The 55,574-nt window shown below is 69.0% G+C and carries 57 protein-coding genes, 2 tRNA genes and 3 pseudogenes (1 of these 62 running past the window's edge); 35 read left to right on the top strand and 27 right to left on the bottom strand.

All coding sequences use genetic code 11. The features are described from left to right. Together ACWDN5_RS20325 and ACWDN5_RS20320 are read left to right on the top strand one after the other, a co-directional pair. Positions 1-785, top strand: the 3' portion of a protein-coding gene (locus ACWDN5_RS20325; protein ID WP_449677382.1) for a hypothetical protein. The gene continues 73 nt to the left of window position 1, outside the view; the window shows 785 of its 858 coding nt (coding positions 74-858); its start codon lies beyond the left edge, outside the window; the stop codon is at positions 783-785. Positions 786-844: 59 nt separating this feature from the next. Next, positions 845-1,723, top strand: a complete 879-nt coding sequence (locus ACWDN5_RS20320) for a restriction endonuclease (RefSeq protein WP_449677381.1) — start codon at positions 845-847, stop codon at positions 1,721-1,723. A 469-nt stretch (positions 1,724-2,192) separates the two neighbouring features. Here ACWDN5_RS20320 and ACWDN5_RS20315 read toward each other — a convergent pair. Further along, a tRNA-Arg gene (locus ACWDN5_RS20315) sits at positions 2,193-2,265 on the bottom strand. Between the two features lie 216 nt (positions 2,266-2,481). On the opposite strand from ACWDN5_RS20315, the gene ACWDN5_RS20310 reads away from it, so the two are divergent. The 8 genes from ACWDN5_RS20310 to ACWDN5_RS20275 all read left to right on the top strand — a co-directional run bounded on the left by ACWDN5_RS20310 (position 2,482) and on the right by ACWDN5_RS20275 (position 11,592). Next, positions 2,482-4,443 carry a hypothetical protein gene (locus ACWDN5_RS20310; protein ID WP_449677380.1) on the top strand — a complete coding sequence of 654 codons (1,962 nt, stop codon included), beginning with the start codon at positions 2,482-2,484 and terminating at the stop codon, positions 4,441-4,443. 180 nt (positions 4,444-4,623) lie between these two features. After that, a complete protein-coding gene (locus ACWDN5_RS20305) occupies positions 4,624-5,277 on the top strand; it encodes a response regulator (protein ID WP_003087851.1) in 654 nt (217 codons plus the stop codon). Further along, positions 5,278-5,886: a trimeric intracellular cation channel family protein gene (locus ACWDN5_RS20300; protein ID WP_310974120.1), complete on the top strand. Its 609-nt coding sequence runs from the start codon at positions 5,278-5,280 to the stop codon at positions 5,884-5,886. It abuts the gene before it with no gap. A gap of 66 nt (positions 5,887-5,952) precedes the next feature. Beyond that, complete coding sequence (locus ACWDN5_RS20295; RefSeq protein WP_176174720.1) at positions 5,953-6,645, top strand: response regulator transcription factor; 693 nt, start codon at positions 5,953-5,955, stop codon at positions 6,643-6,645. Beyond that, on the top strand, positions 6,642-8,051 hold the full coding sequence (locus tag ACWDN5_RS20290) for a HAMP domain-containing sensor histidine kinase (RefSeq protein ID WP_449677379.1): 1,410 nt from the start codon (positions 6,642-6,644) through the stop codon (positions 8,049-8,051). Before ACWDN5_RS20295 ends, ACWDN5_RS20290 begins: the two co-directional genes overlap by 4 nt. Before the next feature lie 177 nt (positions 8,052-8,228). Then, positions 8,229-9,029, top strand: a complete 801-nt coding sequence (locus ACWDN5_RS20285) for a DeoR/GlpR family DNA-binding transcription regulator (RefSeq protein WP_449677378.1) — start codon at positions 8,229-8,231, stop codon at positions 9,027-9,029. Then, on the top strand, positions 9,026-10,108 hold the full coding sequence (gene galT / locus ACWDN5_RS20280) for a galactose-1-phosphate uridylyltransferase (protein ID WP_310974114.1): 1,083 nt from the start codon (positions 9,026-9,028) through the stop codon (positions 10,106-10,108). The genes ACWDN5_RS20285 and galT overlap by 4 nt, the downstream gene beginning before the upstream one ends. Before the next feature lie 71 nt (positions 10,109-10,179). Beyond that, positions 10,180-11,592 carry a S1C family serine protease gene (locus ACWDN5_RS20275; RefSeq protein ID WP_310974109.1) on the top strand — a complete coding sequence of 471 codons (1,413 nt, stop codon included), beginning with the start codon at positions 10,180-10,182 and terminating at the stop codon, positions 11,590-11,592. 139 nt (positions 11,593-11,731) lie between these two features. Here ACWDN5_RS20275 and ACWDN5_RS20270 read toward each other — a convergent pair whose 3' ends face one another. The 5 genes from ACWDN5_RS20270 to ACWDN5_RS20250 are packed head-to-tail and all read right to left on the bottom strand — an operon-like array spanning position 11,732 to position 15,510. Continuing rightward, positions 11,732-12,448, bottom strand: a complete 717-nt coding sequence (locus tag ACWDN5_RS20270; RefSeq protein ID WP_449677377.1) for a hypothetical protein — start codon at positions 12,446-12,448, stop codon at positions 11,732-11,734. After that, entirely contained in the window at positions 12,445-13,560 is a 1,116-nt protein-coding gene (locus ACWDN5_RS20265; RefSeq protein WP_449677376.1) for a molybdopterin-dependent oxidoreductase, read from the bottom strand. The genes ACWDN5_RS20270 and ACWDN5_RS20265 overlap by 4 nt, the downstream gene beginning before the upstream one ends. After that, the gene (locus ACWDN5_RS20260) at positions 13,557-14,189 is read right to left on the bottom strand and encodes a methyltransferase domain-containing protein (RefSeq protein WP_449677375.1); all 633 of its coding nucleotides are present in this window, start codon (positions 14,187-14,189) and stop codon (positions 13,557-13,559) included. Before ACWDN5_RS20260 ends, ACWDN5_RS20265 begins: the two co-directional genes overlap by 4 nt. After that, complete coding sequence (locus ACWDN5_RS20255) at positions 14,186-14,869, bottom strand: TIGR04282 family arsenosugar biosynthesis glycosyltransferase (protein WP_449677374.1); 684 nt, start codon at positions 14,867-14,869, stop codon at positions 14,186-14,188. Before ACWDN5_RS20255 ends, ACWDN5_RS20260 begins: the two co-directional genes overlap by 4 nt. Further along, positions 14,866-15,510, bottom strand: coding sequence for a glycosyltransferase family 2 protein (locus ACWDN5_RS20250; RefSeq protein WP_310974205.1), 645 nt, complete (start codon positions 15,508-15,510; stop codon positions 14,866-14,868). The genes ACWDN5_RS20255 and ACWDN5_RS20250 overlap by 4 nt, the downstream gene beginning before the upstream one ends. A 160-nt stretch (positions 15,511-15,670) precedes the next feature. Here ACWDN5_RS20250 and ACWDN5_RS20245 point away from each other — a divergent pair, with 160 nt between their 5' ends. Genes ACWDN5_RS20245 through ACWDN5_RS20235 form a run of 3 tightly spaced genes read left to right on the top strand, consistent with a single transcriptional unit; the run spans position 15,671 to position 18,823 of the window. Beyond that, positions 15,671-17,065 (top strand): hypothetical protein, encoded by a 1,395-nt coding sequence (locus ACWDN5_RS20245; RefSeq protein WP_310974099.1) that lies wholly within the window; start codon positions 15,671-15,673, stop codon positions 17,063-17,065. Positions 17,066-17,075: 10 nt separating this feature from the next. After that, complete coding sequence (locus tag ACWDN5_RS20240; protein WP_449677373.1) at positions 17,076-17,777, top strand: response regulator transcription factor; 702 nt, start codon at positions 17,076-17,078, stop codon at positions 17,775-17,777. Beyond that, positions 17,774-18,823 carry a sensor histidine kinase gene (locus tag ACWDN5_RS20235; RefSeq protein ID WP_310974096.1) on the top strand — a complete coding sequence of 350 codons (1,050 nt, stop codon included), beginning with the start codon at positions 17,774-17,776 and terminating at the stop codon, positions 18,821-18,823. Before ACWDN5_RS20240 ends, ACWDN5_RS20235 begins: the two co-directional genes overlap by 4 nt. A gap of 167 nt (positions 18,824-18,990) precedes the next feature. Here ACWDN5_RS20235 and ACWDN5_RS20230 read toward each other — a convergent pair whose 3' ends face one another. Continuing rightward, positions 18,991-20,049: an NAD-dependent epimerase/dehydratase family protein gene (locus ACWDN5_RS20230; protein WP_449677372.1), complete on the bottom strand. Its 1,059-nt coding sequence runs from the start codon at positions 20,047-20,049 to the stop codon at positions 18,991-18,993. A gap of 123 nt (positions 20,050-20,172) precedes the next feature. Here ACWDN5_RS20230 and ACWDN5_RS20225 point away from each other — a divergent pair, with 123 nt between their 5' ends. Both ACWDN5_RS20225 and ACWDN5_RS20220 read left to right on the top strand, forming a co-directional pair. Then, positions 20,173-20,673, top strand: coding sequence for a MogA/MoaB family molybdenum cofactor biosynthesis protein (locus tag ACWDN5_RS20225; protein WP_013230045.1), 501 nt, complete (start codon positions 20,173-20,175; stop codon positions 20,671-20,673). Positions 20,674-21,008: 335 nt separating this feature from the next. Next, positions 21,009-21,356, top strand: coding sequence for a hypothetical protein (locus ACWDN5_RS20220; protein ID WP_449677393.1), 348 nt, complete (start codon positions 21,009-21,011; stop codon positions 21,354-21,356). 5 nt (positions 21,357-21,361) lie between these two features. On the opposite strand, the gene mscL is transcribed toward ACWDN5_RS20220, so the two are convergent. The 4 genes from mscL to ACWDN5_RS20200 all read right to left on the bottom strand — a co-directional run bounded on the left by mscL (position 21,362) and on the right by ACWDN5_RS20200 (position 23,568). Further along, a complete protein-coding gene (gene mscL, locus ACWDN5_RS20215; protein WP_310974091.1) occupies positions 21,362-21,781 on the bottom strand; it encodes a large-conductance mechanosensitive channel protein MscL in 420 nt (139 codons plus the stop codon). 62 nt (positions 21,782-21,843) lie between these two features. After that, the gene (locus ACWDN5_RS20210; RefSeq protein ID WP_449677371.1) at positions 21,844-22,461 is read right to left on the bottom strand and encodes an SAF domain-containing protein; all 618 of its coding nucleotides are present in this window, start codon (positions 22,459-22,461) and stop codon (positions 21,844-21,846) included. Positions 22,462-22,591: 130 nt separating this feature from the next. Next, positions 22,592-22,891 (bottom strand): FmdB family zinc ribbon protein, encoded by a 300-nt coding sequence (locus tag ACWDN5_RS20205; RefSeq protein WP_191306993.1) that lies wholly within the window; start codon positions 22,889-22,891, stop codon positions 22,592-22,594. 86 nt (positions 22,892-22,977) lie between these two features. Beyond that, positions 22,978-23,568: a 5-formyltetrahydrofolate cyclo-ligase gene (locus ACWDN5_RS20200; RefSeq protein ID WP_449677370.1), complete on the bottom strand. Its 591-nt coding sequence runs from the start codon at positions 23,566-23,568 to the stop codon at positions 22,978-22,980. Between the two features lie 24 nt (positions 23,569-23,592). Between ACWDN5_RS20200 and ACWDN5_RS20195 the strand changes: the two genes are divergently transcribed. From ACWDN5_RS20195 to ACWDN5_RS20175, 5 genes are all read left to right on the top strand, one after another. Further along, entirely contained in the window at positions 23,593-24,498 is a 906-nt protein-coding gene (locus ACWDN5_RS20195) for a UTP--glucose-1-phosphate uridylyltransferase (RefSeq protein WP_310974085.1), read from the top strand. Next, the gene (glp, locus tag ACWDN5_RS20190; RefSeq protein WP_310974083.1) at positions 24,495-25,772 is read left to right on the top strand and encodes a molybdotransferase-like divisome protein Glp; all 1,278 of its coding nucleotides are present in this window, start codon (positions 24,495-24,497) and stop codon (positions 25,770-25,772) included. The genes ACWDN5_RS20195 and glp overlap by 4 nt, the downstream gene beginning before the upstream one ends. Next, positions 25,772-26,440, top strand: a complete 669-nt coding sequence (locus ACWDN5_RS20185; RefSeq protein WP_449677369.1) for a GNAT family N-acetyltransferase — start codon at positions 25,772-25,774, stop codon at positions 26,438-26,440. The genes glp and ACWDN5_RS20185 overlap by 1 nt, the downstream gene beginning before the upstream one ends. Before the next feature lie 163 nt (positions 26,441-26,603). After that, entirely contained in the window at positions 26,604-27,437 is an 834-nt protein-coding gene (sepX, locus tag ACWDN5_RS20180) for a divisome protein SepX/GlpR (protein ID WP_449677368.1), read from the top strand. A 54-nt stretch (positions 27,438-27,491) separates the two neighbouring features. Continuing rightward, positions 27,492-27,564 (top strand) — tRNA-Ala (locus tag ACWDN5_RS20175). A gap of 296 nt (positions 27,565-27,860) precedes the next feature. Here ACWDN5_RS20175 and ACWDN5_RS20170 read toward each other — a convergent pair. From ACWDN5_RS20170 to ACWDN5_RS20160, 3 genes are all read right to left on the bottom strand, one after another. After that, a complete protein-coding gene (locus ACWDN5_RS20170) occupies positions 27,861-28,541 on the bottom strand; it encodes a winged helix-turn-helix transcriptional regulator (RefSeq protein ID WP_449677367.1) in 681 nt (226 codons plus the stop codon). A gap of 82 nt (positions 28,542-28,623) precedes the next feature. Next, a complete protein-coding gene (locus tag ACWDN5_RS20165) occupies positions 28,624-29,463 on the bottom strand; it encodes an AfsR/SARP family transcriptional regulator (RefSeq protein WP_310974076.1) in 840 nt (279 codons plus the stop codon). 159 nt (positions 29,464-29,622) lie between these two features. Then, entirely contained in the window at positions 29,623-30,057 is a 435-nt protein-coding gene (locus ACWDN5_RS20160; RefSeq protein WP_449677366.1) for a hypothetical protein, read from the bottom strand. A gap of 425 nt (positions 30,058-30,482) precedes the next feature. Here ACWDN5_RS20160 and ACWDN5_RS20155 point away from each other — a divergent pair, with 425 nt between their 5' ends. The 4 genes from ACWDN5_RS20155 to ACWDN5_RS20140 all read left to right on the top strand — a co-directional run bounded on the left by ACWDN5_RS20155 (position 30,483) and on the right by ACWDN5_RS20140 (position 32,415). Then, positions 30,483-31,259, top strand: a complete 777-nt coding sequence (locus tag ACWDN5_RS20155) for a helix-turn-helix transcriptional regulator (protein WP_449677365.1) — start codon at positions 30,483-30,485, stop codon at positions 31,257-31,259. An 87-nt stretch (positions 31,260-31,346) separates the two neighbouring features. Next, positions 31,347-31,544, top strand: a complete 198-nt coding sequence (locus tag ACWDN5_RS20150) for an NUDIX domain-containing protein (RefSeq protein WP_396136963.1) — start codon at positions 31,347-31,349, stop codon at positions 31,542-31,544. 136 nt (positions 31,545-31,680) lie between these two features. Further along, a complete protein-coding gene (locus ACWDN5_RS20145) occupies positions 31,681-31,809 on the top strand; it encodes a hypothetical protein (protein ID WP_449677364.1) in 129 nt (42 codons plus the stop codon). 300 nt (positions 31,810-32,109) lie between these two features. Further along, complete coding sequence (locus ACWDN5_RS20140) at positions 32,110-32,415, top strand: helix-turn-helix domain-containing protein (protein ID WP_449677363.1); 306 nt, start codon at positions 32,110-32,112, stop codon at positions 32,413-32,415. Positions 32,416-32,444: 29 nt separating this feature from the next. Here the strand turns inward: ACWDN5_RS20140 and ACWDN5_RS20135 are convergent, their stop codons facing one another. Then, positions 32,445-33,290 carry an alpha/beta hydrolase gene (locus ACWDN5_RS20135; protein ID WP_310974068.1) on the bottom strand — a complete coding sequence of 282 codons (846 nt, stop codon included), beginning with the start codon at positions 33,288-33,290 and terminating at the stop codon, positions 32,445-32,447. 219 nt (positions 33,291-33,509) lie between these two features. Between ACWDN5_RS20135 and ACWDN5_RS20130 the strand changes: the two genes are divergently transcribed. Beyond that, on the top strand, positions 33,510-34,265 hold the full coding sequence (locus tag ACWDN5_RS20130; RefSeq protein WP_310974067.1) for an SDR family NAD(P)-dependent oxidoreductase: 756 nt from the start codon (positions 33,510-33,512) through the stop codon (positions 34,263-34,265). A gap of 231 nt (positions 34,266-34,496) precedes the next feature. On the opposite strand, the gene ACWDN5_RS20125 is transcribed toward ACWDN5_RS20130, so the two are convergent. After that, positions 34,497-34,931, bottom strand: coding sequence for a VOC family protein (locus tag ACWDN5_RS20125; RefSeq protein WP_310974064.1), 435 nt, complete (start codon positions 34,929-34,931; stop codon positions 34,497-34,499). A gap of 155 nt (positions 34,932-35,086) precedes the next feature. Continuing rightward, positions 35,087-36,688, bottom strand: a complete 1,602-nt coding sequence (locus tag ACWDN5_RS20120) for a (2,3-dihydroxybenzoyl)adenylate synthase (RefSeq protein WP_449677362.1) — start codon at positions 36,686-36,688, stop codon at positions 35,087-35,089. Positions 36,689-36,935: 247 nt separating this feature from the next. On the opposite strand from ACWDN5_RS20120, the gene ACWDN5_RS20115 reads away from it, so the two are divergent. After that, positions 36,936-38,684, top strand: coding sequence for a non-ribosomal peptide synthetase (locus ACWDN5_RS20115; protein ID WP_449677361.1), 1,749 nt, complete (start codon positions 36,936-36,938; stop codon positions 38,682-38,684). A 22-nt stretch (positions 38,685-38,706) separates the two neighbouring features. Here ACWDN5_RS20115 and ACWDN5_RS20110 read toward each other — a convergent pair whose 3' ends face one another. After that, the gene (locus ACWDN5_RS20110; RefSeq protein WP_449677360.1) at positions 38,707-39,903 is read right to left on the bottom strand and encodes a cytochrome P450; all 1,197 of its coding nucleotides are present in this window, start codon (positions 39,901-39,903) and stop codon (positions 38,707-38,709) included. 187 nt (positions 39,904-40,090) lie between these two features. On the opposite strand from ACWDN5_RS20110, the gene ACWDN5_RS20105 reads away from it, so the two are divergent. The 4 genes and pseudogenes from ACWDN5_RS20105 to ACWDN5_RS20090 all read left to right on the top strand — a co-directional run. Beyond that, complete coding sequence (locus tag ACWDN5_RS20105) at positions 40,091-40,891, top strand: thioesterase II family protein (RefSeq protein WP_449677359.1); 801 nt, start codon at positions 40,091-40,093, stop codon at positions 40,889-40,891. Beyond that, the gene (locus ACWDN5_RS20100) at positions 40,843-42,162 is read left to right on the top strand and encodes a pyridoxal phosphate-dependent aminotransferase (protein WP_449677358.1); all 1,320 of its coding nucleotides are present in this window, start codon (positions 40,843-40,845) and stop codon (positions 42,160-42,162) included. Before ACWDN5_RS20105 ends, ACWDN5_RS20100 begins: the two co-directional genes overlap by 49 nt. Positions 42,163-42,278: 116 nt before the next feature. Then, complete coding sequence (locus ACWDN5_RS20095; protein ID WP_449677357.1) at positions 42,279-42,500, top strand: MbtH family protein; 222 nt, start codon at positions 42,279-42,281, stop codon at positions 42,498-42,500. 168 nt (positions 42,501-42,668) lie between these two features. Continuing rightward, positions 42,669-43,067 (top strand): annotated as a pseudogene (locus ACWDN5_RS20090) (hypothetical protein); the annotation flags it as partial. Here the strand turns inward: ACWDN5_RS20090 and ACWDN5_RS20085 are convergent. After that, the gene (locus ACWDN5_RS20085; protein ID WP_310974048.1) at positions 43,018-44,400 is read right to left on the bottom strand and encodes an NDP-hexose 2,3-dehydratase family protein; all 1,383 of its coding nucleotides are present in this window, start codon (positions 44,398-44,400) and stop codon (positions 43,018-43,020) included. The pseudogene ACWDN5_RS20090 and the gene ACWDN5_RS20085 overlap by 50 nt on opposite strands. Continuing rightward, positions 44,400-44,573 carry a hypothetical protein gene (locus ACWDN5_RS20080; protein WP_310974046.1) on the bottom strand — a complete coding sequence of 58 codons (174 nt, stop codon included), beginning with the start codon at positions 44,571-44,573 and terminating at the stop codon, positions 44,400-44,402. The genes ACWDN5_RS20085 and ACWDN5_RS20080 overlap by 1 nt, the downstream gene beginning before the upstream one ends. Positions 44,574-44,919: 346 nt before the next feature. On the opposite strand from ACWDN5_RS20080, the gene ACWDN5_RS20075 reads away from it, so the two are divergent. From ACWDN5_RS20075 to ACWDN5_RS20060, 4 genes and pseudogenes are all read left to right on the top strand, one after another. Further along, positions 44,920-45,702: a tryptophan 2,3-dioxygenase gene (locus tag ACWDN5_RS20075; protein ID WP_310974044.1), complete on the top strand. Its 783-nt coding sequence runs from the start codon at positions 44,920-44,922 to the stop codon at positions 45,700-45,702. Positions 45,703-45,808: 106 nt separating this feature from the next. Further along, positions 45,809-46,990, top strand: coding sequence for an acyl-CoA dehydrogenase family protein (locus ACWDN5_RS20070; RefSeq protein WP_310974042.1), 1,182 nt, complete (start codon positions 45,809-45,811; stop codon positions 46,988-46,990). 16 nt (positions 46,991-47,006) lie between these two features. Continuing rightward, a complete protein-coding gene (locus ACWDN5_RS20065) occupies positions 47,007-48,611 on the top strand; it encodes a GMC family oxidoreductase (RefSeq protein ID WP_449677356.1) in 1,605 nt (534 codons plus the stop codon). Positions 48,612-48,727: 116 nt separating this feature from the next. Continuing rightward, positions 48,728-48,820: pseudogene (locus tag ACWDN5_RS20060) on the top strand (alpha/beta hydrolase); the annotation flags it as partial. Positions 48,821-49,288: 468 nt separating this feature from the next. Here ACWDN5_RS20060 and ACWDN5_RS20055 read toward each other — a convergent pair. After that, positions 49,289-50,662, bottom strand: a complete 1,374-nt coding sequence (locus ACWDN5_RS20055) for an extracellular solute-binding protein (RefSeq protein WP_449677355.1) — start codon at positions 50,660-50,662, stop codon at positions 49,289-49,291. Positions 50,663-50,805: 143 nt separating this feature from the next. Between ACWDN5_RS20055 and ACWDN5_RS20050 the strand changes: the two are divergent. Next, positions 50,806-50,906, top strand: a pseudogene (locus ACWDN5_RS20050) (class A beta-lactamase); the annotation flags it as partial. A gap of 102 nt (positions 50,907-51,008) precedes the next feature. Here ACWDN5_RS20050 and ACWDN5_RS20045 read toward each other — a convergent pair. From ACWDN5_RS20045 to ACWDN5_RS20020, 6 genes are all read right to left on the bottom strand, one after another. Then, positions 51,009-51,356 (bottom strand): DoxX family protein, encoded by a 348-nt coding sequence (locus tag ACWDN5_RS20045; protein ID WP_449677354.1) that lies wholly within the window; start codon positions 51,354-51,356, stop codon positions 51,009-51,011. 70 nt (positions 51,357-51,426) lie between these two features. After that, the gene (locus tag ACWDN5_RS20040) at positions 51,427-52,194 is read right to left on the bottom strand and encodes a VOC family protein (RefSeq protein WP_310974032.1); all 768 of its coding nucleotides are present in this window, start codon (positions 52,192-52,194) and stop codon (positions 51,427-51,429) included. A 102-nt stretch (positions 52,195-52,296) separates the two neighbouring features. Then, on the bottom strand, positions 52,297-53,142 hold the full coding sequence (locus tag ACWDN5_RS20035) for an ABC transporter permease (protein WP_449677392.1): 846 nt from the start codon (positions 53,140-53,142) through the stop codon (positions 52,297-52,299). A gap of 5 nt (positions 53,143-53,147) precedes the next feature. Beyond that, the gene (locus ACWDN5_RS20030; RefSeq protein WP_310974030.1) at positions 53,148-54,113 is read right to left on the bottom strand and encodes an ATP-binding cassette domain-containing protein; all 966 of its coding nucleotides are present in this window, start codon (positions 54,111-54,113) and stop codon (positions 53,148-53,150) included. A 104-nt stretch (positions 54,114-54,217) separates the two neighbouring features. Beyond that, entirely contained in the window at positions 54,218-54,823 is a 606-nt protein-coding gene (locus tag ACWDN5_RS20025; RefSeq protein WP_449677353.1) for a PadR family transcriptional regulator, read from the bottom strand. 89 nt (positions 54,824-54,912) lie between these two features. After that, positions 54,913-55,332 carry a DoxX family protein gene (locus ACWDN5_RS20020; RefSeq protein ID WP_310974026.1) on the bottom strand — a complete coding sequence of 140 codons (420 nt, stop codon included), beginning with the start codon at positions 55,330-55,332 and terminating at the stop codon, positions 54,913-54,915. Between the last annotated feature and the right edge of the window lie 242 nt (positions 55,333-55,574).

Here is a 55,574-nt window from a genome sequence, read left to right as displayed (position 1 = left end):
AGGACCGGGTGGGCCCGTGCCTGCGGGCGGCGTGCGGAGTGGTGGAAGCGGACGGAATGGTGGCGATCCGCGCCAAGGTGTCCGGCAGGCTGTCGGAGCTGGCGGCGCAGTTGCCGGAGGACCTCCGCTTGGCGGCATTGGCGGCCTTCGCGATCACGCCGGAGGCCCGCCAGCCGCTGTACCAGGAAAGAGTCAAGTGGGCGGCGGAGCGCGTCGACCGAGACCCGCGCACGGTCCGCCGCCGCGTGGACGAGGCGATCGAGCTGCTGGCGGAGCTGGCCACACCGCTGTCCCCGCCGGCACCGGGCCGCTGCCACACGGCGTCGTTGACGCTGGCGTTGGTGATCGAGGAATCGTGCGTGTTCGAGCAGCACCGGGTGATAGCGGACCAGGACGGCCTGCAGTCGTTCGATCTGGCGGTTCCTTCGGCGGATGGCATGGTGCTGTACGGCGGAAAGCTGTCTTCATCGGGAACAGTGGACCTACCAGCACCCCTACCCCGCGGCGGCTCGTGGGAGTTCGCGGCGGTGTTCCCGGTGGAGCCGCCGTCCCGCATGGTCTTCGTCCCACGGCACCGGTGCGAAGTATTCGATCTGCGCCTGCGGTTCGGCAAGAAGGCCCCACCGGAGGTACTGGCACTGGACGGAGCGTTCGAGAGGGACGTCCAGGACCCGGGCTACCGGGGACAAAAGCTGCAGGTGGACGCGGCGGGGGAGGTCCACCTGCAGTTCCGCCACCTCACACCCGGGCTGGTGTACGGGGCCCGGTGGGCGGAGGACCGGTGATCACTCGTGCGACGATGGACAACCGCACTGGAGGATCGAGGAACCGGGAAGCTTGATCGGTGACCATCGCAGGTACAGACGTGGAGATTCCGTCGGCGCGCTCGCTGGTCTGGCCGGTCGTGTGCGCGCTGCGAGAGCTGGGTGGCTCGGGGCGGATCGACGAGATAGACGACAAGGTCGCCCAGCTCGAAGGCTTCACCGATGAACAGCAGCAGTTCGACGGCCGAAACGGGCTGGAGCTTCCGTACCGGTTGCGCTGGGCTCGCACGATGGCGAAGAAACGCGGTCTGGTCGAAACCGTCAGCCGTGGCGTATGGGCGCTGACCAAGGACGGCAAGGAAGTCGACGAGGCGGAGGTCAAGCGCCGCCGCGTGATGCACGCGCGTGACCCTAAGAAGAGCGCCGTGCCGGAGGACGCGTCCGTCTCCTCTGATACGGCCGACGAGGTCGAGGTCGTTCTCGATGGCGACGATGCCGAACAAGCCTGGCAGGCTACGGCGCTGGCCGCGCTCCAAGCGATGACGCCGGACGCTTTCGAGCGGCTGTGCCAACGTCTCCTGCGCCAAGCCGGGTTCATCAACGTCGCCGTCACCGGCCGCACCGGCGACGGCGGGATCGACCGCGTGGGGACCTACCGTATGTCGCTGGTCTCCTTCCCTGTCTTCTTCCGAAGCAAGCGCTATGTCGGTTCGGCCGGGTCTTCACAGGTCCGCGACTTCCGCGGAGCGATGATCGGCCGCGGCGAGAAGGGCTTGCTCATCACCACCGGAACGTTCACCTCGGCGGCTCGTGCGGAAGCCACCCGCGACGGCGCTCCACCGCTCGACCTCATCGACGGCGAGGAACTGGTGGAGCTGCTGCGCGAGCACAAGCTGGGCATCACCACCGAACTGGTCGAGCAGGTCACCGTGCACACGAGCTTCTTCGACTCGATCTGAGGCGAGGGAATGCGGACAACCATTCGGGCTCCGCGGGACCGCCAAAGGGTTGGGAATAGACCTGGCCAGGGCATGAATCTGCTGAACGTCGCCGACCGGGTGGTCGCCGATCAGCGAGGTAGGGCTTTGTGGGCCAGGTCCTCATTCAAGACCAATGGTGGTGAGCTGCCCCAGCGTCGGCCCGCTGCAGCCGGAGAAATTGCCCGTGTATGGATTGTCTATTTCTGACTGAGGCGCGCTTGATAGTCGCCATGAATTTGGTAGTAATGGACCCTTGGTCAGGCTGACGGGGTCCGCGTCTCCTCTCCGAGGCTGGGGTGCCGGGTGGCGTCGGCTAGGCGTTCTATCGCAGTGCTGCGTACGCGGTTGATGACGGGCATGGCTCGGCGACAGAGTGACTACTGAGTGACACGAGCCGTCAGGTTGCCCTGCGCTGTTGACGGGCCCCTTTGTGAGGTGCCGTCCGAGGTGCCCCCGGCAGGATTCGAACCTGCGACACCCGCTTTAGGAGAGCGGTGCTCTATCCCCTGAGCTACGAGGGCCTGCTTACCTCGGACAGGTTACCCGACAGTCGGCACAGTGGGTGGTGGGGCCTGCGGACGAGCGCCGAGCCCCAGGGCCGATACTGCGAGCGGTGACGACGCGTTACCCATTGTGGTGAACTGAGGCGCGGCGATTGGCAGGGTGAAGTCATCCCGGCACGGGCGGCGTCGTTCTCGGCGCTACCGTGTTCGGCGGTCGACAGGACGGGAGCCGGGGTGCGGACCTACTACGACGAGGATGACCACGAGGGCTACGCAGCGGGGCAAGGTCTGCTGGTCCGGCGCTTCTCCGGCTGGGCGGCCGCACAGGGGTGGGAGGTCGATCCGTATGCCGTCGTGTCGGCGTTGGAGTTCCGGCACACCTCGGTTGACGGGCGGCTCGCTTACTGGACTGCCGCGCTGGTTCGGGACTTCCTCCTCTCCTACGTCCCGCGCACTTTGTCGGCCGAGGCCGGCGACGCCGTGCTCTTTCCCGAAACCTTGCGCCTGTTCCTCCGGTATCTGCACGAGACCGAGCTGGCCGACCCCGCCGGCGACTCGCTCGCCGACCTCGAGGACGCCGTCGGGAAGGCAGCGGCCGAGTTTCCGGCCGCCATGGCCGATGAACGCAACTTCGGTATTGCCAAGTACTGGGTGATGACCGCCATGCGGAACGGGGTCGACCCTGCGGACTCCGAGGCCATGGATGCCTTTCTCGCCGAAGTGCGGGCGGGGCAGCACCCGTACGACGCCGAACTGGTCGCCGGGCTTGCCGGCAGGCACCTCGGTGAACAGACCGGACGGGCACTTCCGCAGCTGCCGGTGTCGTTGCCCGCGGAGGCGGAACTCGCCGCTGCCGCGGAGCGCTCTTCGCTCGTGGTCAAGCTGCGGAAGTTCGTCGAGTGGGTGGGTGACGGCCGGGCGCTGACCGGCACCGGTGCCCTGAAGCTCGCCGATGCGCGACAGCTCGTGCCGCTGCTGGACACCGGTGATCGGCTCGAGTGGGAGCTGGGCGGCGAGGTCCAGCGGGTCCGCAGCAGTGCCGATCTGCCGAACCTCGCCATCCTGTTCGAACTCGCGAAGCGCGCGCGGATCGTGCGGGTGGTCAAGGGCAAGCTGGTCCGCGTGGCGAAGGCGGCGCCACTACTCCATGACGCCCTCGCTCTGTGGAGGACGGCGTTCGACGCGCTTCCCGGCCGGGGTCTGCTGGTCAAGGACAGCGGCTGGGGCCCCGACTACGCCCTGTTGCTCGACGACTGTCTCGACTTCGTGCTGCCGGACGTGCTCAACACGGTCTACGGCATGCCCGAGCCGATGCCCGTGGTCCGGCTCGCCGAAAGTGTCTGGCTGGCCTGTGTCGAAGGTGTCTGTGTCGATCTCGAACCGTCGATCGAGGCGATCTGGCGAGACGGGCTCATGGGCGAGTTCCGCCGGTTGCTCGTCGTGCTGGCCGGATTCGGGGCGGTCGAGCTGACCACGGGGCCGGCCGATCCGATGTACACCATGGACCTGGTGCCCGAGAACCCCGAACTGACGCCCGAAGCGCAAGACCGCTTGCGGGCCGCTCTCGGTGCGCCGTCGCTCGAGCTGGTCGCTCTCACTCCGTTGGGAACCTGGGCGATCCGGGAACGGCTGCTGCGAGAAGGCCGGGTCGCGCCACTGGTGGGTGACCTCGCCGGCGCCTCTCCCGCTGCCATGCTGGGCGGGGTCTCGGAGCACTTCAGTGAAGAGTGGGCCGGAGCGGAGATCGACGGCTGGCTGGCCGCGCACGGTGGCCGGGACACGGGGCTGCCGATGCTGCTGGACGCCGTCCGCAGGTGCCCGTTCCGCACGCGGGCGTCCGTCATGCTTCAGGTCCTGGTCGATTCCCTGCCGGACGGCGACGCGGTGCTGCGCGGTCTGCGCTCCGACCCGGCGTTGGGTCCGATCGTGACGCAGCTGCTGGTCGAGCGTGAAGACCTGGCTCTCGAAGACCTTGATGCCCGCGAGGGGCTGCTCGGCGTCACCGAACAGTTCCTCGTTCTCCTGGAGACGGCCGGGCCGGAAGCGACGGCTTCGACGCTGGCCGAGGTGCCCGCCGACGAACGTGCGCACTTGGCGGAAGCGATCACCACTTCGGGTCATCCGGACGGGGTGGGGATCGCCGAGCTGGCCGAAGTGTTCGAGGAGGTCGCCCGACTCTCGTCGTCACCCAGGTGAGTGGTTCTCACGGGCAGCCGACAGGCCTGATACACCCAGCCGGACGGCGGACCCGACCTGACCTGGACGGACCAGTGCCTCACCTGGTCGTGTCTGGTTTCGAACTGCTGAACAACAGTAGGTAACCTTCGTTAACGGGACGCGGGGAGCCGCTCCCACCGGCTGTTGCGGAGGGCTTCGTTGATCAAGCTCATGTTCGCCGACGACGAGGAACTGGTGCGCTCGGGGTTGCGCGCGATGATGTCCGGGGCCCAGGACATCGAGATCGTGGGCGAGGCGAGCGACGGCAGATCCGCGGTGGAGGTCGCCCGGCGGTACCACCCCGATGTGGCCCTGCTCGACATCAAGATGCGGGCCCCGGACGACGGCATTCGCGCACTCCGGGCCATCCTCGCCCTCCCCGATCCGCCCACCGTGGCCATGCTGACCACCTTCGACATCGACGAGTACGTCAGTCTCGCTCTGCGGCTCGGCGCCAACGGCTTCCTCCTCAAGGACATCGATCCCGCGGCGCTGCTCAGGGCGGTCCGGGACCTTGCGCGCGGGGGCGCCGTGCTGGATCCGGGCGTGGCCGCGCGGATGGTTCAGTCGCACCGGGACGAACAACGCGCCGCTCAGCCCGCCCGGAAGCTGCTCGCGTCGCTGTCCGAACGGGAACGCGAGGTCGTCGCGCTCATCGGGCAAGGCCTCTCCAACGCCGAGATCGGGGGCCGGCTGCACCTCTCGGAGGCCACCGTCAAGGGGTACGTCTCCGCCGTGCTCTCCAAGATCGGGGCCGCGAACCGGGTGCAGGCCGCTCTGCTGGCCTACCGCGGTGGGCTGCTCGACCAGTAGATGCTGCTCACGGCGCTGGAGTTCGTCGGGCTCGTCGCCTTCGCCGCGTCCGGGGCGCTCGCCGCGGTGCGGGCGCGGCTCGATGTCTTCGGCGTCGTCGTGGTCGGGCTCACCACCGCTCTCGGCGGCGGGGTCATCCGGGACGTCCTGCTCGGCATCCACCCGCCCACGACGCTGCGGAACTGGCCCTACCTCGCCGTCTGCGCCGGGACCGCGCTGGTCGTCTTCGTCTTCCACCCGCAGGTCGCGCGGCTGCGGCGGGGCGTTCTCCTGGCCGACGCGCTCGGGCTCGGCGTCTTCGCCACCGCCGGGACGACCATCGCGCTCAACGCCGGCGCCACCGTCTACGCCGCGTGTCTGATCGGGATGACGACCGGCATCGGCGGCGGGGCCGTGCGGGATCTGCTGCTCCGGGAAATCCCGCTCGTCCTGCGGAAGGAGATCTACGCCGTGGCCGCGCTGGCCGGCTCGGCTCTCGTCGCCGTCGGTCACGCTGTGCGACTGCCCGGCGGCCCGGTGACCGTCGTCGCGGCCGCCGTCGTGGTTTCCCTCCGGATGGTCGCGCTCTGGCGGCACTGGAACGCGCCGGTCGCGCGGGGTCCCGAGTGAGAAATCCTTTGTGAGTTCTGCGTGTGTTCTTAGGCGGGTCTCAGCACGCTGCGTAAAACTAGCGCCATGCGCATCCTTGTGGTGGACGACGACCGCGCCGTCCGTGAGTCGCTCCGGCGGTCCCTGGAGTTCAACGGCTACCAGGTCCAGCTGGCCAGTGACGGTGCGCAGGCCCTGGAGGCGATCATCGCCGACCGGCCGGACGCGATGGTGCTCGACGTCATGATGCCCCGGCTCGACGGCCTGGAGGTCGCCCGCCGCCTGCGCAGCACCGGCGACGACCTGCCGATCCTGGTGCTGACCGCGCGCGACACCGTCTCCGACCGGGTGTCCGGGCTGGACGCCGGCGCCGACGACTACCTGCCGAAGCCCTTCGCGCTCGAGGAGCTGCTCGCCCGGCTGCGGGCGCTGCTGCGCCGCGCCATGCCGGAGGGGCAGAACGGCCAGGCGTCGGAGGTGCTGTCCTTCGCGGATCTGACCCTCGACCCCGGCACGCGGGAGGTTCGCCGCGGCGGCCGCGAGATCAGCCTGACCCGGACCGAATTCGCCCTGCTGGAACTGTTCCTTTCCTACCCGAAGCACGTCCTCACGCGTGGCCGGATCCTGGAGGAAGTATGGGGTTACGACTTCCCGACGTCGGGCAACGCGCTGGAGGTCTACGTCGGTTATTTGCGCCGCAAGACGGAGGCCGAGGGGGAGCCGAGGCTGATCCACACGGTGCGGGGAGTGGGGTACGTCCTGAGGGAAACCCCGCCGTGACCGAACCCGGCGATCCCCGCGGCACGCGCTGGGGAGCCCGCCGGTTCTCGCTGCGCGGCCGGGTGACGCTGCTCGCCGCCGCCTGTGTCGCCGGCGCCGTCGCGCTGGTGTCGATCGGCGCGTACATGGTCGTGCGCAGCAACCTTTACCAGCAGCTCGACGACAGCCTGCTGGCGCGCGCGCAGGCGGCGGCCGACTCGCCGCAGGTGCAGACCGAGCTGCGGCAGGTCCCCGGCGCCTTCCTGGCCAGTGCCGACCTGCAGATCGGGCAGCTCAACGCGGCGCCCGACGTCCAGCACGCGGTGATGACGTACCCGCTGTCGAGCTCGCCGCCGCCCTTCGGGCAGGACGAGCTGGCGGTCGCGAACGGCGATTCGGCGGAGTCGCTGCGGACGGACTTCCGCTCCGACAGCCGCGTGGTCGCGTTGCCGACCGGGCACGGCGAGGCCATCGTGCTGGCCCAGTCGATGGGCCCGACCAAGCGCACGCTGAACGAGCTCGCGCTGGTGCTCTTCCTGATCGGCGGCGCCGGCATCCTGGTCGCCGCCGCGGCGGGGACGGCCGTGGCGCGCGCCGGCCTGCGCCCGGTCGACCGGCTGACGTCGGCCGCCGAGCGCGTCGCCAAGACCGGCGACCTGCGGCCCATCCCGGTCAGCGGCGACGACGAACTCGCGCGTCTCACCCAGACGTTCAACACCATGCTCGGCACGGTCGCGGACTCGCAGGAACGCCAGCGCCAGCTGGTCGCGGACGCCGGCCACGAGCTCCGGACGCCGCTGACGTCGCTGCGCACCAACCTCGAGCTGCTGCTCGCCGCGAGCAAGCCGGGCGCGCCGCCGCTGCGGGACGAAGACCGCGTCGACATCATCGCGGACATCAGCGGGCAGCTCGACGAGCTGACGCAGCTCATCGGCGACCTGGTCGAGCTCGCGCGCCAGGACGAGCCGCGCGAGCGCTTCGAGCGCGTCGAGCTGCTGGAGGTCGTCGAGCGGGCGCTCGACCGGGCGCGGCGGCGGGCGGGTGAGATCAACTTCGACGTCTCGCTGCAGCCGTGGGTGCTCACCGGCGACAACAGCTCGCTCGAGCGCGCGGTGCTGAACCTGCTGGACAACGCGGTGAAGTTCTCGCCGCCCGACGCGACGGTGTGGGTGCGGCTGTACCCGCTCGGCGACGGCACCGCCGTGGTCGAGGTCGCCGACGCCGGGCCGGGCATCGCCGAAGAGGACCTGCCCAAGGTGTTCGACCGCTTCTACCGCTCGTCGGAGGCGCGGACGCTGCCTGGTTCGGGCCTCGGCCTGGCGATCGTGAAGCACGCGGCCGAGCGGCACGGCGGCGCGGTGTACGCCTCGCGGGCGCCCGAAGGCGGCGCGTTGATGACGATCCGGCTGCCGGGGGCACCTGGCTGAGACCCGCTCGTGGTCGGCTGTTGCTTGTTCGCGCTCCCTCTGGTGGTGTTGTTCACCCTGATCGGCGCACGCCTGCGCTGACCTGTTGTTTCGAAGTTCACCCACGCTGCTCCTGCGGATCTCGTGTTGAATCGTGTAGGATTTTGTGTGGTTGAGGTTCGACGGACGGAGTGAACGGTGCTGGCGCGTCAGCGACAGGCGGTGATCCTGGAAGAGGCACGCCGGACCGGTGCGGTCCGCGTGAGCGACCTCGTGACCAGGCTGGGCGTGTCCGACATGACGGTGCGCCGCGACCTCGACGTCCTCGCCGGGCGCGGGCTCGTGGAGAAGGTCTACGGCGGCGCCACTTCGGTCATCGGCAAGAGCACCGACGAACCCGGCTTCGAAGCCAAGTCCGTGCGCCAGCGGGCGCAGAAGGAAGCCATCGCCGAGCTCGCCGCGACGCTGGTCCGGCCCGGAACCGCGATCGGCCTCTCCGCCGGCACCACCACGTGGACCCTCGCCCGGGCGCTCGACGCCATCCCCGGGCTCACCATCGTGACCAACTCGATCCAGGTCGCCGACGTGCTTCGCGGGTCGACGCAGCCGGACCGCACCGTCGTGCTCACCGGCGGGGTGCGGACGCCGTCGGACGCGCTGGTCGGGCCGGTCGCCGTGCACAGCCTGCGGTCGCTGCACCTGGACGCCGTCTTCCTCGGCGTGCACGGGATGGCCGACGGGCCGGGCTTCACGACCCCGAACCTCACCGAGAGCGAGACCGACCGCGCGCTGGTCGAGGCCGGGCGCAAGCTGGTCGTGCTCGCCGACCACACCAAGTGGGGCACCGTCGGGATCTCGACGATCGCCGACCTGGACGAGGCCGACGTCGTCGTCACCGATGACGGGATTCCCGACGGGGCCAAGGAAGTTCTCGCCGAACGGGCGGGAGAACTCATGATCGCCGAGACGGCGGAGACGGACGAGGCCCAAGAAGCGTGAAGCGCACCGTACGACACCTGGCCGACGGCCGGGAGATCATCTACTTCGACCAGCCCGGCGCGCCCGACCGCGTCGCCGAGGACACCCGCGACCTGCCGCCGGTTTCGGCCGCGTCGGAGATCCGGCGGGACCCGCTGACCGGTGAGTGGGTCGCGATGGCCGCGCACCGCCAGACGCGGACCTACAAGCCGCCGGCCGACCTCTGCCCGCTGTGCCCGAGCAAGCCCGGCAAACCGAGCGAGATCCCGGAAAGCGATTACGACGTCGTCGTCTTCGAGAACCGGTTCCCGTCCTTCGCCGAGGACGTCGTCGGCGAGCCGTCCACTGTGGATGGTCTCGGGCTGGTGCCGGTGCGGCCCGGGCGCGGCCGCTGCGAGGTCGTCTGCTTCACCAGCAACCACGACGGTTCTTTCGCGCAGCTGAGCGCGAAGCAGGTGCGGGCCGTGGTGGACGCGTGGGCGGACCGCACGACCGGGCTGTCCGCGGTCCCCGGCGTCGAGCAGGTCTTCCCGTTCGAGAACCGCGGCGAGGAAATCGGCGTCACGCTGTCGCACCCGCACGGGCAGATCTACGGCTACCCGTTCGTCACGCCGAAGACCGAGCGGATGCTCGACGTCGCCCGCGCTTACCAGGCCGAACACGGCCGCCCGGTGCTCGGCGACGTGCTCGCGGCCGAACGCAAGTCCGGCGCGCGCGTGGTGACCTCCGGCGAGCACTGGACGGCGTACGTGCCGCCGGCGGCGCGCTGGCCGGTCCAGGTCCAGATCGTGCCGCACCGGCAGGTCCCGGACATCCCCGCGCTGACCGACGCCGAGCGTGACGACTTCGCCGACGTCTACCTCGACGTTCTGCGCCGCTGCGACGCGCTGTACGACCGGCCGCTGCCCTACATCGCGGCGTGGCACCAGGCGCCGGTGCGCCGCGACCGCGAGCTCGGCTGGCTCCACCTGGAACTGTTCTCCGTGCTGCGCGCGAAGGACAAGCTGAAGTACCTGGCGGGGTCCGAATCGGGCATGGCGGTGTGGATCAACGACGCGACGCCGGAGCAGATCGCGGAACGGCTCCGCGCGGCGGGCTGAGCGGCCATACTCATCTGCGATGCACAGGTTCGGCTCAGGAACCTCTCAGGACCATCGCGCAAGGTGAGGACATGACCGAGAACGACCCCAGCGCACACGACCCCGCGGCGCCGAGGCACCCCGAGACCGGCCAGCAGCCGGCGCAGGGCGGTTGGGCGGGGAACCCGTACGGTGAGCAGGCCCAGCCCGAGTCCGGCGGTGCACCGCAGTATTCGGAGCCCTCCTACCACGCGGTGACCGGGGCCGATCCGGCGTACGGCGGGCAGGGCGCGAACCCGTGGTCGGCCCAGGGCGCGCAGATGCCGTCCGGCCAGACCCAGCAGAGCGTCTACCCGCCGCCGAACCCGTACGGGCAGCCCGCCACCGGCGGTTATCCGGTGGCGACGCCGCCCGAGCCCAAGCGCTCCGGTGGGAAGCTGCTCGCCGGTGTCGCGCTGGTCGCGCTGCTGGTCGGCGGCATCGCCGGCGGGGCGGTCGGGTACCTGACCGGCGGGTCGTCCGGCTCGTCCAGCAACGCGCTCGACGCGCCGAAGCCGGCCCAGCAGACGGGCAACGCACCCGCCGGCTCGGTCGAGTCCGTCGCGCAAAAGCTGTCGCCCAGCGTGGTCGAGCTGCAGGTCAGCGGCCAGCAGGGGGCCGGCGAAGGCTCCGGGTTCGTGATCAGCACCGACGGCTACATCCTGACGAACAACCACGTCGTCGAGGTCGGCGCGAACGGCGGCCAGATCCAGGCGGTGTTCCAGGACGGCAAGAAGGCCGCCGCCAAGATCGTCGGCCGCGACCCGACGACCGACATCGCGGTCGTCAAGGTCAACGGCGTCAGCAACCTGACCCCGGTGGAGCTCGGCCGGTCCGACGACCTGCGCGTCGGCCAGTCGGTGGTGGCCATCGGCTCGCCGTTCGAGCTGGCCGGCACGGTGACGTCGGGCATCGTCAGTTCGCTGCACCGGCCGGTGCGGGCGGGCGGCAGCAGCGGCGACCAGACCACGGTGATGGACGCGGTCCAGACCGACGCGGCGATCAACCCGGGCAACTCGGGCGGTCCGCTGGCGAACATGTCCGGCCAGGTCATCGGCATCAACTCGGCGATCTACAGCCCGCAGTCGGGTGGTCAGGGCCAGGGCGCGTCCGAGGGTGGCAACGTCGGCATCGGCTTCGCCATCCCGATCGACCAGGCCCGCCGCACGGCGGACACGATCATCAAGACCGGCCAGGCGGTGCAGACCTACATCGGCGCCGAGGTCAAGGACGCCCCGCAGGGCGGCGCCGAGCTCGGCGCGATCAAGGCCGGCAGCCCGGCGGAGAAGGCCGGCCTGAAGGCGGGCGACGTCGTCACCAAGATCGACGACCGCCCGATCGACTCGGCCGACACGCTGGTCGCGGCAGTCCGCACCCGGGCCCCGGACGAGAAGGCGACGTTCACGCTCGCCGACGGCCGCACGGTCGAGGTCACCTTCGGCGGCCAGCCGGTCCAGCCCAACTGATTGCTGATCCAGACGCTCGGCCGCCCTGGCGCGGCCGAGACCAACTTCGGCTCGACCCCCGTATCCGGGGCCGGACCCACAAGGCCACGCGCGACCAGGCACTCGATGCCGGTCGCGCGTGGCCGCATTTGTGCCCGGGTCAGGGACGGTCGGCCGGCGTGCCGGGGCGGTCGGCTTGCGTGCCTGGAGGGTTGGCCGGGAAGGCGGACTCGGCAGGCCGCGTGTCTGGAGGGTCGGCCGGGTCGCGGGGCGGGGTAGGCCGCGTGTCCGGAGAGCCGGCCGGTGTGCCTGGAGGAGCGGCCGGGGTTGGTCGCGTACCCGGGCTGTCGGCTGGTGTGCCGGGAGGGTCGGCCGGCGTGCTTGGGCGGTCGGTTGGCGTGCCGGGGCGGGCATCTCGCGTGTCTGGAGGGTCATCACTCGTGATTGGAGGGACATCACGTGTGATTGAGGGGACGACACGGTGGCGGAGGGCGGTCAGGACCACCGCGAGCCAGACTGCGGCCAAGGTGACGGCCAGGGCCGGGGCCGGGTTGGTGTCGTGGAGGCCGGGCATCGGTGGGGTTCCGTACGGGCGCCAGAGCAGCGGGAACGCCAGGATGGCCAGCGTGGCGGTGATGACCGTGCCCGCGACGACGGGGGTTCGCCAGCGGGGCGGGAGGAGCCGGGACAGGGCGAAGCCGAGCAGGGCCGTCAGCGGGGCGATGACCGCGTCGTTGACGAGCGGGCCGCCGATGATCCAGCCCACCGTGCCGAAGACGTCGGGACGCAGGGGCAGCGCGTACTCGGCGAACAGCACCACACCCCAGGCCAGCGCCGCGAGGCCGGGCAGCGCGAGGAGCGCGCGGGCGGTCTTCACAGCGCCTCCAGCTTCGTGACCCACTTCGTCTGCAGGACGCCGGGCCGGTTCGGGGCGATGATGCGGCAGGGGAAGCCGTGGTCGGGGGCGAGGACCTCGCCGTTCAGCTCCAGGGCCAGCAGCGTCAGCTCGTCGGCCGTGTGCTCGCCGGGGAGGACGCTGACGCCGTACAGCCCGCCACGCTCCGAAGAGGACACCCGGACCGCCGTGCCCGGTGTCGCGCCGACGGCCTTCAGCAGCGTGGGCAGGGAGATCCCGCGCCAGGTGGCCGACTGGCTCCAGCCCTCGACACACGCGATCGGGAGCTCGGCCGTCGTCTGGGGCAGGGCGCGCAGGTCGTCGAGCGAGAACTTCGTCGTGCCGCGCGAGGTCACCACCGAGAGCCGCCAGGCCGGCGACCACGTGACACCGGCGGCCGCCGCCGTGCGGTTGACCGGCAGGTTCTGCGTACCCTTGCCGGTCTTCCAGGAGAGGGCGGAGACGCCGCGCAGGAACGGGACCGTCGCGCCCGCGGTGGCCACGACCGCGACGCCGGTCGCCAGCCCGGTGGTCACCAGGAAACCCCGTCGCGACAGCCCTTCCGCCGGTGGTTCCTCGACGGTGCCCCGGCTCAGGGCACGGCGGATGATGGGCAGCTTCACCGCGACGTGCACCAGGATCGAACCGATCGCCAGCCACGCGACCGCGTAGTGCACCTGCGGGAAGTAGAAGCCCCACGGGTAGTTCTGCGCGACGTTCAGCAGCCCGGTCGTCAGTTCGAAGAACGCCGCGCCGGACAGCACCAGGATCGACAGCCGCTCAAGGGCGTGCGGCAGCGAGCGGACGAGCGGCCGGCCGAACAGCTTCGGGTAGACGCTCCACAGTTTCGCCAGCAGCAACGGGATCGAAGCCACGCCCGAGATCACGTGCAACCCCTGCGTGACGCGGTAGAGCCCGACCGGCCGGCTCGGCCAGAAGAACCACTCGGGCGGGTGCTGGATGAGGTGGCTGAGCAAGCCCGTCAGGAAGCACGTCGTGAACGTGATCGCCAGGGCCAGGCCGATCTTCGACGTCACACGCTCGTGGTGCGCCGGCGCCCGGAACTGCTCCTCCGCCGGGATCGGGAGTTTCACGCTCGCTCCAATCGCGCGAACCAGCGGTGACCGTGCCGGGTGGTCCGGTCGACGCGCAACCCGGCACGCGCGGCGACTCCGGCGATCGCGTCGACCCCCACCCAGGCCCAGGTGAACCAGGCGACGTCGGCGTGACCGGGCCGGAGCCGGACGCGCTCGTGCCGGAGTCCCCGGCCGGGCGGCTCCAGTTCGACGAGCACGTCGCCGTCGGGGGCGATCAGCCGCGCTGTGCGCCGGAGCAGGGTGACCGGGTCGCCGCCGATGCCGATGTTGCCGTCCGCGAGCAGGGCGTGCCGCCACCGCCCTTCGCCGGGCAGGCGGTCGAAGATGTTGCGCTGCAACGCACTTGCGCCGCGCCGCCGGGTCAGCCCGACGGCCGTGCGCGAACTGTCCACGCCCAGCACGACCACCCCGCGCGCGGCCAGTGCCGCGGTCAGCCTCCCGGGCCCGCACCCGAGGTCGATGGTGGGGCCGGAACACGCGTCGAGCAGGACGTCGTCGCCTTCGGAGGTTTCCGCCCAGCGTTCCACCGCCAACTCCATCCGCTCTCCGTTGGCCAGTTCGAGCCAGCACCGGTGCCCGAGCAGGCCGAGGTCGAACTCGTGGCCGGCGCTCGCCGGGGCCGTCATGACGCCACCGCCTGTCCGCCGACGGCCGCGACGGCGTGGGCGAACCGGCCTCCCGGACACGCCGCCGCCACCGAACGCGCGTCCGCCATGGTGTCCACATCGGACAGGCGGAACGCCTGTCGTGTCTGCAACCCGCGCTCGGCGAGGGCGCGCAGCGTGCGCTCGCCGGTGTCGTCGCGGGACATCGGGACGTCCACGAGAGCCTGCGCATGCCGTGGCTCGGCGAGTCCCAGCGCCCACCAGCCACCGTCCTTGGCCAGCCCGAGCACCGAGTCGTGGCTGCCGTGCCGGACCGGTGCGGCCGCCGCGGCGAGGGACTCCGGCGTCACCTGTGGCGTGTCCATGCCGATCTGGAGGATGGGCAGACCGGCGTGCACCGCGGCGGCGTCGGCGTGGGCGTTCGCCAGCCGCGCCCCGAAATCCCGGCCACGCTGCGGGATGACGGTCGCGAGCCGGAGCGCCGCACCGATCTCGGCGGCCCGGGCCGCGGCGCCGAGGTCGCCGGTCATCGCGACGACGGGCAAGGCGCCGGGGACCGCGCAGACGGCGTCGAGCGTGTCGAGCAGTGCGGCCGCGGCGATCTCGGCCGCCTGAGCCGGGGTCGCGGGTGGGCAGAGCCGGGTCTTCGCGAAGCCGGGAACCGGCGCCTTGGCCACGACCAGCAGGACGAACGGCGTCATCGGGCCAGCACCCGCCCGAAGTCGCGCACCGCACGCAGCGTCCCCCGAGCCGACCCGGACACCTTCGACTTCGTGCCCTTGGCGCGCTCGCCGTAGCGGACGTCGAACTCGCGGACCCGCCACCCGGCTCGCTGTGCCTTGATCAGCAGCTCCAGGGGGTAGCCGAAGGCCCGGTCGGCGACGCCGAGGCCGAGCAGCGCCCGCCGGTCCGCGGCGCGCAGAGGCGCGATGTCCCGCACCGGCAGCCCACGGCTGCGCAACAGCGACGCCAGCACGACGTTGCCTGCTCGCGCGTGCCACGGCCACACCCCGGGACCGGTCGGCACCCGGCGTCCGACCGCCAGGTCCGCGCAGTGCCCGACCGCGCTCACCAGCTGTGGCAAGTCGGCGAGGTCCAGGGACCCGTCGGCGTCGGCGAAGCACACGATGTCCGCGGTGGCGGCTTCCAGTCCCGTGTGCACGGCCGCGCCGTAGCCGCGACGCGGTTCGTGGAGGACCTTCGCGCCCAGCGAGGCCGCTACCTCGGGTGAGCCGTCGGACGAACCGTTGTCGACCACGATCGCGCGGTAGCCGGGTGGCAGGCCGGCCAGCACGCCGGGCAGCGCGGCCGCTTCGTCGAGGCAGGGGAGGACGACGTCCACTTCCAAGTCAGTCACGCCGCCGACCGTAAGTCCGTCCGGGAGTGGCGTAGAACCCTTGCGGCGCTTACCGAATCATGACGTCCGGCGAGTTCTTACCGCGTCGTTACGGCTCCCGCTCCGAGAGCGCGGACCGGCCGCCGCGGACCTAGGGTGGGCGGCGATGAGCGAGCCGAACCCGGCAGCCCGGCTCGCCGAGCCGCCTGCCCGCGAACCCGAAGCCCCGGTCACCGGCCGCCGCGCCGACCTCCTCGCCGTCGCCGCGGCGGCGGTGCTCGTCGCCACGGCCACCGCGGTCGGCCTGTACTACAACCGGCCGCACTCCGGCGTGGTCATCTTCGTGTCGGCGCCGCCGTTGTTCGCCGACTGGCTGCCGCACGTCGGCCCGGGCTCGGTGTTCGCGGTGCTCATCGCGGTCGCGGTCGTCCTGCACGGCCCCACGCTGGCCGCCCGGCTGCCGTGGCGCCGCGCGCTCGCCGCCGGCTACCTCGCCTCGCTCGCCTGGATCTTCTCGCTGACCATGGTCGACGGCTGGGACCGCGGATTCGCCGGGCACCTCACCATTCCGCAGGAGTACCTCCACGAGGTCCCGGGCATCACCGACATCCCGCGGATGCTGCGCGAATTCTCCTCCCGCATCCTCGATTTCCAGCCGCATTCGTGGACGACGCACGTGTCGGGCCACCCACCGGGCGCGACGCTCGTCTTCGTCTGGCTGGACCGGCTCGGCCTGCACGGCGGCGCGTGGGCGGCCACGGCCGTCGTGCTCGCCGGCAGCCTGGTCGCGGTGGCCGTGCCGGCCACGGTCGCGCTGCTCGGCCGGCCCGAGGCGGCCCGCACGGTGCTGCCGTTCGCCGTCCTCACCCCCGGCGCGGTGTGGATCGGCGTGTCCGCGGACGGCCTGTTCGCCGGCGTGACGGCCACCGGCCTGGCGCTGCTCGCGCTGTCCGCGACGGGGTTCTCCCACGGCCGCCGGTACGCCGTCCCGGCCGGACTGGCCGCCGGGGTGCTGCTCGGCTTCGGGATCTTCCTGTCTTACGGCCTGGTGCTGCTCGGCGTGCTCGCGGTGGCGGTCGCCGTTCTCGGCCGGCAGTGGCGGGCGGCGGCGCTGGCGATCGTCGCGGCGCTCGCCGTCGTGGGCGTGTTCGCCTGGGCCGGCTTCTGGTGGCTCGACGGCTACCACCTGGTCGTCGAGCGCTACTACCAGGGCGTCGCGCTGGTCCGGCCCTATTCGTACTGGGTGTGGGCCGACCTCGCGGCGGTCGTCGTCGCCCTCGGCCCCGCGGTCGTGGCCGCCGTCCGGCGCGGCGTCGGATCTCCGCGCCGGGCCCTGCTCACCGATCCGGTGCTCCTGCTCGGTCTCGCCGCCCTGGCCGCCATTCTCTTCGCCGACGTTTCGGGCCTGTCGAAAGCCGAGACCGAGCGGATCTGGCTACCGTTCGGGGTGTGGTTGCTGCCGATGACGGCGTTGCTCCCGCGGCCCGGTCGCCGGTGGTGGCTGGCCGCGCAGGCGGCGACGGCGCTGGCGGTCAACCACCTGCTGCTGACGGGCTGGTGAGGGAGACGTGATGAGCGATCAGACCGGGCACGTGCTCGTGGTCGACGACGACGAGACGGTCCGCGACGTCGTCCGCCGCTACCTCGAGGTGGCCGGGTTCACCGTCGACATGGCCGGCGACGGTGCCGAGGGCCTGGCCCGGTTCGCCGCCCACGAGCCCGACCTGGTCGTTCTCGACGTCATGATGCCGGGGATCAACGGCCTCGAGGTGTGCCGGCAGCTGCGTGAGGTGAGCCAGGTGCCGATCGTCATGCTCACCGCCCTCGGCGAGGAGGAGAACCGGATCGCCGGGCTCCAGCTCGGCGCCGACGACTACGTGACCAAGCCGTTCAGCCCCAAGGAGCTCGCCCTCCGCGTCGCCTCGGTGCTGCGCCGCGCCCGGATGCCCCGCCCGGAGCCGGCCGCCGCCGAGCTCGTGGACGGCGCACTGCGCCTGCAGATGAAGGCCCGGACCGCGACCCTCGGCGGCCGCGAGCTGCCGCTCACCACCCGCGAGTTCGACCTGCTCGCGTTCTTCCTCGCCCACCCGGGCGTCGCCTACTCGCGCGCGGACCTGCTCGAGAAGGTGTGGAGCTGGGATTTCGGCGATCAGTCCACAGTGACCGTCCACGTGCGACGGTTGCGCGAGAAGATCGAGCGCGACCCGGCCAAGCCGACCCGGGTGGCGACCGTGTGGGGCGTCGGCTACCGCTACGACCGGGAGCAGCCGTGATCGGCTCGGGTGAATCCGTCCCGGAGATGCTGACGCACCTCTGGCACATCCTGCCGTTCGCGCTGCTGTTCTCGCTGCCGATCGCGGCGCTGGGCGGCGTGGCGCTGTACGTCCTGCGCCGCGGCTCGCTGGCCACCACGCTCACGGTGCTGGTGCTGATCCCGGTGCTCGCCACGCTGGCCGGCGTCCTGGGCATCAGCGGGTTCATGTTCACCCCGGCGCTGACCACGATGCTGCTGGTCTGCCTGCTCGTCGCGCTGGTCACCGTGCCCGCGGCGATCATCCTCGGCCGGGCGATCGCGCGTCGCAGCGTGTGGGAGCGCGAGGCGCGGGAGCGGGAACGCGCCGCCGAGGCGTCGCGGCGCGAACTGGTCGCCTGGATCAGCCACGACCTGCGCAGCCCGCTGGCCGGCATCCAGGCGATGGCCGAAGCGCTGGCCGACGGCGTGGTGTCCGAACGCGACGAGGTCGCCGACTACGCCCAGCGGATCGGCGGTGAGACCCGGCGGCTGTCCGCGATGGTCGGCGACCTGTTCGAGCTCTCGCGGATCACCGCGGGCGCCCTGGAGCTCACGATGTCCGCGGTGCCGCTGCGGGACGTGGTGAGCGACGCCGTCGCCGCCCAGGCGCCGGTGGCCCTCCGGAAGCGGGTCCAGGTGCTCGCCAACGCGTCGACCTGGCCGGTGGTGACCGGCAGTGACCCGGAACTGGCCCGCATCGTGCGGAACCTGGTGTCCAATGCGATCCGGCACACCCCGCCCGACGGGACGGTGGCGGTGCAGATCGGCGTCGACGGCGACGAGGCGTTGCTCGCCGTCGACGACTCCTGCGGCGGCATCCCGGACGACGAGATCAACCGGGTGTTCGACGTGGCGTTCCGCGGGACGCAGGCGCGGACGCCCGAGCGCGGCGGAACGACCAGCGGGGGCGGGCTCGGCCTGGCCATCGCCAAGGGGTTGGTGGAGGCGCACCGCGGGCGGATCGGGGTGCAGAACCACGGGCCGGGGTGCCGGTTCGAGGTGCGCCTGCCGCTCGCGATGCCGTAGGCCGCGGCGGGTCCGGGTTCCGCGTGGCGCGGCCGGCCCGGGACCGAGGGATACCTCGGCTGTGGCTGTGATCCGGGACCGCGGCAGGTGATGTCCGGTCGCGCGAGCGGCCCGGAACCGGACGCAGCGCGGCGTTCGGCTCAGGGGCCGCGGGAGCCGATCTGGTGTCAGGGTGAGACCGGCTCGCGGAGCTCGGCCGTGGCGAAGTCGGCGATGCCCTCCGCGAAGCCGATTTCCGCGGTGAAGCCGAGCAGCTCGCGGGCTCGGGCCGGGTCCGCGACGACGTGGCGGACGTCGGCCGGGCGGGCGCCGCCCATGACCTTCGGCGCCGGGCCTCCGCATGCCCGGGCCAGCTCTGTTGCCAGGTCGCCCACCGTGTGCGGGGTGCCGGAGCAGATGTTCAGCGGGGTGAGGTCGTTCGGGCCGGGTGTCCGGAGGGCCAGGACGTTCGCCCTGGCGACGTCGTGGACGTGGACGAAGTCGCGTTGCTGGCGGCCGTCCTCCAGGACTTGCGGGGCCTCGCCGCGGGCCAGCGCCGATCGGAAGAGCGATGCGACTCCGGCGTACGGCGTGTTCTGGGGCATCCGTGGGCCGTAGACGTTGTGGTAGCGCATGGCCCACACCGTGCCGCCCGTCTGGCGGGCCCAGGCGCCGGCCAGGTGTTCCTGGGCCAGCTTCGTCGCCGCGTACGTGCTACGCGGGTTCAGCGGCGCGTCCTCGGGCACCAGCTGCCAGCTCAGCTCCTCTTCGCACGACGGGCAGCGCGGCTCGAACCGGCCCGCGTCCACATCGGACCGGCGGCGTGGCGAGGGTGCCACCACGCCGTGGGCCGGGCAGGTATAGCGGCCTTCGCCGTAGACGACCATCGACGAGGCCAGGACCAGCTTCCCGACTCCGGCCGCGTGCATGCCGGCCAGGAGCACCGCCGTGCCGTAGTCGTTGTGCAGGGCGTACGACGGCGCGTCGGACGGGTCGACGCCGTGGCCGACCACCGCCGCCTGGTGGCAGACCGCGTCGACGCCGTCCAGCAGCTCCGCGACGATTTCCGTGTCCGTGACGTCGCCGCGCAGGAACCGGTGCCTGCCCGTGTACGGCGGCGGGGTGCGGGAACCGTGGGCCGTGGGGAGGAGGTTGTCCAGCAACACGACCTCGTCGCCGCCGTCGGCCAGGAGGTCGGCGATGTGGGACCCGATGAACCCGGCTCCGCCGGTGACCAATACGCGCACACCGGCCACGCTAGGGGGCTTCGGCGGTGCTCGCCGACGCTCACCGCGGCACGTCACCGAATCGTCAGAACTCACCCGGAACCTCCCGGCGCCCGGCCGCCGAAACCGGCTACGGTGGGCGCCATGGAACGGAGTGCACAACGGCTGGGCCGGGCCCTCGTGGTCATCGTGGACGATCGCGTGGCGCACGGCGAGCACGAGGACACCACTGGCCCGCTGGTCACGGAGCTGCTCGAAGAAGCGGGCTTCATCGTCGACGGTGTCGTGGTGGTCGAGGCCGAGACCGCGGGTATCCGCAACGCGCTCAACACCGCCGTGATCGGCGGCGCCGACCTGGTGATCACCGTCGGCGGCACCGGCGTGCTGCCGCGTGACCGGACCCCGGACGCCACCGCCGGTGTGCTCGACCGGCCGATCCCGGGCATCAGCGAGGCCATCCGCGCGTCCGGGCTGGCCGCCGGCGCGGTCGACGCCGGGATCTCGCGCGGGCTCGCCGGGGTTTCGGGGAGCACGCTCGTGGTAAACCTGGCCGGGTCGCGGTCCGCGGTGCGCGATGGGATGGCGACGCTGACCTCGCTCGTGCCGCACGTGATCGACGAGCTTTCGGGTCTCGAAGAGGTGTGACCCGCGGTTTGCGGATCGGCGGCAGGCTGACTGTCCGGAGACCCGGTTTCGGGCCGATGTACCTGCCGACCGAAGCCGGGCCTCCCCGGGCTGGGGCGCGCGCCGTTGAGCTGGGTGTCACGCTCATTGACACCGCGCACCTCTACGGCGGCGGGGGTCAACGAGGAGCTGCTTGCCGCGGCCCTGCACCTCATCGACCCGGAAACGCCGTTGGCCGACCAGCTCGGGGCGCTCCGAGCTGCAGTCCGCCGGGAAGGTCGGCCTGCTCGGGCGGTCCGAAGCGACCGTCGGCGAGTTCGCGTCCCTGCCTTGGCGGCCCGTTGCGCCGGTGGCGGGTGGTGCTGCCGATTCCGGGTACCGGGCGGATCGCGCACCTGGAAGAGAACGTTGCCGCTGCGGGGCTTGTGCTGAGTGCTGAGCAGTCGCCGGCAGCGGGGTGGTGGCCGGCGGTGGGAGTCGCCGGGGGCTTCACTCTGGAATTGTCAAACAGCGCGTCGTGGGATACTTGGGGCATGGCGGGTGAACAGCGGAAACCTCAGACCGGCGAGCAACGGCGCCGGGTTGATGAGATCTTCGGGGACGTTCTGCCCGAGACGACCTCTGATGAGCGTGATCCCGAGCGGCGCACCGGTCTCCCGGATGACTGGTACCGGGAGAACCGGCCACCGCACCACGACCGCTGACCTCGTCAGTCGCGGTCGGTGCCGCGCTGGTTGGTCTGCTGGGCGCGCAGCAGGTCGCGGATCTCGGTCAGCAGCTCCACGTCCGTCGGCTCCGAGGGGCCCGGCTCCTGGCCGCGCTTGCGGCGCTCCTGCACCTTCTTGACCGGCAGCACGATGACGAAGTAGACGACCGCCGCGACCAGGACGAAGTTGATCGCCGCGTTTATCACGCTGCCGAAGTCCAGGAACGTCGCCTTGTTGTTGTCGAAGATCTGGTATCCGAGGCCGTTCGCGGCGTCGGTGCCGCCGATCGTGCTGATCAGGGGCTTGATCAGGCCGTTGGTGAACGCCGTGACGATCGCCGTGAACGCCGAGCCGATGACCACCGCCACGGCGAGGTCGACGACGTTGCCGCGCATCAGGAAGTCCTTGAAGCCTTTGAACACCTTGCTCTCCTCACGAGCCACGAACCGGAAGGGGACGCCCGGCCCGTATCGGCGGGCGTGGGCTAGCGGAGAGTAACCGTTACCGGACGCTCCAGTGAAATCGCCGCCACCGTTGTCGCGGCCGCTTCCGGAAGGCGGAGCAGCACCAGCGGCCCTTTGGGCGTGGCCGGCTGCCGGTGCCCGACCGTCACGACCGTCGCCCCGGCGGCCAGCACGGAGGCCGGCACTGCCTGTTCCGGCGCCGCGACGACGTCGACGCGCTGGCCGGGCTGGAGCAGGTCCGCGACCGCCTCGTCGGCCAGCCGGACCGGCACGGTCGCCGTGCCGGGATCACCCCGGGCGGGGGCCGTGGCCAGGCGGACGTCGGTCAGCGGCTCACCGGCCCGGACCGCGCCCGCCAGCAGGCGCCCCTCGACGGCCTCGAAGGTGCTCAGCACGCCGTTCGGTCGGGCTTCGTCGGGCAGGTCGGCCAGTCGGACGTCGGCAGCGCTCAGCGCCGCTCCGGAAGGAAGGTCGTGTGCCGCGAGGACGGTCGGTGCGCCTCGCGCGGAGCCGGGATGGACGAGCGACAGCCCGCCCACGACGAGCAGGCCGACGGCGAGCCAACGGCGGATGAGCCGTGCCCGCCGGCTCGGCAGCCGGGTCGGATGAAGTGCGCGGAGCTTCGGCAGGATGTCCACGGGGCCCCCTCGGCCGGATCGGGTGCGGCGGGGTGCCGCACGAGATCGACGTTAGGGAAGCCGGACGGGCCGCCGGAAGGGCCACGTCCGGCATCTGTGGACAACCGGGGTGTTGTGGATAACCTGCGGGTCAGGACGCCGCGGCGGCCGTCTTCGTCGTGGTCGAAGAGGAGGATGCCGAGCTCGTGTCGGACTTCGACTCCGTCTTGGTCTCGGTCTTCGCCGGGGTGGCCGCGGTGCTCGACTTGCTCGAGTCGCGCGAGTCCGTGCGGTAGAACCCGCTCCCCTTGAAGACGACGCCGACCGAGCTGAAGACCTTGCGCAGCGCCCCGGAGCACTGCGGGCAGACGGTCAGGCTGGGGTCCGAGAACGACTGCACGGCTTCGAACCGGTGGTCGCATTCTTTGCAGGCGTACTGGTACGTAGGCACTGACGGCTCCTTTGCTGGCACTCATCCGACCTGAGTGCTAACCCGATTGTGCGGGAAAACCTTCCCGGAAGGCAATTCCTGGTTGCTCACACCGGCAGATCGACCACGCCGCGCCCCGGTGTCAGGGCCCCGGTCATGCGCACGTCGTGGGCCTCCCCGGGCAGCCGTTCGACCAGCTCTTCGTCCCGGACGACGGCCAGCAGCGCCGCGCCGGCCGCGGCGAAGACCAGCGAGCGATCGTAGTGGCCGGCCCCGCGCCCGAGCCGGACGCCCCGGCGGTCCACGGCCAGCGCCGGCACCAGGACCAGCTCCGCCTCGCCCACAGCCTCGGTACCCAGGCGTTTCCCGCCCGGCTCGCGGATGCCCCGGAACCTGCTGGGCACCAGGTCGGCCTCGCCCGTGTACTCGGCCCAGTCGAGCGGCTCCGTCCGCGACCGGATGACCGGCAGCAGCACCCGCGCGCCGCCCGCCACCAGCGCGTCGACGAACGCCGTCGTGCCCGGCTCGGTGCCGAACGGCAGGTACGCGCACATGGTGCCGGCTGTGACCTTCGACACCGCACTGACCAGCGCCGACGCCTCCCGGGCGTGGGATTCGGCTGCCTGCCCCGCCCGGGCGCGCGTCACCCGGTCACGCCACTCCGTCTTGCTCAGGTGCTCATTGCCCAGCGCGTGCATGACCTCACGTTAGGCTCTGCGCCCATGACGGGCGCCGCAACCACCCAGACGTTCAGAACCGCCATCGTGCCTGCCGCCGGCCTCGGGACACGGTTCCTCCCGGCGACGAAGGCCGTGCCCAAGGAGCTCCTGCCGGTGGTGGACACGCCGGGCATCGAGCTGGTCGCCGCGGAGGCCGCCGCCGCCGGCGCGGAACGCCTGGTCATCGTGACCTCACCGGGCAAGGACGCCGTGGTCCGGTACTTCGAAAAGCAGCCCGAGCTCGAGCAGAACCTCGAAAGCAAGGGCAAGACCGACCTGCTCGCCAAGGTCCGCCGGGGCTCCGACCTCCTCGCCGTCGAGACCGCCATCCAGGAGCAGGCCCTCGGCCTCGGCCACGCCGTCGCGCAGGCCGAGCCCAACCTCAAGCCCGACGACGAGGCCGTCGCCGTGCTGCTCCCGGACGACCTGGTACTGCCGACCGGCGTGCTCGAGAAGATGAGCGCGGTCCGGGCCCAGTTCGGCGGTAGCGTGCTCTGCGCGTTCGACATCCCGAAGGCCGAGATCTCCCCGTACGGCGTCTTCGACGTCACCGACACCGACGATGACGACGTCAAGCGCGTGCACGGGATGGTCGAGAAGCCGAAGCCGGAGGACGCGCCGTCGACCTACGCCGCGGCCGGGCGCTACCTGCTCGACCGGGCGATCTTCGACGCGCTCAAGCGGATCACCCCGGGCAGCGGCGGCGAGCTGCAGCTGACCGACGCGGTCGCGCTGCTGATCAGCGAAGGACACCCGGTGCACGTCGTCGTCCACCGCGGTGGACGCCACGACCTGGGGAATCCGGGTGGTTTCCTGCGCGCCGCGGTCGATTTCGCGCTTGAAACGCCCGAGTACGGTCCATCTTTACGGGCGTGGCTGACGGAACGGATCGGGACACAGCGCCCATGACGGAATCCCTCGACGCGGCACGGCCCGAGGCGGCCGGGGACGAGGCCGAGCTGCGCTCGGTCGACGCGCAGATCTCCATGACCTTGGATGCCGCCGTCCGGCCGCAGCCGGTGCGCGTGGCGATCTCCGAGGCCCAGGGCCTGCTCTGCGCCGAGGAGGTGGTCGCCGAGCACGCGCTGCCCGGGTTCGACCAGGCCGCGATCGACGGGTACGCGGTGCGCAGCGTGGACGTGCGCAACGCCGGGCAGGAGCCGGTGCAGCTGCCGGTCGTCGGGGAGATCGCGGCGGGTTCGCGCCAGCCGCGGCGGCTCCAGCCCGGCCAGGCCGTCCGGGTCGACACCGGCGCGCCGCTGCCGACGCTGGCCGACGCGGTCGTGCCGCTCGCCTACACCGACGGGCACCAGGCCAAGGTCACGGTGCACCGCTCGGTGCCGTCGGCGGGGTACGTGCGACGGGCCGGCGAGGACGTCCAGATCGGGGACGTCGCGGTGCGCCGCGGCGACACGATCGGCTCGGCCCAGGTGGGCCTGCTGGCCGCGGTCGGCCGGGCGAAGGTGCTGGTCTACCCGCGGCCGCGGGTGTCGATCGTGTCGGTCGGCGACGAGCTGGTCGACATCGACCGGACGCCGTCGGTCGGGCAGGTCTACGACGTCAACTCCTACGCGCTGGCCGCGGCCGCGCGGGACGCGGGCGCCGAGGTCAGCCGGGTCGGCATCGTGCCGAGCGAGCCGAAGCGGCTGCGGGAGGTCGTCGAGGGACGGCTGCTGATGTCGGAGATCGTCGTGGTCGCGGGCGGCGCCGGGGGCGCCACCGGCGACGAGGTCCACGCCGCGCTGTCCGACCTCGGCCGGATCGACATGACGCGGGTGGCGATGCACCCCGGGTCGGTCCAGGGGTTCGGCCGGCTCGGCCCCGACTCGGTGCCGACGTTCCTCATCCCGGGCAACCCGATGAGCGCCCTGGTGGTGTTCGAGGTGCTGGTGCGGCCGCTGATCCGGGCGGCGCGCGGCACCCGCAACCCGCACCGGCGGATCGTCGGCGCGCGGCTGCTGTCGCCGATCACCTCGACCCCGGGCCGGCGCGGCTTCCTCCGCGGCCAGCTGCTGCGCGACGAGGCCAACGGCGAGTACCTGGTCCAGCCGCTCGGCCAGTCCGGGGCGCACCTGCTCGCGTCGCTGGCCGAGGCGAACTGCCTGATCAACGTGCCGGAAGAGGCGACCGACGTCCCCGCCGGCGAGCAGGTCCAAGTCACCTTCCTGGCGCAACGGGCCTGATGAACTCCGTGTCGGGCGTGTCCTATCCGGCGGAGAGCCGGCACCCGGGCTGGCCGGCCCGGCTCGGCCCGCTGCGGGTGCCCGCGGGCGAGGTCGCGATCCGGCCGGTCCGGCTGCGCGACGCCGGCGAGTGGAGCCGGATCCGGCTCCGGGACCGCGCGCACCTCGAAATGTGGGAACCCACCGGGGTCGGCCCGTGGCCGGAACGCAACGCCTTCTGGTCGTGGCCCTCGCAGTGGGCGGCTCTGCGTTCGCTTGCTCGCCGTGGTCAGTGTCTCCCGTTCACGATCACCCTGGACGGGCGTCTCGCGGGTCAGATCACTGTGGGTAACGTCATCCGGGCGTCGCTCCGATCGGCCTGGATCGGCTATTGGGTATCGTCCGAAGTGGTCCGCGGCGGGGTGGCGACGGCTGCCGTCGCGCTCGTCACCGACCACGCCTTCGGCCCGGCCGGGCTGCACCGGCTGGAGGCCACCGTGCGGCCGGAAAACGCCGCCAGCCTGCGGGTTCTCACTAAGGCGGGCTACCGGCGGGAGGGGCTGTTCGAGCGCTACCTCGACGTCGCGGGCGGCTGGCGGGACCACTTCTGCTACGCCGTGACGCGCGAGGAAACCGGGCCCGGGCTGGTGTCGCGGCTGGTCGCCGCGGGCCGCGCCGACTACGCCTGAACGTGATTACCCACCCGGGTCGGTAGTCGCGTTACCACATGCTGTGAGTTTCACCTAATCCGGTGAGGCTTTTCCGTGATCGAACCCGGCGAGCCTCCGCCTGATCTGTTACTCCTGTGACTAACGTGATTCGTGGTGGAAGGATCGGGGGAGGTGACGGGAGATGCCCAGCTCCGTGATCATCGTCGCGCTCGCCGCGGCATGGCTCGTCGTACTCGTGCCCATGGTCGCGCGTAGGCGGCAGCAGGTCGCGAGGACGGCCGACTCGGCGCTCGCGGCCAGGGTCGTGCGCAGTGGACGCAACGAAGACCGGGAGGAATTCGCCATGTCCGACGATCCCGGGAGGTCCCGGCCATCGGTGGAGGACGACCTCGCCGAGCTGGAAGCCGAGCTCGAACTCGATGACGACGTCGAGGAACCGGAGCCCGAGCCCGCGCCGCTCCCGCAGCCGGCCCACGGCCGCCGGGCCGAACGCGACCGCCCCGGCTACCGGCCCGGCCGCGGCGGCTTCGACCCCGAAGCCGCCGAGATCGCGGCCCGGGCCAAGTACAGCTTCCGGCAGCGCATCGTCGTCATCCTGCTCGCGATCGCGGTGATCAGCGGCGCCGTCGCCGGCTTCGTCTTCCCGCTGGCCTGGTGGGGGCACGGCGTGGTCGACGTCGTGCTCGTCGGGTACCTGGTGTACCTGCGCCGCCAGGTGCGCATCGAGGAGGAGATCCGCCAGCGCCGGCTAGCCCGCTTCAACAGCACCCGGGCGCCGCGGCGCCCGTCTGTTCAGGGTCCTTCGGTTTCGGCCGCGGTGGAAGAGGAACGCGCCGAGGTCGAGGACGTCGAGGTCGTGGAGCCGGTCCGCCGCGAGGTGGTCGAGCGCCGCCCGTCCCCGACATCCCGCGTCCGCCGCAGCGCGGTGGTCGTCGACCTGGACGACGAGGACCCCGCGTTCGAGGAGCTGGACGAGCCTGGGACCGGGCCATATCGGCGTGCGGTGGGCGAGTGACCCCCCTGCGTGGGGTGCTCGTGGGGCACTGCTAAGCTCTACGAGCACGACCAAGGGGCTGTAGCGCAGTTGGTAGCGCGTCTCGTTCGCATCGAGAAGGTCAGGGGTTCGATTCCCCTCAGCTCCACCCTAGGGTTCTTGCCCAGGACCACCCGCAATGCGGGTGGTCCTTTTAATTGTGCCCTCCGTGCCGGTTGCTGCGGCCCGCTGACCTTGGATGGCGTGGAGTTCGCCGTCTGTGATCTTGTCGTCCTCGATGTAGATGGTGTCGCGCATGTAGGCGATGAACGGCTGGCTGAAGCGAATCGCGGACTTGTGCCGTCATGCGAGATTCGAGATTCTTCGCCGTCGTACTCGACGTATCCGAGGTAATAGCAGTTCCTGGCCGCGCCGATGGTGACCGAACAGTGAAGGCGGCCGGGGTCAGCGGACGACGAGGCCCTCCACCGGGGCCGGGGGCGCCGGGATGTGGAAGAGGTCGACGAACCGGTCCAGCAGGGTGAGGTCGCCGCTCGCCCGCAGGATCCCGGCCTCGATCGCCGCCAGCGGGCTCAGCCTGCCGCTCAGCAGCGGCTGGATCGAGCCGACCGACTCGATGACGAGGTCGGCCCGGGGAAGGGCGCCCTCGGCGACCTTGAGCGCGCCGTCGTCCACGAGGGCGTGCACGATCAGGTCGCCATAGCGGATCTCGAAGCTGACGTTGACGCCCGCCGCGTGCTCCGGCCGGAACGTCGTGTACAGCGAAAGGATCGCGGAGTCCATGGTGAACAGGTCGTCCGGCGCGGGGTCGAGCATTGCCCTCGCGCCCCACAGCCCCAGCTGCAACAGCACCGGTTCCAGCTCGCGGCCGTACTCGGTGAGTTCGTAGACCACGGCCGCGTCCAGTTGCGGCAGCACGCGCCGCCGGAGCACGCCTGCCTTTTCCAGTTCGTTGAGCCTGCCGGAAAGCACGCTCGGTGGCAGCTTCGGCAGGGTCTGCCGCAGGTCCGAGTACCGCTTCGGGCCGAGCAACAGGTCTCGCACGACGAGCAGCGACCATCGCTCGCCGACGAGCTCGAGGGCGCGGGCGAGGCCACAGAATTGCCCGTAGGTTCGACCGGTCATGATGTGCGTCCCTTCTACGCCGGTGTGGGCGGAGTAGGTGTTGTGGTTTGCGTTCGAAAGCTGGTTTGTTCGCGTGGCCCCTTCAGCGGTGCGACTGGTCCGAGAGCAGGACGTGGTGCAGCTCCTGGAGCTCGTTGCACGGCTCGAGGCCGACCTCGCCGCTCAGCCTTGCCCGGAACTGCCGGTAGAGCTCCAGCGCCTCGATCCGCCTGCCGCTGAGGTTGAGCACCCGCATCAGCTGGCCGTTGAGGCCCTCGTCAAGGGGGCTGGCGGCGATCAGCGACCGCAACTCGCCAATCAGGTCGTGGTACATGCCCGCCTCGATCTCGGCATGGATGCACAGGCGCTGCGTGTTTCGTCGCTGTTCCTCCAGGTCGGTCGCATACACCGAGAGCACAGGGCCGCATGTCACGTTGGCCAGCGGCGGCCCGCCCCACAGGTCCAGTGCCTTGCGCAGGACGGTGGCGGCTTCGGCGTAGTGCTGCCGGTCGAACAGCGCCCTGCCCTCCCGGGCCAGCCACTGGAACACGGCGACGTCGACCTGGCCAGGGTCGACGCGCAGCAGATAGCCGGGTGCCCTGGTCACGATGATCTGGTCGCCGTCGCTGGCGAATCCGTTGGCTTCGATGTACCTGCGCAGTTGCCAGACGTGTGTCTGCATGGTGGTCCGGCCGCCGCGGGGCGGGTCGCCCGCCCACAGCTCCTTGATGATCAGGTCACCCTGCACGACCTTGCCGGGACGCATGAGCAGCATCGCCAGCACCTGGAGCACCTTCGGTGCCGTCGGCGCGTGGTCCTCGCCGTCCTTGCGGACCTCCAAGGGGCCGAGCAGGGTGAAGTGCGGCCCACCGTTGGGCTGGCCGGCGAACCCGGCCGAGGCGTCGTCAGATCGGTCCCATAGCGCCAGGTCGGAATCCAACATACGTGGCTCCCATCGGTGACTTCCGTCGCTGGTTGACGTCCACCCAGTTCGATGTCGATCCAAGCGACGGTCGATTCCTGAACATTGGCAGATCGATCGTGGCCGCGGCAGTGCACCGGCCACGAATACCGATTTGAATCCGGCTCGCCGCACCTATGGTCAACGCATATGCGGTTCATGGATTGTGCATTGGTGATATCGGCGACACGAAACCAGAATTTCCAGCTCAAGACTGACTTTCCCGAACCGCCAGTAGTCTGTTGGTTGGTCACGCGCTGCACAATACTGAGGGGTAATGATGGCTGATCGGGTCCAGAAAGTGCGCAAGATGGCAGCAAACACTACTCTGAACAGTCGAGCAATGTCTAGGCCATCGATCTTCAAATAGACGAATTCGACCAGTGGAGCAACCCTCGCCGGTTGCGGCTGGTGTCGTTGATTGAGGACGTCCTGGTCGAGGCTGATCCGGAGAGCGAGTTCCTCGTGGCGGTCACCAGGTGGGGCGAGTTCAGCGTCGGCGATGCCGGCGCGCTGGTCTGCCGCGACGTTCCTGATGGCGTTCGCCAGCTTGTCGGAAGGGGCGTCCTTGAGCATGAAGCCGGCGACCCGACTTGGCTGGTCCTTGATCCCTCTTTGACGAGCGTGAGAACAGATGGCGTCATGCTAGCTCCCAGACGAGGTTGACGGCGCGATTCGTCGACACGGACGTCGGAAGCAATGACGAGCCGGAACGTCGCCGCACCTCGCGCGGCGCTCCGGTAGGTCGTGGCCGGGGCGGACCACGACGCGAACTGGGGCCGAGCCGCCCGGTCAGGGACGTGCGGTGACTCGGAAGCGAGTGGGAGGCCGCGAGTGAGCAGGGACCACAGCAGTTAGGACCTTTTTGTCTCCAGGGTTCCGGACTGTGCCGCCAATGCTGGAGTCCATGGGGGAGTCGAGTTGATCCGGCGGTTGCGGATCGTTCTCGAGGACCGGAGGAGAGACCTATGCAACTTGCCGTCCAGCAAGCAATTTCGGCGATGCGCGATCGTTACTTCGACCCCATCACCCTCGGCCAGATCGCGGCTGAGGTGTTCGTCAGCCCCTTTCATCTCTCCAGGGTGTTCGCGGAGCTGACGGGCGTGACGCCGGGCCGTTACCTGACCGCCGTCCGGTTGTTCGAGGCCAAGCGGTTGCTGCTGACCACCGATCTCACCGTGGCCGACGTCGTGTCCAGCGTCGGCTACAACAGCGTCGGCACGTTCACCAGCCGGTTCACCAAGGCGGTCGGCATGACCCCCACCCAGTACCGCAGCCCGGAGGTACGCGAGTTGCTGCTCGCCGTGAGCCCCGACTTCCACCGGGTGCCCCCGGCCGAGGCACTGCCCGGCGCGAGCGGGCTGCCCGTGCAGGGCGCGGCGTCGGTGTCCGCCACGGTCGACCTGCCCGCCGCGGCCGCACCGGCCAACGTGCTGGTCGGCCTGTTCGCCGAGCGCATCCCGCAGTGCGGGCCCGTGGCGTACGCCGCGCAGACCGGTGTCGGCTCGACCAGGCTGACCATCTCGGACGTGCCGCCAGGGCGGTGGACCGTGCTCGCGGTCGCCGAGGGCGCGCACGGCGGGGGCGCGGAGAGCATCTACCTCGGCACGGTTCGGCAGCCGGTCGCCGTGTCGCCGGGTGCCGCCACCAGGGTGTCCCTGCGGTTGCGCGAACTGCAACCGACCGATCCGCCCATCGCGATCACGCTGGCCTCCGAGACCTTCCCGCGCGGTATGAGCCGCGATCTGGCCCGTCCCGAGCTGCGGGTTGCGGCCTGACCTGAGGATTGAGTCGCCGGTCGGGGGCGGCTTCGGTCTCGCTGGGCGGCCCGGCTCCGGACGCGTGGGCGGTGTGCCGACGTCCGCATCCGCGCCTTTCCTCGCCGAGGCGCTGGACCGGGGCCTGCTTCCCGACTACGAGAGACACCGGTGGAAGCCGCCGTGCGTGAGGTGGTGGAGGAGACCGGTTGGCGACCGCACCGGCTTTCCGAGCTGTCGTATGTCCAGCCGATGGCCGGTGTCGCCAATGCGGAGCATTTCGTGCTCCGTGGCCACGGGGCATAGCTGCGGGTGACGCCACCGTTGCTTGCGTGCGGTCATCGGAGCGACCGGCGACCTCGGCAGGTGCCGACGATTGAAACGGGGGAGTGTGCACTCGAAGAGAGGACGACCTCCGATAGGCGGCCGTACCGTCGTGCTCGTGGACCTCCGCACTGTGACCGCGCTCGGCGCAGGCACGATCGGCACGTCGATCGGCCTCGCGCTGACCCGCAGCGGTGTGCGCGTCCGGCTGGCCGACCCGACGCCGATGCGCTCGCCGCCGCGGTGAGTCGCGGGGGCGCGTTCAGTCCCTCCAGTCGACGTCGGCGCTACAGAGCTCGGGGATGAATATTTCTACAAGCGATTATTGATCGGGACTGGAGGACCAATGATGGGGAGTCGGAACTCCGACGTAGTCTTCGTCAGGTGGCCCGCGCAGGCGGACCTGCGGAACCGCTATCAGCTTGAGGGGAGACCTCGATTACTTGTCGTAGAAGGAGGCGCGGTACCGCCGGTCAGCAACGATCCGATTGAAGATTGGGCTCGCCAACCGATATCTCGGGTTGACCTGGATGCGAGGGTCAATGCCTTGCAGAACCGGTTCGACAGCCGCCGGGCGCCGAGGATCGACTCAGCGGGAACTCTGATCTTCGGAAGTCACTCGATCACGATCTCGACCACTCAGGCCCACCTCATGGCCCTGCTCGTCGAACGCTTCGGCCAAGTAGTGTACCGCAACGAGCTCACGAACTATTTGGCAACGCAGGTGACGACCCTTACAAGGAACTCGCTCGATCTGCATATCATGCGGCTCCGCCGAAGACTTCAGTCGATCGATCTGTCGATCCGCACCGCGTGGGGCCGAGGATACATCCTGGAGGCTATACGCTCCTGAAGCGGCTGGCTGCCGACCGCTCGCAGTGCTCAGCTGTTGCTGGTCAGCAGTCGAACCAAGGTGCTGCCGACAGGTGTGTCCGGGTTGGCGAGGTCGAACGGCAGGTCGAAGTGATTCCGGTGCGCGAGGACCATTTCCTCGACGGCGATTCCGTTCGCACGTAGGGCAGCGACGTAGTTGTCGTGCTGACGGGCGTACTCCGGTGTCTCGAGTCCGCCACGGGCGACGGTGATCGGTGGCGCCTTGACTGGGGCGTGCTGGACGGGGCTGTTGCGGCGAGCCGATTCCTCCGTGAGGCTCAGTGCATCGTTGACGTAACTGTGCCGGACCGGGTCGAGGTCGTAGATGCCGCTGAGCAGTGTGGCTGAGCCGAACACTTCGGCTGGTGTCCGCCCGTCGGGCAGCCAGTCGTCGGTCAGGGCCATGGCGACCAGGTGCGCACCCGCTGAGCTGCCGCTGAGGTGGATCCGGCCCGGCGCGATGCCATAGGTGTGCGCGTTGTCCACCAGCCACAGCAGGCCACGGCGCACCATTGCCACAATCGCGTCGAGGTCGTAGTTCGGTGCGAGACCGTAGCCCAGGGCAGCGAAGGCCGCGCCGGCGTGCAAGGCGGCAGGCGCGGCGAAGCTGGACTCGTTCTTGCTGAGCTGCTGCCAGTTGCCGCCGTGCACGTAGACCAGCAGTGTGTTGGCGTCGTAATGCGGAAAGAGGTCAAGCTGCTCGACATCGGAATACCCATAGTGCACGGTATGATGCCGGTATGTGGCTCGGGCGCCTGCGCTACGTGTGGCGTACTCGTGTAGGTAGTACTCGATGTCGGTAATGCACGAGCTGGGCGAGTACTGTTGGTCCAAGTCGCCCCGGATGGTCGTCATTGTCATAACCCCCAACTAGTACGGTGTCACACGCTAACATTTGTCCCGGCACCGTTTCGACTGTTTAACAGGATTCTGAAAGACCGATCTAAAGCATCTTTCAAAGACATTTCGTAGGTGTGGTCGGTGTCGTGGGGCACGGGTAGCGTCTGGTGCCGTCAGCATGCGGCCGGCTGTGGGCGAAGCGTCGGGGAAACTGCAAATGAGGAGCGTACGCGGATGAGCTTGTCCGGCAGAACTGTAGTCGTGACCGGCGCCGGTTCGGGGATCGGCCGTGCGACGTGTGCAAGGTTGTGCCGGGCAGGCGCGCGGGTGGGCGCGATCGGTCGGCGCAAGGAACCACTGCTGGCTCTGTGCGATGACCTCAGGGACGAGCCCGGTGAGGTGGTAGCGCTGCCCGCCGACGTCGGTTCGGCAGCCGAGGTCGAGCACGCGGTACGGACTCTGACGGCTCGGTGCGGTCCGGTGAGCGGAGTCGTCAACAACGCCGGCCTGGCGCGCTTCGCGCCGATCGAGTTTTCCTCGCCGTCCGATCTGGACGCCATGTTCGCGGTGCACCTCCGTGGACCGGTGAACGTGCTGCAGGCCTGCTTACCGGAACTGCGCAAGCATCGTGGCGCGGTGGTGAACGTGTCGTCGGTCGGTGGCCTTCTGGCGATGCCGAACCGATCCCTCTACGGCGCGACGAAGGCCGCTGTGAACAGCCTGACCCGGTCGTGGGCACGGGAGCTGGCGCCACAGGTCCGGGTGAACGCGATCCTGCCCGGCCCGGTCGACACGCCGATGTACGACGACCTGGGGCTTACCGGTCCACAGACCCAGACCCTCCGTGCGGACTTGCTGGCGTCGACCCCGTTGGAGAGGTTCGGCGAACCCGATGAGATCGCCCGGTGGATCACCCTGCTCCTCGATGACGACACGTCGGGGTGGGTCACCGGTGTGCTCTTACCGGTCGACGGCGGCCGGACCACCTGATCCGGCTGGATGCCAGGTGACCGGGCACGTTCTTTCGTGATCAGGCTGGCAATAGTTCATGTCGACCTCGCCGTGGGATCCGGTGCCGGTGCGGGAGCGGTACACCGGCACCCCTCTTGAGCACACCGGATCACAACGGCAGGTCCGAACTCCCCGATGCTGTGGGAACGTCGATCAGCCGTCCCAACAGAGGTGATCCCTTCGGCTGCCGTTGTAGCTAGGCGGTGTCGATCATGCGAAGGTCGTCGCTCCCCACTCGGTGGCGGGGACGTTACGCACGTGCTGGGTGAACTCCCACAGGTGGTTCTCGTGGTCGAGGGCGAGGTACTGCCGTAGGCCCCAGGGTTTGTCGCGGGGTTCGTGGAGGGTCCGGGCGCCCTCGGCGCGCGAGCGGGCGTAGTGCTTGTCGACGTCATCGACCCAGACGATCACCTGAGCAACGGCTGGCACACCGGTGGGCGGGGTGGTGAGCCGCTCGCTGACCTTGGCGAGCATGACGACGCCGGCACCGGTGTGCAGGTCGGCGTGGCAGACAGTGCCGTCGACGGTTTGGCGGAGTATTTCGCGGAAGCCGAAGACCCGGGCGAGCCAGGCTACGGCGGCCGGTACGTCGGTGTAGCCAAGTTCGACGACTACTCCGGGGAATCCAGCGTCGGGGTCGTACACCGGCACCTCCGGTGCCTAGGAAGGGGTGACGGCCCCTGGCCGACACCTTGGGCCCAGCGAGTCAGCAGGCCGATTTCGTCCTCGGCCGCAGGAGGGGTCAAGGCCGGCCGGAGGCCATCCGGAGGGCTTGGCCTTGACCCCGGCGCGGGGGTGTTTCATGCCGCCTGTCGGCCGGCGCCGGGCGGGGTGAGGGTGGCCAGGGCGCGCAGTGCGACCTTGTCCGCCTTACCTACCGGCGTGCGGGGCAGTTCGGAGACGGACACGAGCTTGTCCGGGATCTTGTAGGTCGCGAGACCGCGATCTCGCAGGAATGCCTTCAGGGCTTGGAGCTCGACGCTCTCGTTTCGCAGTACGACGAATGCGTAGGTGCGCTCACCCAATACTGGGTCCTCGACCCCCACGACCGCCGCGTCCCGGACGCCGGGATGCGCCATGAGCTGTTCCTCCACCTCCTCGACCGGAATCTTGTCGCCAGACCGGTTGATCACGTCCTTGAGCCGGCCGACGACGACGATGTTGCCGTCCGACCTGCGTCGCACCAGGTCCCCGGTCCGGAAGAACCCATCCGACGTGAAGGAGTCGGTGTTCTCCTGTTCGGCACGGTAGTAGCCGCGTATGGTGTACGGGCCTCGCGTCAGTAGCTCACCTTCGACGTTGTCCGGTACGTCGTGGCCGGCGTCGTCTACAACCCGGATTTCGTCGTCGGGAGCCATTGGACGGCCCTCGGTGTTGAACCTCACCTCATCCGGGTCGTCAAGCCGGGTGTAGGTGAGGAGCCCTTCGCCGACACCGAACCACTGACTCAGGTCGCACTTCAGGAACCGGCGCGCTTCCTCGGCCTGCACAGGTGTCAGCTTGGAACTGCCGATCTGCAAGTGGACGCCGGAAAGGTCGACAGGCGTCCGCTGCGCGTAGTCGATCCAAAGCCGCACGGTTCCCGGTACCAACGTCGTGAGCGTGACCTGCTCCGCACGGATGAGCCCGATCAGCTCCGCCAGCCGGGAAGTCGGGGCGAGTACGACCTTGCCACCGACGAGCAGCGTTCCGAACAGCCCAGGGCAACCGAGCGCGGCGTTGTGGGCGACCGGGTTCACGGCCAGGTACGTCGACGTGCTGTCGACCCGGAGCGCCTCCGCGGTAGCCAGCATGTTGTACGCGTAGTCGTTGTGCGTGCGGGGGATCAGTTTCGGCCGACCAGTCGTCCCGCCGGAGAGCAGAAAGAAAGCCGGCTCGGACGGATCGACCTGCGGATACCGCGTCTCCGGCGCGCTGTCGGCGAGCTCGTTCGCAATCAGCACCTGCTCGATCCCTGGGACGTCTTGCTGCACCTCTTGGGCGAGTTGCCGGTAGTCGAAGCCTCGGAACTCGCTCAGCACGATCAGTGCGACGGCGCCGGACTGGGAGGCCAGGTGAACGAGCTCGTGCTTGCGATGCCCCGGCAGAGCCAGCACCGGAATGGCACCCAGCCGGAACAACGCGAAAACCACGGTCGCGAACTCCGGCACGTTCGGCAACTGCACGACGACCCGATCGAGCGGGCCGATCCCACGAGCCACGAACTGCCGGGCTACGAGGTCGGAGCGGGCTGCGAGGTCCGCGTACGTGAGCCGCTGCTCGCCGTACACGACAGCCACCTTGGTGGCATGTTCGGCGCAGGCCGCCTCCAGGAGCTCGCCCAGCGATCGCCCTTGCCAGTAACCCTGGCGGCGATACTGCTCGGCGAGTTCGTCGGGCCAGGAAACGCAGCCTTCGAGCATCTCGGCTCCCGATCAGACTAGATATCGAACTGAGGACCAGCGGTACGACAGGCCAACGGTCTTCACCATCTGGCATCCGCCGCCGTCAGGCAATCGTGCTGACAGAGACGCGACAGGAGCCCCGTGCGGGTTTGGTTCGGCGCTGTCCTGTCTCTGTCAGTTCGATGGTCGTCATCGGCCTGGGCTTCTAGGGTCCGTAGCAGGTGCGGTGTCCCTTCCATGAGTCGGCTGATCCAAGGAGTTGACCTTGTCCACGGTTCCGGAGTTGTTCGAGTCGACTGTTGCCCGCTTCCCCGACCAGCCCGCGGTCATCTTCGGTGACATCAGTTTGAGTTACACCGAGCTGAACACCCACGCGAACCAGCTGGCCAGGCGCTTGGTGGCCCTGGGAGTCGGGCCGGATTCCTTGGTGGCGGTCGCCATACCGCGCTCGGACGAGCTGATCATCGTGCTGCTGGCCGTGCTGAAGGCCGGCGGCGCGTATCTTCCGCTGGACCCGACCTACCCGGATGATCGGCTGGCGCACATCATCGACGACGCGAGCCCCGTCCTGGTGATCCGGTCGAGCCAGGTTCCCCGCCTGAGTGACGAGGTGGCCGACTACGTGATCGACGACCCTGACCTGCAGGAGGACATCCAAGGTGAGGCGACCGGCGACCTGACTGACACTGAGCGGCTGTCTCCGTTGTACACATCCCATTTGATGTACGTGATCTACACGTCAGGCTCCACTGGTACGCCGAAGGGCGTGGCGGTGACCCATGCAGGTACGGGCGATATGCTCGCAACTCACGCGCACCGAATCGGTCCGGGCCCTGGTGACCGGGTGCTGCAGTGGGCGTCGATCAGCTTCGACGCCGCGTTTTGGGACATCACCCTTGCGCTTCTGTCCGGAGCCGCGCTGGTCATGGTGTCCTCAGACGACGTCCTGCCGGGAGATCCGTTGCGGGAAACCCTGCTGAAGCACCGGATCACCCACGCGACCTTGCCGCCGGTGGCCTTGAGTGCCACTGACGCCGATGGCGTTCTGCTAGGCGGCACGGTGATGTCGACGGGCGATACCTGTACGCCGACCTTGGTCCGCAAGTGGGCACCCGGTCGACGGCTCTTCAACGGTTACGGTCCGACCGAGGTGACTGTCGGCTCCACCCTCAGCGGACCGGTCGACCCGGCTGTCGACGAGATCACCATCGGGACGCCCTGGCTCGGCGAGACCGTCCAGGTGCTCGACGAGCGCATGCAAGAAGTTGCCGACGGCGCCGAAGGGGAGCTGTACCTGTCCGGGCCCGGGCTGGCCCGCGGTTATCTCAACCGTCCGAGCCTCACTGCCACCCGTTTTGTCGCCGATCCACAGGGAGCACCCGGCAGCCGGATGTACCGCTCCGGCGACCGCGGCTCGCGTCGGGCTGATGGAGAGATCCTTTTCTCGGGTCGCGCCGATGCCCAGGTGAAGGTTCGTGGCTTCCGGGTCGAGCTTGCCGAGGTCGAGGCAGCCTTGGCCGGTCACGCCGCGGTCAAACTCGCCGTCGCTGCGGTGGAAGGGGAACTGGCAGACGCCCGTGTGGTTGCGTACGTGACGACGTCGCCGGGGGCGGAAGTGACCGAGTCGGAGCTGCGCCACCACGTCCGCCGTATGTTGCCGGAATTCATGGTGCCGTCGACAGTCACCCTGCTCGACCAGCTTCCGACGACGCACAACGGAAAGATCGACCGGAAGGCGTTGCGACCGCGCCCCGCCGAGCCCCCTGCCGAACAGCTCAGCTGGCAGGAGGGTATGCCGTACGCCGACGTGCTGTGCGCGATCGTCGCCGAACTCCTGGGCCTGCCGGTGGTCACCCCGGATCAGAACTTCTTCGAGATCGGTGGGCACTCTGTGCTGGCGACGAAGCTGGCCGCGCGGATCCGGCAGGACCTCGGCATCAAGATCCCGATCCGCTCACTCTTCGAGGCCGGCAGTATCTCGGAGTTGGCGCTGGTGGTGGAGAGGGCCGTCTGACCGGCGACTGAGACGGGTCCGCTCACCGGAAGCTGACGGGCAAACTGCTGTAGCCGAACAGGAAGTTCGAGTAGATCCGCGAGGGCGTGCCATCCAGCTCGATTGAACGCACCGACTCCGCGAGCGAGGACAACAGGGCCCGCAGTTCCGCCCGGCCCAGAAACGCACCGACGCAGAAGTGGGGCCCGTGGCCGAAGGTGAGGTGCTTGTTGGTCTTGCGTGCCAGGTCCAACGTTCGCGGATCGGGAAACACTGTCTCGTCGTCGTTGGCCGAGGTGTTCCACAAAGTGACGATGTCCCCGGCCCGGACCTTCTGACCGGCGATCTCCAGGTCGGTGAGCGCGGTCCGGGCAAAGTGCATAGCGGGCGTGACCCAGCGCAGCACCTCCTCGACCGCGTCGTCGAGGGAGGCGACGCCGGCCCGCAGCGCGGCCCACTGCCCAGGGTTCTCGGCCAGTGCTTTGACCGCTCCGATCGCTGACATCCGGGACGATTCATCGCCGCCCAGGATGAGGCTGTAGCAGTTCAGGGCGACCTCTTCCTCGCTGAGCAGCTCGCCGTCGACCTGGGTGCTCGCGATCATGGTGATGACGTCATCGCCGGGGTTCTCCCGGCGGTGCTTGGCGAGATCCATGAAGTAGGAAACGATGTCGTTGCGGGCGATCAGCGAGTCGAGGTCGTCAACCTCCTCGCTGTCCGCGGACAGGGCCAGCTTGTTCCACCTGAGCAGCTCGGCGCGGTCGCCGTCGGGGATCGACAGGAGATCGCAGATCGTCGTCATCGGGATGTGCTCGGCGACCTCGGCGGCGAAGTCGAACGTGCCCACATCGACCACGCTGGCGACCAGACTCCGGGTGCGTTGCTCGACCCGCTCGACCACCGGTCCGAGGACCTTGGGGGAGAACGCCCGCAGCATCAGGTTCCGCAGCTGCTGGTGGCGGGGGCGATCGGTGACGGCGAGCATCTTGCCGCTTGCGGAGTCGTTGCCGTGCAGCAGTACGTCGAGCACGGTGCCGCGCGCCGAGCTCAGGAATTTGGCGTTGCGGTACGCCGCCTGTATGTCGCCGAACCTGGTGACCACCCAGAATCCCGGCAGATCGCCGGGGGAGTCGTGCCAGTAGATGGGATGCTGCGGCCGAATCACCTGCCAGTAGTCACGCGGTTCGTGCCGGACGAACGTCGCCGGATCCGTGAGATCGAGAAACTCGCCAGCACCCACCTGCGTCTCCTTCAGCCGGACCTTCGTGCGGACAGCAAGTGCCAGCGTGACTAGGCGACTCGTCGAGTCCGGAGTGTCTTGCGTAGTTCCTTCACCGGTGACTGAGAGACGAAAGATTCAAGCCCGGCCACCCGCAGAGGTGCAAGGCTCTGATAGAGCATGTCTGCTTGAACGTTAGGTGGAGGTCATGACTCCTACCGGGGACCGAGGTTGGCTACGGCGGTCGCACGTCATCCCGCGGCCGGCGATCCGGCTCGTCTGCTTTCCGCACGCCGGTGGTGCGGCCGCGAGCTATGCCGGCTTTGCCAACGAGCTGCCCGCCCAGGCCGAACTGGTGGTGACCCAGTACCCGGGTCGTGGCGACAGGTTCGCCGAACCCGCCGTGGAGGATGTCCGGCGGATGGCGTCGTCCGTGAGCGCGGAACTCCTGACTCTCGAGCCCCACGCCCCGCTGCTGTTGTTCGGGCACAGTTTCGGCGCTTTGGTGGCCTACGAGACCGCGCTCGCGCTGCAGCGCAGCGGAGTACGGCCGGTGCAACTCGTCATCTCGGCGTCGCCTCCGCCGCGGCTGGCCGGTGGGGGGAAAACCCATCTCCATGACGACGACGAACTGTGGTCGATCGTCTGCGGCTACGGTGGAGTCGAGCCGGAGATTGCCGCCGACGCCGACTTGCGTGAGGTTCTGCTGCCGATTCTGCGCTCGGACATCAGGGCCAACGAGCTTTATGAACCGCCGGTGAACCCGCCCTCGCTCGACTGTCCGGTGATCTGTTACCACGGCATCGGCGATCCGCTCGTGAACGAGTCCGAGCTGGTTGAGTGGGGCGAAGTCACCGCTGGGTTATTCTCCGTACGTCGTCGCTCGGGTGGGCACTTCCACGTCTTCTCAGCCGTCGGTGAACTGCTCGAGGACGTCTTCGCCGACGTAGCAGCCTCGTGGTGCGTGGCCGCACGACTTCCTCCGCCTGGCAGCAGTGTCTCGACCTGACAGTGACCGCGCAAACTGACCATGAGTTGGGGACCGAAACGATGAGCCATCCGCCTATTGCCACAGCGATTCCGTCGTCGTCGCTGCACCAGATCTTTCGTGCCGCCGACGCCCGCGCGCTGGCCACCGGGTCACCGGTGACCAGACTTCACGTCGGAGAGCCGTACTTCACCTCCCCTCCCGAGGTCGCCGAGGCGATCGCGGAAGCTCAGCGGGCCGGCCGGACGACGTACACCGATGTCGAAGGTCTTCCGGAACTGCGGCGCGCGTTGAGTGCGAAGCTGGAACGGGAGAACCGCATCGACGCGCCGATCTCGCGGATCTTCGTCACGCCGGGTTCCTGTCAAGGACTGCAGGCGCTGTTGCTGTCGCTGGCCGAACCGGGGACCGAGATCCTGCTTCCTGAGCTGCACTGGCCGATCCATGTGCAGCAGAGCCTGCTCGCGGGTCTGCGCCCGGTGTTCTACTCACTCGACGACAGGTACTTCCCGGACCTCGAATCGATCGCCGAGAAGTCGGGACCCAACACCCGGATCCTTCTGGTGAACTCGCCGGCCAATCCTACCGGCGCGGTACTGGACGCGGACCGGATAGAGGGTCTGCTCACCCTCGCGCGCGATCGTGGATGGCACGTGATCAGCGACGAGGCATACGAGCACTTCGTGTACGAGGGCGACCATCTGTCCCTGGCGGCAAGTGAACGCCAACTGCCCGTGGAGCAGCGGATCGTGCACAGCGTCTTCACGTTCTCCAAGAGCCTGGCGATGACGGGCTACCGGCTCGGCTACGTCGTGCCGGCGACGGAGGAGGCAGCCGCCGGGCTGAGGGTGGTGCAAGAGGCCGGCATCATCGCTCCGCCGACACCGGTGCAGTACGGCGGCATCGCGGCGCTGGAGATGCCCGATGTTGCACAGGCGAACCGAAAGTTGGTACAGCAGAACAGAGACACCGTGTTACCCGCACTTCGAGACGCCGGCCTGATCCGCGAGCTACCATCCGGCGGGTGGTACGCGATGGTGGATGTCAGCAGCACCGGTCTGGGAGCAGAGGCCTTCTCAGCGCAGTTGCTCGCGGAACGTAGTGTGGCCGTTGTTCCCGGCTCGGGGTTCGGGTTACGTCCGCAGCTTGATGACCGAGGCGCTCTGGTGGCGATGGACACCGATTCCCATGCGGACAACCTTGTGCGGATCGCCTTCTGCGTGGATCCAGAGATTCTCAAGTCGGGTGTGGATGCGCTTCTTGCCTTCGTTGACGAGCGGAAGGCGCGGTGACTTCATGAGCTGCTGCTCCAGGTGATGTCACACGAAGAAATGTACTGGCCCGACAATGCGGCTGAGATCAGCCGCATTGTCGGGCCGTTGACCAACCTCAACTCGGGAGCTGACTCATGAGTGTGAACCCCTTCGATGACGACAACGGTGAGTTCTTCGTACTGGTCAATGACGAGGGCCAGCACTCACTGTGGCCGACGTTCGAGGACGTTCCGGCCGGCTGGCAGGCCAAGTTCGGTCCGGCGACGCGAGCCGAGAGCCTCGCCTATGTCGAGGAGAACTGGACCGACATGCGGCCGCGAAGCCTGCAGGAAGCGATGGCGACCGACAAGGCGTAACGCGGCGAGCAGCCGCGGATCTGACCGGTATACGCATCCGAACCTGGACGGTTCGGAGCAGCGCCGCAGAACTTCGCCCGCGTGGCGGCAGATGACGCCCCCCGCGGATGGCGATCAAGGCGGGTCGGGCATGGCTGCTCGCGACGTGAGTGACGTCCGGCCGCCCGGGCTGCAGCCCGGGCGGCCGGTCATGGTGCTGCGACGACTCATGTGCCAACGCATGCTCCGCATGCGGCTGCAGGCGGGGTGAAGTACGTTCCTTTCGCCGCCACTGGTCGGGCCCGCCCGTATGGCGCTGATGAGCTGATGGAGCTAGGCCCCGCGCCATTGCTTACGTGGCCGAATGCCCGCTCGATGGTGCTGCGCTACCATCGCCACCCTCACGCGCACGACGATCCGAGGGCACACCAGTTGCCCAGCGTGCCCTCGTTGACCGCCAACTCCCGCGCCACCCGCGCGATCGGCCCGCGGGCGAGTCTTGTCCCACAGGTCCGCCATGATCCGGCGGACGACCACTTTACGGTAGCGTCTTCAAGAAGGCCACCAGGCTACGGGCCTGAACGTTGACGTAATGGCTGTGCCTCAGCAGTTCGGCGAGCTGGCCCGCGGCGACCCAGGTGTAGTCGGCAGGCACTAGCTTGGGCAGCGTCTCGTCCGCCTCGATTATCATGTACTGGCTCGCCGCGTTCCGGAACCGGCCACCTTCTTCCGAATGGAAAGCGGCGTAGCGAATCCGCTCGGGGCCGGCTGCCATGACGTAGTCCAACAGAAACGGTGCGTCGCCCGGAGCGTAGTTGGCGGGGACGCATTGCACGGTCGGGCCGAGCTCGATGGCGCCGAGGAAACCTGCCTCCATCGTCGCGCGGACCAGAACGTGCAGGACGCCGCGGAACTCCTTGACGACGAAAGCCACGATCCCGTGCCCGTGCTGCTCGATCAGCGGTTGGTGCCAGCTCGACACCTCGCGGGTACCCGCGCGAACCGACACCCCCACGACACTGAAGAACCTGCCGTCACCTCGCGTGATTTCCCAGTCGGTGCGGATCCACTCGGGGAGGTTGGTCAGGCGCACCCGTTGTGCGTCGAGTTCGCTGTCGACCTGCCGTTCGGTGAGCCACCTCAGCAACGCGTTCGTGCTTCGGTGCGCGCCGGGCAGGGTGGCGTCACGCGACCACGCGGGCACCGAACTCGCCGGCAGGCAGGACAGCACCGTCCGCGAGTCCATGTTGATGACGTAGTCGCGAGCCAGAAGTTCGTTGATCTGGCCGAGAGTCAGCCAGCAGAAGTCGCGTCCGACCTCGACGTGCTCAGTTACCTCGACAACCATGTTGCGATTGCGCTTGCGGTAGAACCACGAACCGTGCTCGGACTGAAGCACGTCGACGATCGCCTTGCCGCGTCGCGGGCCGATGAAGTGGTGCAGGTAGGCCACCTCGCTGCCGCCGTGCGCCCTGCGGTAATTGCTCTTCGTGGCCTGCACCGTCGGCGACAGTTGCACGAGGTTGACGTTCCCCGGTTCCATTTTCGCCTGCATGAGGAAGTGCAGGACGCCGCCGAACCTCTTGGCGACGATGCCGAGGATGCCGATCTCCGGCTGGTTGATGATCGGTTGATGCCACTCCGGCACCGCTCCGTCCGCCGCCCGCACCCGCAACCCTTCGACCGTGAAGAACCGGCCGCTGCGGTGGGTCAGATTTCCACTGTCGCCGGCGAACGTCCAGTGGTCGAGTTCGTCGAGCGGGACACGCGAGACCTCGAAATCGTTGGCCACACAACGTTCTACCAACCAGTCGTCGAACTCGGCAGTGGACAGGTGGAATCCACGTGTCGTGGCCGCCGACACGGCGAGGTCCGCGACGATGTCGGCCTCCGAGCCCTCCTGCTCCAGCGGGCTCGCCATCACCGCTCCCGACCGTCGGTGCGCTCCCGCACGCCGACGAGTTGCATCGACACGCCTTCCGGACAGGAGCCGACCGAGGTCATCCGCTCCCGGTCGATCCACGAAGAGGCGAAAACGTCGCCGGCTGCGGCAAGTTCGTCCGCACCCGACGTCGGCTGGAGGATATTGATCACGCTGTGCGCCTCCCTGAGCACGGAGCCAGTCGATCCGGTGCCCAGAGTGTGCGCCCAGGCGTTCGGCAAAGTCGTCTTCCCGAATGCGTCGCGTGACCCGAGCCGCACTCGCGAGTGCCGCCGGCGTCGTCGCGGCGTGGTCGTCGCTCAATTCGGCGACGACCTCGTTCGCGTGGTCCCCCGCCCGGTGGTTTGTCATCCAAACCTACAAAGTCCCACACGGCTCGTGGCGGAACTTCTTGCGGTATGCCTGAGTTCCACGCCTCGGTGGACCGGATTGCTTCACCATTGCTCTCGTTGTTCGCCTTGCTGTCGCGAATCGTCCCGGCGTGTCTAACCTGGAATCGTGGAAGAGACTGGCGAGTATCACGCCTACCTGGCACTCGACGAACTACTGTCGATCCAGCGTACGCGGACGGGCGAGCATGACGAGCTGCTCTTTCTCGTGACGCACCAGGTCCACGAACTTTGGTTCAAACTGATCCTCCACGAGCTCGCCAGGTTCCAGGACCACCTGGCCGACGGCGCCGACGGCGCCGCCCTGCGCACGCTGCAGCGCACCGCGGTACTGGTTCGTGCCGTGGTCGCCAACGCCGACGTGATGGCGACGTTGACGCCGCGCCAGTTCAACAGCTTCCGGCACGCGCTCGGCGGCGGGAGCGGGGCGCAGTCCACCCAGTTCAGGCGGATCGAGGCCGTGCTCGGCAGGCGAGATCCGCAGATGTTCGAGTACTACCGGGTCGGTGCTGGTGAGCGCGCCGAGCTCGAGCAGGTTCTACGTCGACCGACCGTCTTCGACTCGTTCGCCCGTTTCCTCGACGACCGCGGGTATCCCATGCCGGACTCCGTTCTGGACCGCGACGTGTCCAAGCCATCTGCTCCGTCCGAAGACGTGCAGCAGGCCCTCCGGAAGGCCTACCTCGAAGACGGCGTGATAGCGCAGATCTGCGACGCGCTCATGGAGGTCGACCAGTGCTTCCAGCAGTGGCGCTACCAGCACGTGAAGTTCGTCGCGGCGATCATCGGCGACAAGACCGGCACCGGCGGATCGTCGGGAGTCTCGTACCTGCGTTCGACCTTGTTCCACCAGATGTTCCCCGACCTGTGGGCGATGCGCAGCAAGCTGTGACGGCCGTTCGCAATGCGGGAGACGCCATCCCGGAACGCCGCGGGAAACGATGCCTTGACGCAAGGCGCCCTTCGATTCTGTCCAGGCCGAGGCCACCGAGGAGGCCATGGTGACGCTCCAGCCCCCCACCCACGACGAACTCGTCGACCGGGCGACGAAGCTCGTTCCGCTGCTCCGCGATCACGCCCAGTGGACCGACGAGAACCGGCGCCTGCACGAGGAGACGATCGAGGCCCTCGCCGCGGCGGGCGTCTTCAAGATGCGGATTCCGGCCCGCTACGGCGGTTACGAGTGCGACACCCGCACCGTGGTCGACGTCGCGGCCGAGCTGGGCCGCGGTGACGGCGCCGTCGGCTGGATCGCGTCGGTGTGGTGGATCCCCGGGTGGATGGTGGGCCTGTTCCCCGACGCCGTCCAGGACGAGGTCTACGCCACCGAGAACGCCCGGGTCTGCGGGACGCTCAGCCCCACCGCCATGGCCGCGAAGGCGCCGGGCGGTTATGTCGTGAATGGACAGTGGGGCTTCATCAGCGGTGCGCTGCACAGCCACTGGCAGGTCGCGATCGCGGTCACCCCGAACGACAGCGGCGAGATGGAGCCGATCGTCGCCCTGATCCCGATGGCGGACCTGGGAATCGTGGACGACTGGAACACCACCGGCCTGCGCGGCTCCGGCAGTGTCACCACGGTCGCCGAAGACGTGTTCGTCCCCGCGGAGCGCACGCTGCCGCTGATGGCGCTGCTGACCAACCAGTCCGCCTCGGTCCTCAACGCGGACATCGACATGTACCGCGCCCCGCTCGCCGCGCTGGCGTCCGCGTGTTCGGTCGGCAACGTGGTCGGCATGGCCCGTGCGGCGTGGGACTGCTTCACCGACCGGATGCCCGGCCGCAAGATCACCTACACCGACTACACCGACCAGCGCGAAGCCACGATGACGCACCTGCAGGTGGCGGAGGCCCGGGTCGCGATCGACGAGGCCGCCTTCCACGCCTACCGGGTCGCCGACCTCGTCGACGCGAAGGTCGCCGACCACAGCGAGTGGTCCACCGAGGACCGGGCCCTGGCCCGGATCGCCATGGGCGCCACCTGCAAGCGCGCGCTGGAGGCGGTCGACACGCTCTACGTCGGCAGCGGCGGCTCGGCGATCTTCTCCAGCGTGCCCATCCAGCGCACCTGGCGCGACCTGCACGCGCTCACCCAGCACGCCCTGAACACGCCGCACATCCTCTACGAGATCTACGGCCGGGTGCTGTGCGGCCTCGCCCCGAACACGCAGTTCTTCTGATCAGCCAAGGAGCGGTATGTACGACTACATCATCGTCGGTGCGGGATCGGCAGGCTGTGTCCTGGCGGCGCGGCTGACGGAGGACCCGGACATCCGGGTCTGCCTGGTCGAGGCGGGCCCGACGGACAGCCATCCGAACATCCAGGTGCCCGCCGCGTTCGCCAAGCTGTTCCGGACCCAGGTCGACTGGGACTACGACACGCACGACGAGGCCCAGCTGAACCGCCGGCGGGTGTTCCTGCCCCGTGGCCGGGTGCTCGGCGGGACCAGCTCGATGAACGCGATGGCCTACGCGCGGGGCAACCCGTACGACTACGACTCGTGGAACCAGCCGGGCTGGGCCTACGCGGACCTGCTGCCGTACTTCAAGCGGTCCGAGGACAACGAGCGTGGCGCGTCGGCCTACCACGGCGCGGGCGGGCCGCTGTCGGTGTCGGAGAACCGGTCCAAGAACCCCAGCACGGCGGCGTTCATCGCGGCGGCGACGGAGGCCGGGTTCGCGGCCAACGACGACTTCAACGGCCCGGAGCAGGACGGTTTCGGCTTCTACCAGGTCACCCAGCGCAACGGACGTCGCTGCAGCACGGCGGCCGCGTTCCTGCACCCGGTGATCGACCGGCCCAACCTCACCGTCGAGACCAACCTCCAGGTGCACCGGGTGCTCATCGAGGACGGCCGGGCGACCGGCGTCGTCGGGTACCGGCTGGAGGACGAGATCGTCCTGCGGGCCGAACGCGAGGTGCTGCTCTCCGGCGGCGTGTACAACTCCCCGCAGCTGCTCATGCTTTCCGGTGTCGGCCCCGCCGACACGCTGCGGAAACTCGGCGTTCCGGTGGTCGCCGACAACGAGGAGGTCGGCGCGAACCTGCAGGACCACGCGCTGGTGCCGCTCATCCTCACGCATTCCCAGCCGATCAGCCTGCTGGCCGCCGGCGAGCCCGCCAATGTCGAGCTGTACCAGCGCGAGGGCCGCGGGCCGCTCGCGTCCAACGGGCCCGAGGCGGGCGGCTTCGTGCGCACCGCCAGCGACCTGGCCGCGCCGGATCTGCAGTTCTTCGCGGCGCCGGGCATGCTGGCCGACAGCGGCCTCGGGCCGCCGACCGCGCACGCGATCTCGTTCGGCCCCGCGGTCGCCACCCCGCAAAGCCGCGGCCGGGTGCACCTGGCGTCCGCCGATCCCACGGCCAAGCCCAGGATCGTGCACGACTACTACGCCGATCCTTCGGACCTGGAGCGCACCCTGATCGGGCTGCGCATCGCGATGGACATCGGTAGGCGGCCGGCGATGCGGCTCTACAACGAGGGCGTGTTCCGTTACCCGGAATCGGAATCGGACGCGGACCTGAAGTCCTACGCCAGGAAGTACACGCAGTCGATCTTCCACCCGACGAGTACCTGTGCGATGGGCTCGGTGGTCGACGCCGACCTGCGCGTGCGGGGCGTCGATGGGCTGCGGGTGGTCGATGTGTCCGTCATGCCGGAGGTCGGCCGCGGGATTCCCAATGCAACGGCGATCGTCGTCGCGGAGAAGGCGGCCGACCTGATCCGCGGCATCCCCGCCCCGGAAGCGGCGGAGTTGCCAGAGGCGAGGGCGCTGGCCGCCGCCGACCGGGGTCGCTGACCGTTCGCCAAACTACTCCGCCGCACCCACCTGGAGCAGGCTCCAGGTGGGTGCGGCACCAGCACGCTGCTGCGACGGCTGGCCGGCGAGTTCGAGCACGTCAAGGGGTTCGGTACCGCCGCGGTCGAGGTGAGAGCGGCGACACCGCGCCGTACGCGATCGAGCGCGAGTTCGAGGACATTGCCGCGCTGATCGGGGACGCGGGCGGGCGGCCGCGGGACTGCCCGTCACCCAAGGTCGGTGCGTTCGAGGTTCTCTACGACGTCTATCCCGGCGCGGCCCAGGAGGGCCACGTCGCCGGCCCCAAGGCGGTTGCGCCGATACTCCAGCGGTTCTTCGGCGTCTGACCCCCGGCGGTACGTAGGGGTGCCGCCATCAGCGGCGACCGCGCCACGGCTCCCATGCCATGACCCTGTGCGCGGCGGGAATGACCTCATTCACGCGGTCGTAGACCCGCCGACCTTGGTCGGTCTGCCGGCATCGCGAGCGTCTCCGCTCCGCGCACCTTGTCCCGCCGGAAATCGCGGGATGGCATGATCGCACCGACCATCCGTCGGCTCGGTCGTCCGAGGAGACATCGCGCAGGTCTCGCGCCTTCAGGCACCACCTGATGATGGCAGGGCCCGAAGTCGCGATCCGCTGATACCCTCGATCGTCGTCAGGACAGGTCCTCCACGTCAGTACACCTCGAGCCGCGCTGGGGTCGAGGGGATCGGCCGCAGGCAGGCGGCGTTGTGGTCATCCAGGAGACGCTGTGCCTCCTCGGTCGCCTGCTCGAACCTCGGACCGGGGTCCGCGCCTGACAACAAAACGTCCTTCAATGCCCTGGTCATGGCGTGCTGGACGCCCGCGAAGTCACCCAACAACGCACCGGACGTCGCGGCGCACTGCGCCGACGTGCGGAGCTGGTCACTGGCCGCTCGATGATGTGGATTGGCCGCGAACCAGCCCTCGCCCTCCAGCGTGTCGTAAGCCTCGTTGGTGATGGGGAGGAATCCGTGCGCCCGGTGCCATCGAATGATGCTCGACGGCTTGATCAGGTGCTGGATGAACGCGAGCGCGCCGTCCCGCTTGGCTTCGTCGAGACCGTCCCGCAGGAACAGGGAGTACCCCGACACCAGGCTCCCCACGTAGGGCACCGACGAGTTGAACGGCATCGAACTCGCGGTCACCTCGAAGCCGTTCTCCTCGCCGGAACGGACGAACTCCTCGGCCTGCTTCGACGAGCTCAGCGCGAACACCGCATCCTGCTGGGCGAATGTTTCGAACGCGCTCCAGAAGGCCCCCTCTGAGTAGACGTAGTGACCGGCCGCATGCAAGTCCCGCATCCACTCGACCCACGAGATCATTTCCTTGGAGGCCAGGTCGACCACGGTAGCTCTGGCTTCCCTGCCGTTGCCGTTGTTCGCGAGGAGACCGCCCTGCTGCGCCAGTGCCTGCTGGAAGATCCAGCCGTTGTTGGGCCAGGCCGCCCCGTAGGCTGGAGCTTCGTCGAGCCGCGCGACCGCCTCGCACGCCGTGACGAGCTCATCCCAGGTCCTGGGGGGAGTGTCGATCCCGGCCTTGCGCAGGATCGTCATGTTCGAGTACAGCAGGGGAGTGGTGGCCGTCATGGGCACCGAGAACTGGTCGCCCTGATACGTGTAGAAGCTCCGTGAGAGCGGTTCGATGTCGTCGATCAGCACACGCTCCCCCAGCACTTCCTTGCGGCCGCCGAGAGCCCTCTCGATGGACGTAAACAGCGGCTTACCGTCTGGCGTGTAGGTATCGTAGGCGAGTTGGGTCGCGGTGGCGTAGTACTCGGCGATGTCCGGTGCCTCCCCGCGCTCGGCGGCGCGCGCGACTTCTTCCGCCATCGTCCAGGGATCGTGACCCTCGACGCGCACCGCGTACTCCGGGTGGGCCCGCTCGAACTCGCGGGCCATTTCCAGAATCGGTTGGAGGTATTCTTCACCGTCGTAGGTTTCGGACGGGCGAGCTTCACCACCGGGCGGAGTGAATTTATGTTCGATGATCCACGCGGTAATTTCGGTCACGCCTGGCCCGGTCATATCCTTCTCCGTTCTCGCCTACGTGAACTGCCAGCGTCCAGACGCCGCATGCGCGAGGGCGCGCCGCTATTGTTTCCGCGGCCGGACGGATCCGGCGTCTTCTCGAGTGCGACGTGAGTTGCCTCGGGTCGAGGCATACGGCAATCCGTGAGTTCGGCGATGAGCAGACCCGGCTCGACCGCTGGGAGCCCGACCTGAATGACGTTGGGCCGGGGACCTGCGTGACACGAAGACTCCCGCCGCGCGCTGGCTGCCGGCTGTCAGGCGCTGCTCATCGGGGGTGGCGATGGGGTGATTCCTGAGTGGACGCGGCAGCTCCGGATCGGAGCTGCCGCGTGACGACCTCCTAGAGGGTCTCGATCCAGAACCGGCCGACAGCAACGAACGCCGCGAGCAACCCGAGCACGAGCGGCGAAACGAACTGTTCCTTGCGACGGATGTGCACGACCACCGCGCCGATCATCGTCAGGAGCAGGCCTGTCGCGGCGGTGGGGACGAGCCAGGTCGCCCCCGAGATGAACGCGGGCACAATGAGGCCGATCGCGCCAAGGATTTCGAGCGTGCCGATGGTCTTGATCTGGGCGTCGGAGAAGTCCTCGACGTATGTCATGCCCTTGTCGTACAGCTTCTTCTTCGGTGTGACGAGCTTGCTGGCTCCCGCCCCCAGGAAGGCGACCGCGAGCAGTCCGGCCACGATCCACAGTGCAATGTTCATTGCGATTCCTCTCGAACTCGATGCTTCAAGAAAGTAGCTGACCGCCGGTTCAGCTCGTCATCGCCGCACCGACATCGAACTCCGTGCCGAACGGGTCCGTGATGTTCGCGACCCGCCCGTAGATCATGTCGTAGGGCTCGGTCGAGGTCCCACCCGCGTCGACCGCTCGCTGCGCCGCCGCATCGGCGTCGTCCACCTGGAACAAGGTCCCCCAACGGGACTTCGTGGCCGTTGGGTCACCGGCGATGCCGCCGATCTCGTGGCCATCCGGTCTGCGCAGGAACGTGAAGTCGAGCTCAGGCCGGTCCGGGTTGGCATCCAACGTGTGGCCGAAGACCGCGACGTAGAAGTCACGCGCGGGCCCGGATTCCGCGGTGACCAGGTCGTTGCGGAGCAGGGCGTTCGGCTCGTTGACGATCTCGCAGCCGATGTGGGCACCGGCCTGCCACAGTCCACACTGCGCACCGGTGGTGTCCTTGATGATCGCCGTCCGGCCCTGGTCCAGCACGTCCATCGGGCCCGTGATGACCGCGCCGCCCGCGTCTCGCGCCCGGGCGGCCGCGGCGTCACAGTCATCCGTCGCGAAGTAGACGTTCCACCAGAAGTCCGTGGCGTCGGGATCGGGGTTCGGCCTGATGGCCGCGACGGGTTTGCCCCGTAGCAAGCACTGGGTGTAGTGGCCGAACTCCGCCGGTCCCACATCGAACTCCCAACCGAACAACGCGCCGTAGAAGGTCATCGCGCGGTCGAGATCCGGGATGCCCAGGTCGATCCAGGTCGGTGTGCCGGCGGGCTGCGTGGTGGTCAGCTCGCTCATCGTCTCTCCTTATCGTGTCAGGGCCTGGTATCGGTGCTGGCGTTGGCCGAGTGGGCCGGGTTGCCGGAGTTGATTTCGGCCGAGTGCTCGCGGTAGCGGCAGCTACTTCTTGTTGCGGTAGCGGGCCATGGTGAGCGGGCCGAAGACCGCGACGAGAAGTACGGCCGAGACGAGCACCCAGCCGATTTCCCCGGCCGGGACCGAGCCGTGCATCAGGCCGCGTACCACGTTCACCAGGTGGGTGATCGGGTTGACGTCGATGACCGCCTGCATCCACCCGGGCATCGTCTTCGGGTCCACGAAGATGTTGCTCACGAACGTCAGCGGGAACATCACCATCATGCTGACCCCCGCCACCGAGTTCGGCGTGCTCAGGATCAGGCCGAGCATCGTCCACAGCCACGACAGGCAGAACGAGAACACCAGCAGCAGCGCGACCGAGAGCACCACGCCGGCGGCGCCACCGTCCGGCCGGAACCCCAGGGCCAGTCCGAGCCCGATGACGACCGCCGACCCGATCGAGTAGCGCACCAGATCGCCGAGCAGGGCGCCGACCAGCGGGGATGGCCGCCACACCGGAAGTGACCTGAACCTGTCGAACACCCCCTTCTGGATGTCGGTGTTCAGCGTGATGCCAGTGTTCATGGTGATCATGACGTTCGCCTGCACCAGGATGCCCGGAATCAGGAACTGCAGGTAGTCCCCTGTCGACCCGGCGAGCGCGCCGCCGAACAGGTAGGTGAACATCAGCGTGAACATGATCGGGAACATGGTCACGTCGACGAGCTGCTCCGGGAGGTGCTTGATCTTCAGCAGAGCGCGCCAGCCGAATGTCAATGAGGTGCGCACCGGGCCGGGTCGGGACGGGCGCTCACCGACCAGTAGCACACGGCGCAGCGCGTCCTCGGTGACTGGCGCCGACGCCTGCTCGGCGGACGTGGTGGTCATGGTGGTCATGCGGCCTCCTCCTCGGGAGTCTTTTCGGCGGTGCGTCCGGTCAGGGTGAGGAACACCTCGTCCAGGCTCGGCTGACCGAGCGCGAACTCGGTGACGTCGATGCCGCTGCGGGACAGTTCGGCCAGGGAACGGGAGACCCGTTCGGGGTCGGAGATCCTTGCGGACAGCGCGGCCGGGTCAGCGGAGAGCTCGACCGGCTCGTCGAGCGCGGCGGCGAGGACCCGTTCGGCGTCGGCCCGCTGCTCGGGCGCACGTAGCCGTACGTGCAGCGAGCCGGCGCCGACCGATGCTTTGAGCTGGCCGCTCGAGCCCTCGGCGATCACCTTCCCGTGGTCGATCACCGCAATCCGGTCGGCCAGCTGGTCGGCCTCGTCGAGGTACTGCGTGGTCAGCAACACGGTGGTGCCCTGGGCGACCAAGCCCCTGACGATCTCCCAGACCTGGTTCCTGCTGCGCGGGTCGAGCCCGGTCGTGGGCTCGTCGAGGAAGATCAGTTCGGGGGGGACGACCAGGCTCGCCGCGATGTCGATGCGCCGGCGCATCCCGCCGGAGTACTTCTTCACCTGCCGGTCGGCCGCCTCGGCAAGGCCGAACGCGTCGAGCAGGTCGGCCGCCCGCTCCTTGCCTCGGGGGCGTGAGTAGCCGAGCAGCCTGGCGAGCAACAACAGGTTCTCCGCCCCGGTGAGGTCCTCGTCGACCGACGCGTACTGCCCGGTGAGGCCCACCCTGCTTCGCACCGCCTGGGCGTCACGCACGACGTCGTAGCCGAGCACTTGCGCCTCTCCGGCGTCGGGCTGCAGGAGCGTGGCCAGCATGCGGATCGTGGTGGTTTTGCCCGCCCCGTTCGGACCGAGCACGCCAAACACGCTCCCGGCGCTCACGGACAGGTCGACACCGGCGACCGCGTGGGTCTCGCCGAAGCTCTTCTTCAACCCTCTCGTCTCGATCGCGAGTTTTCCCATGGGTTCGAGTCCTTCTCTCGGTGTTGCGAACGGATTAGTTGAGCCTAGTCAAGTTTGAGTACTTGGTCAGAATGGCACAGGGAGGAGCGTCTAGTCAAGTTTGATTAGAGGTGCATCTTGAGGGGATCGGGGACCGTTCGCCACGACCCCGGATCATCGGCCATGGTGTAGGCGCCCTCGGACAGTCGTTTGCTCAGGCTCTTCGCCCACTCCAGTTCGGTGCGTGCGTGTCCCGCCCACAGTTCGGCCTGCTCGCGGACGTGCTCGGGGATGTGCTCGGGGATGTCCCGATCGGGGTGCTCCTGCCACTCGGCCCGCACGACGAGCTCCGCTTCCAGGTGCGCGACGCGCTCGCCAACGTGCGCGATGGCATCTGACCTGGTCAGCATGGGCAACATGGCGATGGACGCGTTGAGCATGTCCGGGTCGTGGGTGCGCTGCAGGCCATCGCGGACCAGTTCGACGATCTCGTCACGTCCTCGAGCTGTCGTGCGGTACAGAACGCGTTCCGGGCCGGAGTTGCCCGGCTCGGCGTGTTCGGTGAGGAGGCCATCGGCCGCCGCTTTCTTCAGTGCGTGATAGATCGAGCCGGGCTTGATCTTGGCCCAGGTTTCCGCATGCCAGCTCTGCAGTTCGGACCGCACCTGGTAGCCGTGCGCGCCGCCGGAGATGTGCACGATACCGAGCACCAGCAGCTTCGTCGCCGACACGCGCCCACTCTGCTGAATGTGCCGTCGGCGGACGTCACGCGGAGTGTCATCTCGTTCCTGGCTTCGCGCCACTTCTCGATGCGTGTCCGTCACCGTCGGAGCATGTCGACCAGGTTTGAGGTCCTGGATCTGCGAGCCCAGGCGATCACCGCAGCCCCGACCAGGAGGGCCAGTGGCAGCCACGGGCTCTCCTCCAGAAGGAACACGTTGGTGCTGGCCGCGCCGACCAGCACGGCGGCCAGCCCGAGAGCGGCGAGGCTCGAGAGCAGCGGGATCAGCAGCCCGACCGCGCCGGCGATCTCCAGGACGCCGACCACGTAGCGCAGCCACTGACCCGCTCCGATCTCGGTGAACATTTCAACCATGACGGGTGCGCCGGTGACCTTCATGATGCCGCCCCCGGCGAACTGGACGGCCAGCCCTGCCTGCAGTACCCACAACCCGACGTTGGTTGCGCGACCTGGCTTGCGGGTGATCGCTGGAGCGTCGGTGTGCACTGTGGTGCTCATCGCACTGTCTCCTTCTATCTGCGAACGGATTGCTCGAGCTAGTCAAATTTGAGTACTTAGTCAGAGTGCCACGGGGAGGAGTGTCTAGTCAAGTTTGATTAGAAGCGCATCTTGAGGGGATCGTGGACCGTTCGCCACGAGCCCGGGTCATCGGCCATGGTGTAGGCGCCCTCGGACAGTCGTTTGCTCAGGCTCTTCGCCCACTCCAGTTCGGTGCGTGCGTGTCCCGCCCACAGTTCGGC

The organism is Amycolatopsis sp. NPDC003731 (genome assembly GCF_053586895.1).
The sequence above is the reverse complement of the archived record's forward strand: the minus strand, read 5'-3'. Positions and strand labels throughout refer to the sequence as shown.

Coding starts and splice junctions, on each gene's coding strand:
- ACWDN5_RS20300 (WP_310974120.1), top strand. CDS start 5,278: ATGCTGCTCACGGCGCTGGAGTTCGTCGGGCTCGTCGCCTTCGCCGCG.
- ACWDN5_RS20295 (WP_176174720.1), top strand. CDS start 5,953: ATGCGCATCCTTGTGGTGGACGACGACCGCGCCGTCCGTGAGTCGCTC.
- ACWDN5_RS20275 (WP_310974109.1), top strand. CDS start 10,180: ATGACCGAGAACGACCCCAGCGCACACGACCCCGCGGCGCCGAGGCAC.
- ACWDN5_RS20260 (WP_449677375.1), bottom strand. CDS start 14,189: ATGACGGCCCCGGCGAGCGCCGGCCACGAGTTCGACCTCGGCCTGCTC.
- ACWDN5_RS20255 (WP_449677374.1), bottom strand. CDS start 14,869: ATGACGCCGTTCGTCCTGCTGGTCGTGGCCAAGGCGCCGGTTCCCGGC.
- ACWDN5_RS20245 (WP_310974099.1), top strand. CDS start 15,671: ATGAGCGAGCCGAACCCGGCAGCCCGGCTCGCCGAGCCGCCTGCCCGC.
- ACWDN5_RS20240 (WP_449677373.1), top strand. CDS start 17,076: ATGAGCGATCAGACCGGGCACGTGCTCGTGGTCGACGACGACGAGACG.
- ACWDN5_RS20225 (WP_013230045.1), top strand. CDS start 20,173: ATGGAACGGAGTGCACAACGGCTGGGCCGGGCCCTCGTGGTCATCGTG.
- ACWDN5_RS20200 (WP_449677370.1), bottom strand. CDS start 23,568: ATGCACGCGCTGGGCAATGAGCACCTGAGCAAGACGGAGTGGCGTGAC.
- ACWDN5_RS20195 (WP_310974085.1), top strand. CDS start 23,593: ATGACGGGCGCCGCAACCACCCAGACGTTCAGAACCGCCATCGTGCCT.
- glp (WP_310974083.1), top strand. CDS start 24,495: ATGACGGAATCCCTCGACGCGGCACGGCCCGAGGCGGCCGGGGACGAG.
- ACWDN5_RS20185 (WP_449677369.1), top strand. CDS start 25,772: ATGAACTCCGTGTCGGGCGTGTCCTATCCGGCGGAGAGCCGGCACCCG.
- sepX (WP_449677368.1), top strand. CDS start 26,604: ATGCCCAGCTCCGTGATCATCGTCGCGCTCGCCGCGGCATGGCTCGTC.
- ACWDN5_RS20170 (WP_449677367.1), bottom strand. CDS start 28,541: ATGACCGGTCGAACCTACGGGCAATTCTGTGGCCTCGCCCGCGCCCTC.
- ACWDN5_RS20165 (WP_310974076.1), bottom strand. CDS start 29,463: ATGTTGGATTCCGACCTGGCGCTATGGGACCGATCTGACGACGCCTCG.
- ACWDN5_RS20160 (WP_449677366.1), bottom strand. CDS start 30,057: ATGCTCAAGGACGCCCCTTCCGACAAGCTGGCGAACGCCATCAGGAAC.
- ACWDN5_RS20155 (WP_449677365.1), top strand. CDS start 30,483: ATGCGCGATCGTTACTTCGACCCCATCACCCTCGGCCAGATCGCGGCT.
- ACWDN5_RS20135 (WP_310974068.1), bottom strand. CDS start 33,290: ATGACGACCATCCGGGGCGACTTGGACCAACAGTACTCGCCCAGCTCG.
- ACWDN5_RS20130 (WP_310974067.1), top strand. CDS start 33,510: ATGAGCTTGTCCGGCAGAACTGTAGTCGTGACCGGCGCCGGTTCGGGG.
- ACWDN5_RS20120 (WP_449677362.1), bottom strand. CDS start 36,688: ATGCTCGAAGGCTGCGTTTCCTGGCCCGACGAACTCGCCGAGCAGTAT.
- ACWDN5_RS20105 (WP_449677359.1), top strand. CDS start 40,091: ATGACTCCTACCGGGGACCGAGGTTGGCTACGGCGGTCGCACGTCATC.
- ACWDN5_RS20095 (WP_449677357.1), top strand. CDS start 42,279: ATGAGTGTGAACCCCTTCGATGACGACAACGGTGAGTTCTTCGTACTG.
- ACWDN5_RS20085 (WP_310974048.1), bottom strand. CDS start 44,400: ATGGCGAGCCCGCTGGAGCAGGAGGGCTCGGAGGCCGACATCGTCGCG.
- ACWDN5_RS20070 (WP_310974042.1), top strand. CDS start 45,809: ATGGTGACGCTCCAGCCCCCCACCCACGACGAACTCGTCGACCGGGCG.
- ACWDN5_RS20065 (WP_449677356.1), top strand. CDS start 47,007: ATGTACGACTACATCATCGTCGGTGCGGGATCGGCAGGCTGTGTCCTG.
- ACWDN5_RS20055 (WP_449677355.1), bottom strand. CDS start 50,662: ATGACCGGGCCAGGCGTGACCGAAATTACCGCGTGGATCATCGAACAT.
- ACWDN5_RS20040 (WP_310974032.1), bottom strand. CDS start 52,194: ATGAGCGAGCTGACCACCACGCAGCCCGCCGGCACACCGACCTGGATC.
- ACWDN5_RS20035 (WP_449677392.1), bottom strand. CDS start 53,142: ATGACCACCACGTCCGCCGAGCAGGCGTCGGCGCCAGTCACCGAGGAC.
- ACWDN5_RS20030 (WP_310974030.1), bottom strand. CDS start 54,113: ATGGGAAAACTCGCGATCGAGACGAGAGGGTTGAAGAAGAGCTTCGGC.
- ACWDN5_RS20020 (WP_310974026.1), bottom strand. CDS start 55,332: ATGAGCACCACAGTGCACACCGACGCTCCAGCGATCACCCGCAAGCCA.